Here is a 57,671-nt window from a genome sequence, read left to right on the forward strand (position 1 = left end):
CTTAACAAGGCGCTAAAAGGCGTGGATAAATGGATTAACGGTAACTGTAAAGGTACTCAGCCATCATTTCTGCGTTGGCCGGAGTGGCGGTTTCAAAGCCGTAATAGTCGCCATAAGTGGGACGAAGCGCATCGGTTGCACGCTTGGCAATTTCATCGTACCAAGTGGGTAGCATAACGGTGTGGGCATTGATCTTATCGGGATCCACACCGTATCCAAACGGTACTTCGCCCATTGCTTTACCAACTGCGGCCTTTAAGTCTGAGATGAATTTCAGGTGAAATGCAAAGTCGGCATGAGACCCAACGTTGCCGTGCCCCCCGTTAAAGTAATCCCAATCGAGGGCATTGGCGGTGTTCAAATTATCGACTAGAAACGTGAAACGCTCTGAGCCAGCAAAGTTCCAAAACGGGGGCTGGTCGGCGTTAAGCAAATCTGGGGCGTGCAAGACCCGTTCATTCACCAACAACCAAGCAGCGTGATCGTCGGTATGAGCGGCGTGTTCAAAGCCGTGAAGCTCAACGTCTAAGTTTTCAAATTTGAACTTGCCATCAGGCCATGGAATGACTTTGGTCGGGCGCGGAAGATGGCTGCCCAGTAGCTGCATTTTTTCGGCAGTCGCTTGCGATGCAATGATCTCAGGAGTTTGGCTTTGTGTGGTTTTTAGCATCTCTAGCAGTGGGCCTGTGGCCGCTAGGTGATCCGCGTGATCGTGTGAATAGACGATGGCAGTGATCGGCTTGTCGGTAACCGAGCGAATCGATTCTAAGATCGGTTCAGCGCGTTGTTCCAGTGGATCAAACAGTAATACACCTTGGTCACCAACATAAAAAATGGTGGCGTAAAACCCTGATTCATACCAGTAAGTCCGGTCAGTCAAACGTTGCAAAACGTAAGGCGTTTTCATATTAAGTTGAAAGAGGTTGGCCACTTTTTCGCCCGGTTGTAGCGCTTTAGTACTTGAGGCTTGGACATAACTTGCGCCAACGGTTGAAGGTGCTTCAGGTATCGCACTGCTGGTGGAAGAACAGGCGGCTAATAAACCAATAGCAAGAGTCGAATAAGCCAAACGATGAAGTTTTAACATAATAATTCCCTTAAAATTTTTTACTTTTTAGTGTGGGTCACTGTATACAGCCAAGGGCGTTTGATAAATTCCACTTCAGTAAATTGATTATTGCGTGAGATGAGATAATGGACCGACTAACTGCGGCAAAAGTGTTTATAGAGATCGCTGAGCAGGGGAGTTTGACCAAAGCTGCGGAGCATTTAAATATGTCGACGGCAATGGTCAGCCGTTATCTTGCGGCGATAGAACAGTGGTTTGGTGCCCGGCTGTTGCATCGCACCACACGTAAGGTGAGTTTGACTGATGCGGGTGTTGCAACGTTACCGGCATGTAAGAAAATGCTATTAGCGGTAGAGGATGCCAAGAACATCGCTATGGAGCGTAGCCAAGAGCCTGTTGGCGTGCTCAGAGTCGCCTCATCAGGATCGTTTGCCGACGCACAACTCACTCAGGCCTTGGTGGAGTTTCAACACCGTTATCCGAAGATAGAGATCATTTTATCGGTAGGGCACAACCATGCTAATTTGGTAAAAGATCGGCTTGATTTAGCGATTAAAATTACCAATACGTTGGATCCAACATTAATTGCTCGGCCACTAGCGATGTGTCATTCGGTATTGTGTGCCTCGCCAGACTATGTTGCGAAGCACGGCAAACCGAGTAGCTTGGATGATCTGCAGAATCACTACTGTATTACCCATGTGGCAGGGAACCATCGGCATTATCGGTTTATTCAGAATCAGAGTTTGGTTGAGGTTCCGGTGAAGGGGTATTTTCAAAGCAATGAAACCGACGCCGTGTGCCGAGCGGTGTTGTGCGGCGCTGGGATAGGCATGCTACCGACTTTTTATATCGGAGAGCAGATTAAACAAGGTAAATTGATTCCTTTGTTAACCCATGAGCAACCGGAGATTTTAGGTATTCACGCGGTGTATTTGTCTCGCGAACATCAGCCTCTGAATTTACGTTTGTTGGTTGATTTTTTGGTCGAGCGCTTTGGCGGTACGGTCTCGCCTTGGGATAGAAAGCTTAATGCTGACTTACGTATCGCCAGTTGAGATAAGCCATGATGCCAGCACCGTCTGCAGGGCTGGCATGCACAGTTAGCCTAAATGAGGCAGAACGTATTGCCCCATTTCTTCAATCACCTCTTGGGCCGGACGGCGAGACGGTTTTAGGTTTAATGCGATGTGGTTTACTCCGAGTTCTTGGTGCGACAGCAAGCGCTCAATAAGCGCATTACGACCAATACGAACCACGTTATAAAATCGTTGGTACGGCGCATCAGGATTCGCATCTAAATCAAAGAAGGTCGCGTAACCATAGTGAGGCGCAGGTTTATCCTCGGCGGCGATGTTCAGCGAGGCAATGATATCGCGTATCGCACTTTCATCATCCACTGACCATATCCAAGCATCAACATTATTGGCTAACCACTCAATCGGCTGGCGAGAGCGACCTACTGCCATAATCGGGATCCGCTTATTCACCGGTTTTGGGTGCAAATCTAAACTGCCTGCAAGCTGACCATAGTGCTTAGAATGAAAGCGTGGAAAGCTTTGTTGGTGCAGAGTATTGATCATCTCCACCGACTCTCGATACATTTCTCCGCGTTTATCAAAGTCTTTGCCAAAGGCTGGGTACTCGACCGGACGATCCCCCGTTGATACGCCAAGCACAAAACGTCCATTGGTCAGCAAATCTACTGACGCCGCTTGTTTGGCAACCGCAATTGGGTCACGCAGAGGTAAAATGGCGCCAGCTGTACCTAGGGTGATCGACTGAGTTACAGCGGAAAGGTATCCAGCATAGACAAATGGGTCGATGATCTGCGCGGCGTCCCCAAAGTTAGGATCATAAAATGGCACATCACGTAGCCAAATACTGGCAAATCCAGCGTCTTCCGCCAGTTTTGCGATATCTTGATGGTGTGCCAAGTTCGGAAAGGGCGTATTTGGGTACGCTTCTAGTGGGGTCAATAGCCCGACACTCAGTTTTTTATCGGCAAAGACGCGTGAAAAGCTTGCCGGCTGAGAAGAAGCATCGTTCATAACCGTGGCTCCTATATTGTAGTGTGGATAAACGTGACGCGATTAGGCTTGCTCTGGCCAAACGACATCTAATTCTGTATAGGCGATTCGCCACTCTCCGTTGACCCGAACGTACTGATCTTCGTAGCGGCCCAACAGCAAAAAGGGATGCTGGTTTGCTTCACGGTCAGTAACGAAGTCCAACAAATAGCAACTGCCCTGCGCTTGGTTTTCTCCGGTGATGGTGATCTCATGGTTGGTCACGGCATGCACAAAAGGAAAGTGCTGACGGCCTTGGCTATCAAAGCTCTGATAAGCATCGGCAAGCCCTTGTTTTATCGCTTCAAGCCCTTTCATTGAACCTACGGTGACTTTGACTTCTGCGTCTTCAGTGAAGACTTCGCCCATACGCTCGGCTTGCCCACCATCGAGTAGTTGGCTATAGCGTAGGCGCAAAGCGCGAATCTCTTCACGGTCTAAGAGTTGATGAATACGTTGATTGATATCAGTCATGTTGAGCCTCGTTGTTTGGCGATTTTTATTGATAGAGGCTATTGTATTGACTTGTTTAAAAATGATAATACAGTTTAAATTCCATTTATTTCATCCTTGGGTTCTATAATGAAAATAATCGAAACGCAATTTTCCGGAGTCGTTGAGTTTGTTGAAACCTTGCGAACCGGCTCATTTACAGCGGCGGGGGAGCGTTTAGGGTTGACGGGCTCTGCTGTTGGTAAAAGTGTCACGCGACTCGAAAAGAAGCTGGGCACCAAGTTATTGCACCGCACAACGCGCAGCTTAACCCCGACTCCAGAAGGTCAACATTTCTTTGATGGCTGGATTGGCATATTGGATGAGATTGAAAGCTTAGAACAAGGCGTGGTGGCCGGGAGCAGCCAGGTGTCTGGGCGAATGAACATTCACTTACCGGCTGCGTTTGGACGTCGACATGTGATGCCGATTTTATCGCGTCTGGCCAAGCAGCATCCTAATCTTGATCTCTCAGTGAGCTTTAGCGAGCGGCGGGTTAACTTAATTGATGAAGGCGTTGATCTCGTGGTCCGTATTGGCACGTTAGAAGATGACGCAGATTTGGTGGCCCGCTGTCTAGGCCGCCAGCGACTTGTCGTGTGTGCCAGCCCAGATTATCTAGCCGCGAAAGGCATTCCAAAGCAGCCTGCTGAGCTTACCGAACATGATTGTATTATTGGTAGCCGCCGCAGCTCTCAACCTGCTTGGTTATTTCGCAATGCTAATGGTGATGTTTTTTCTCAAGTGATTCGAGCTCGTTATGATTACAGTGATGGTGATGCCATGGTCAACGCTGCTTTAGATGGGATTGGGATTTCTCAGTTGCCAACTTGGCTGGTGCATCAACATCTTTCAAGTGGTGCGTTAGTTGCGGTGCTTGAAGAGTACGCCGGTGCCGAAATGCCGATTCATGCTGTATGGCCGCGTTCGCGGTATTTAAAACCGCGTCAACGTTTAGTGATTGATGCACTGCTTGAGGATGCTCGCAGGCCGACGTCCGTCTACTCCATGTAGCCTCATCATCCCTCATTTTTGCATAAGCTAACGCCGTTTGGCGTTAGCTCGTTCTTTTAGCCGGTTTTATTTTTTAATTTACTTATATTTCAATGGATTAATTTGGTAAATCGGTTTCTTTATTTTGAATTTTCTGTTGATTTGATAAATTTGAAAGCCAAGACAAAAATGGTATGAATTTTAGTTAACTAATTGAATTATTTGGTTATTTGTATTTTTCTGTTTGTTCATTTCACTCCTGTTCTTTCGTGTTAATCATTCGCCTTATCAATAAATTGTTTGTGATTATCTTCACGGATTCATTTTTAACCGCTTTAAGGGAAACCGATTTCCCTTTAGTTTAAATACCGAAAGGAGCTCCTACCTGAAATAACAATAAAACATGATTAGGATACCGACGTGGACTACCAACATTTTGCCAAAACCTTGCTGCCTCTCGTGGGCGGAAAACAAAATATTAACGCGTTAACGCATTGTGCTACACGGCTGCGCTTTACGTTAAACGATCATTCCAAAGCGAATAAACCTGCGCTTAAAGACCTAGAGGGCATCCTAAGCGTGGTTGAAAGCGGTGGCCAATTTCAGGTCATCATTGGTAATCAGGTTTCGTATGTGCATGAAGCGTTGCAAGCGTTGTTGAATGAGCAACAGACCGAACCGCTCGACTCCGGCGATGAGACTCCGACGGCGTCGAAGGACAAACCAAATGTTTCCGTGGTGGGGCAGGTGTTTGAATTTATTTCTGGCAGTTTGTCACCCTTGATTGGTGCACTAGCCGGTGCCGGAATGCTAAAAGCATTGTTGTCTATCTTAGCGATGCTGCATTGGCTAGAAAAAACGGATTCTACCTACTTAATTCTTTCGGCGGCAGCCAATGCGGTGTTTTATTTCCTACCTATTTTGCTTGGAATCACGGCCGCAACCAAATTGGGAGCGAATGGTTTTGTCGGGGGCACTATAGGCGCTGCATTGTTAGAACCTAACTTTACGGGGCTGATTGACAAACCTGCGGACTTTTTGGGTTTACCTGTTCTGGCTATCAATTATTCCTCCAGCGTGTTTCCGATCTTCTTTGCTGTTGCTGTATTGGCTTTGGTCGAAAAAGGCATGAAAAAAGTGTGTCCCAAAGACATTCAAATGTTCATGGTCCCGATGGTGAGTTTGTTGGTGGTCGTGCCCATTACGATGTTAATTTTTGGTCCATTCGGCGTGTATTTAGGTAACTGGATTGCTGACGGTTTGAACTGGTTGATTGCACATAGCAGTATTCTTACCGGTGCTGTGGTGGGTGGTTCGATGATGTTCTTGGTTTTATTTGGACTGCACTGGGGCATTGTTCCCATCATCATCGCCAATATTGGCTTAGGCGGCGACCCGATAGCCGCAATGTGGGCGCCTTGTACTTTTGCACAAATCGGCGTGGCAACAGCGCTATGGGTGCGCAGTAAAGATAAAAATATCAAAGCCATTGCTGGGCCGGCGGCAATGTCAGGTTTCCTCGCGGGGGTCACCGAACCCATTATTTACGGTTTGATTATGCGCTTTCGAAAAACGATTCCTGTGGTTGTCATTGCTGGTGCGATTGGTGGTGCGTTTGAAGCAACATTTAACGTCAAAATGGTTGGCTTTGCCTTTCATAGTTTACCGGGCATTCCACTGTTTGAGCCTATCCCGACTTACGTCGTTGGCATCGTTATCGGTTTTGGGTTGGCGTTTGTTGGGACATTTTTGATGTATCGGGATAGTTCGGTGGCATCCACACCACAAACCACAAATGTGACCTCATAATTCACTGATATCAAGCTGGTAAGAGTGCCGTGTTCTATGCTTCGCCACTCTTACCCCAATCATAAAGCATGGAGTTTCGCATTGAGTAAAGGGGTTACCTTTAGTCGCTAGTAAACATCATTAAATTTGAGGAGAAATTTGTCATGAGTTTTCGTTTTCCCGATTCTTTCCTATGGGGTGGTGCCGTCGCCGCGAACCAAGTTGAAGGTGCGCATGTGAGTGATGGCAAGGGGCTATCGACGTCCGATGTTCAGCCCAAGGGAGCGTTTGGTGAACCCGTGACGCGTCAGCCTGGGGATTTTAATATCAAAGACATCGGCATTGATTTTTATCACCGTTACCCTCAGGACATTGCTTTATTCGCTGAAATGGGGTTTACCACGTTACGTTTATCCATTGCTTGGACGAGAATTTTTCCAAACGGCAATGATGCTGAGCCAAATGAAGCAGGGCTTGCGTATTACGATAAACTGTTGGATGAGTTGGAAAAGCATAACATTACGCCACTGCTGACGCTATCTCACTATGAAATGCCCGTACACCTCGCCAATGAGTATCAAGGGTGGGCTAGTCGTGAAGTCATTCCAATGTTTGAAAAATATGCTCGCGTGGTCTTTGAGCGCTTCGGGCATCGCGTTAAACATTGGCTGACGTTTAATGAAATTAACGTGACATTACATCAGCCCTTTACTGGCGCTGGATTACCACGTGATATCGATGAGCAGACTCGTTATCAAGCGATTCACCACCAGTTGGTCGCGAGTGCCAAAGCGGTTAAGGCCTGTCACGAGCTTATCCCTGATGCCAAGATCGGCAACATGATTTTAGGTGCCGTGCTTTATCCATTGACCTGCCATCCTAACGATATGATGAAAACGCTACAGCAAAACCGTGAATGGTTAATGTTTGGCGATATTCAGGTGCGTGGGTACTACCCAAGTTATATGGCGCGTAAATTCAAAGACATGGGTATTGAACTCACTATCACTGAGGAAGACAAACAAGCTCTCAAAGAAACGGTCGATTTTGTGTCCTTTAGTTATTACATGAGTGGCTGCGCGAGCGCCGATCCTGAAATCGCCGACACAGCCGATGCCAATATGTTGCAAATGGTCCCTAATCCGCACCTTAAAGCATCGGAGTGGGGATGGCAGATTGATCCCGTCGGGCTGCGTTACTTGCTGAATTTTCTTTACGATCGTTACCAACTGCCGCTGTTCATTGTTGAAAATGGATTGGGCGCGAAGGACATGAAGAATGCGAATGGTGACATTGAAGATGATTATCGCATCGATTTCATCAACGATCACCTCTATCAAGTGGGTGAAGCGATTCAAGACGGGGTTGAGGTGATGGGCTATACCTCATGGGGCCCTATTGACCTTATCAGTGCGTCTACCGCGCAAATGTCGAAACGCTATGGCTTTATTTATGTAGACCGCGACGACCAAGGTAATGGCACGCTTGAGCGTACACCGAAGAAAAGCTTTGCCTGGTATCAATCGGTGATTCAATCACAAGGTGAAGCACTTAAATCCCCTCAGTAGGAGGTGAAAGAATCAGCCAGTTGTGACTGCCTACAACGGGCTAATCATAAGGGATTGTTGCTTGTGGTCCTCAATCCCTTACTCCATGCATCGGCATGGTCTCTGTACCCCCAAACCGTTGAACGTTCCCTTCATATCTCTCCTGAATATGAAGCGGATTCGTTCGACCTAAAAACAATAAAACAAATGGTAATACGATGAAAAATAATAAAATAGCGAACCCAACTCGACGCCTCCACTTTGGTTTGTCTGCGATAGCTTTTAGTGTGGCGTTGACCCACACTTGTTTGGCTGCCGACGGCCTTGGGTCGAAACCGTTACCTGAATTCACTCAGTATGACAACAGCGATACGGTGTATTCTGGCTATTTTCGCGGAGGATGGTCCACGGCGAATAATGGCGCACCGCAGCAATACGCGATTGGCTCTTTGGGGCGCTTAGGAAATGGATATACCTTTGCCGGTTGGTATGATTTGCAAGTCGCACATCGGGTTTATCATCAAGACGACCGAATGGTGAAAGCGGTGGCGATGATCGATGGGAATGTTGGTCAGGAGCACGGCTGGGAAGGGTTTGGCTTTGATAATCAAAGCTCGTTGCAGTTTTCTGATCTATACGTTGAAACCCAAGGGTTTGTTCCTGGCCTTCCTGATGCTGCGCTATGGGTCGGGCGCCATAAACAAGCTGACTATGAAATTCAGTTGCTTGACTGGAAAGGCTATAAAGGGACCGCTGGTGGCGGTGTCGGATTAGATAATATTAAAGTAGGAACATCAACACTTGGCATTTCATTGCTGAGGGAAGACTTTGATGCAAGCCGCACTGAGGTTGACCATTCGTATGTTGATACAGATGGCGTAACCCATGACGTTACCACCACTAGTGAGCAAACGCTCAACACTAATGCCGTGGATATTCGATTTAAGGGCTGGAAACTCAGTGATACGCTTTCGGTTGATTTTTATACTAAATATCAACTACCGAATAGTGAAAGCGAGGTTGAAGATTTAGTGGGTTATGAGGTTGGTGATGCGTTAAGCTCGGTCTTGATGCTAAATCAAAACTTCTCGCAAGGTGGCTTTGCCCAGTATGGTGTGCATTTCGCCACCAATTCTATCGCCAGTACGTTTGGCAGCATTGATGGTCCCAATCCTGATTATGCGCTCAACGACAGCAAAGGTGCTACAGCACTGCGCTTATTCTCGCAAGGGGAGAGCTATTGGTTTGATCACAATGTGATTATGGCGCATGCCTTGGTTTTGACGCACGGACAAGATTTGTATACGTATGTTAGTGATAGCAACAAAGCGGATGTAGATGTCAGCAGCTTACGCGCCGTAGTCCGTCCGGCCTATATTTGGGACCAATACAATCAGACGGGCATCGAACTTGGCTACTTTGATCAGCGCAACAAATACGCTGGGGATACGTATCAAGAGAGTGGCTATAAAGTGACAGCATTTCATACGTTTAAAGTCGCAACCAGTATGTTGCGTTCTCGTCCCGAAATTCGTTTTTACGCGAATTACATGCAGAGTCTAGACAACGAGGTGTCAAACTTTCGCTTTGCTAGAGGAGAAGATGACCAGTTAAGTGTCGGTGTACAAGCTGATATTTGGTGGTAATTGAAAAGCTTAACGTAGGGATAAGCCGCTTAATGTTGAGCGGCTTTTGTCTTTCAATATAATGATCAATTCAAAGCTTGAACCGAATCTCGAATCACTAATTCTCCAACCAGTGAGCGAGTATTGGATTCAGGTTCATTGGTTTTCATGTGCTCAAACAGCAAATGTGCGGCGTTGGAAATGACTTCATCGACAGGCATTGCAATTGACGACAAGGGCGGATCGATAAAATCATCGACATCATCGTTATCCAATCCAAACACAGAAACTTGTTTCGGAACGTCAATGCCATGCTCTCGCAGCGCTTTCATCGCGCCAATCGCCATAGCATCGTTAAAGCAACACAGAGCAGTAAATGGTTCTTGACGCTGAATGAGTTGTTTACAGGATTCGTAACCGCCTGAATAGTGGCAGTTGGCACTCTCGATAATTAAATAAGGATTAACCTCAGCTCCTGACTCAAGACACGCTTGCTGATAGCCCTGAAGACGGGCTCTTGACGTTTGCAGGTTGAGTTGACCCGTAATATAACCGATTCTCTGATGGCCTTGTGAAATCAAATAATCTACCGCTAAACGAGCGGTCGCAGTATGGTCAAACCAAACGCAGTGGTCGGGCTTATTAGGTAAGTGGGCGTTGAGCACCACAAGCGGAATAGGCAGGTCATCAATCACCGATTCAAGACGTGCGACAACGTCGGTATTCTCGATTTGAGAGCTTTTATAATACAAAATGCCATCGCAGCGACGATCGACCAATTTGTGGATTGACTGAATACCGCTTTCAATATCGTTGCCATCAACCTGCGTAATCATCAAAAACTTACCGGCTTGATTGGCGAGTTCCTGCGCCATATTGATCAAGCGCGTAATGTATTGAGACATGTTGTAACCACGTGGAATGATTAGGCCAATCGTGTCAGTGGTTTGCTTGGTTAGTGACTGGGCAAGGAGGTTAGGGCGATAATCGAGCGCCTTAACGGCGTCATGGACCGCTTTTTTGGTCGCATCAGATACACGTCCAGTGCCATTTAACACTTTAGATACCGTCGATTTGGATACACCAACTCGGCGAGCAACATCCTGTATTGTTGCCATGATTTCTCGGTCTCAAACAAAACTAATCAACGGGTTAATGTAATGTAATCATCAGGAAAATACAATTTGCATATCACGAATAATGATTTAATTTTTAACGATTTTTGCGCCACTTTAGCTTTACTTCGCGTCTGTTTATGGTAAATGCGAACAGTTAGGCACTACTGCTTGGTTTATGAGCGTTGAACAACCGCAGCCAAGCGATAAAACAATGGCTTTACCATCGTCAGTTTATTCGGTAAAAGAGTGTACTTGCTAATAAATACATTAAAAGATAATTAGTTATGCTAATTAATGGAGTCACGGATGGCGAAACGAAACCTCAATGATCTGCTCTACTTTGCGCATGTTGCTCGGGCTAAAAGTTTCACTCGCGCTGCGGCTCAATTGGGTCTCACGCAGTCAGCGCTCAGCCAAGCCATGAGCAATTTGGAAGAACATCTTGGCATACGCCTACTTACTCGAACCACACGTAGCGTCTCTACAACACCGGCGGGTGAGCGGCTGTTAGAGTCGATTGGCACGCGCTTGGATGAAATGGAAATGGCGCTGGATGCGCTGACTGAAATGCGTGATAAACCCGCTGGCACAGTGCGTATTACCTGTGGCGGTGGTGTGGTTAATGAAATCCTGTTGCCGAAGTTGGAGAAGTTATTAAAAGAGTATCCTGATATCAAAGTTGAATTTGATATTAACTATGGCTTTCGCGACATTGTTGCTGACCGATTTGACGCGGGTATTCGGCTTGGCGACACCATAGACAAAGATATGATCGCTGTGCCGATCGGCCCGAAAATGCGCATGGCAGCGGTGGCTTCACCGGAGTACTTTGCAAAAAACGGCAAACCGCAAACATTGGAGCATCTTGCCGAGCATAACTGCATTAACATGCGATTTCCGACGCATGACAGTCTCTATGTTTGGGAGTTTGACCGCGATGGCAAAGAATACAATGTTCGTGTTGATGGGCAATTGACGTTCAATACCACCACTGCGATGATCGACGCTGCCAAACGAGGGCTGGGTATTGCGTTCGTACCGCAAGGTGAGATTCACGCAGAACTGGACAGTGGGGAGTTAGTGGCTGTTCTCGAAGAATGGTGTGATCCATTTGATGGCTATTACCTTTATTATCCAAGCCGGCGTCAGCCATCCCCGGCATTTTCTTTGATTCGTGACGCATTAAAGATTCACTACGAGTAGCCAGCGTCATCGGTGGATGAAGAGCGTAAGCCCCACGACTGAACGTCGCGGGGCGTGAATGTTAAACCGCCATACCGGCGAGGTAGCCTTCTTCGACCGCCTCCATTGCTTTTCTGACTTGCAGCGCGTCCCCGATGGTAATGACCTCTGGCACCGACTTTTTCAGTTCGCTTTCAATCACTGAAACCGGGCGTGAGCCAATGGCCATCACAACAGAATCGATGCCCTCAAGCCGGCGCGGGTTGCCCTTGGCATCAACCACCGTTACAGAGTCTGGCGCGATTGATTGGACTTGGGTGTTGGTGTGAATCGCGACATCGTGGGCGCGCAGGTCCTTCAATAGATAGTGCTTTGTGGCGTGTGGCGTACCGACAAAAATATCGTCATTCATCTCGATAATCGAAACTCGGCGCCCATGATTCGCTAAGTGCGCTGCGGTTTCTGACCCAACCAGACCGCCGCCAATCACCACCACGTTATGGCCAGTCTCTGCGCTGCCCTGCAACACATCATTGGCATTCAATACATGTGCTAGGTCTTTCCCCTCAATATTGGGGACAAACGGCAGGGCACCAGTGGCGAGAATCACGGAGTCTGGTTGTATCGCTTCAATCAATTGTGGGGTAAGCGTGGTGTTGAGGTGAATCACCACCCCTAATGCGTTGAGTTGATGGACTTGCCATACAGTGAACGAACTGAGCTCTTCTTTGGTTGGAGGAATGGCCGCAAGCGCCCATTGCCCGCCGAGTTTGCTATGTTTTTCAAAAAGCTCAACGTGATGGCCTCGTTTGGCAGCAACGATCGCCGCTTCCATGCCGGCTATTCCACCACCGACGATAACCACTTTTTTTGATTGCTCGGCAGGTGTGAGTTGACGCTCCGACTCATGGCCCGTCACTGGGTTGACCAAACATTTGATGGGCAGTTGCTGCGCGTTGCGCTGTATACAGCCTTGCAAGCAGCCAATGCAGCGAATGATATCGTCAAATTGTCCGGCTTGTGCTTTATTGGGTAAGTGTGGGTCGGCCAGCGAACTGCGTCCCATAGACACCATATCGGCTTGTTTGGCGCGAATCACGGATTCAGCAATCAGCGGATCATTAATTCTTCCCACCGCGATGACGGGAATATCGACCACTTTTTTGAGTTCTTCACTGATGTTTGCACTCCACGCATGGCCGACTGCGGTCGGTGGAATGATCGCTTCGGTACTAGCGTAAACCCCGTTCGAGGCATGAATCAAATTGATCCCAGCGTCTTCCAAAAGCATCGCGACGACTTTGTTGTCCTCTGTGGTTAATCCGCCTTCAACGAACTCATTGACCGACATGCGGTAGATGAGAGGGTAGTCATTTCCCACTTTAGCGCGAATATTGGCAATGATTTCCAGTGCAAAGCGTGCGCGATTTAAAATTGTACCGCCATATTGGTCGGTTCGTTTGTTGGAGAACGGAGACATAAATTGGTTGACCAAGTAACCGTGTGCGCCGTGAATTTCTACCGCATCAAAGCCCGCTTTTTTGGCGCGTAATGCGGTGTCACCAAACTGTTCGACAAGCTCGTTAATCTCCTCGACGGTTAATTCGCGAGGCATCGCATTGACCACCGGATCCGGAATGGCGGACGGGGCAACCGGCTGTACACCGGTGATGTCAGCGCTGGTTTCACGTCCAGCATGGTAGATTTGCGCTGCGATTTTTGCACCGTGAGCATGAACGCGAGTGGTTAACGCTCGGTGGCTATCAATTTGCTCATCCAACCACAAGCCCGGCAATCTGATAAAGCCACCTGCTTGTGGGTTTATTTTGTAGTCTTCGACAATAATGAGGCCCCAACCACCGCGGGCTTTTTCTTCGTGGTACGCGATAAATTGTTCGGTACAGTGCCCATTTTCGGCTGCGTAGTTAGAAACCATCGGTGGGACTACAAAGCGGTTTTTTACCACCATATTGCCAATCGTAATTGGTTCAAAAACTTTTTTTAACATAGTGTGCTCACTTAGAAATTAATAGTAATAATCAAATTAGAAATGTGTTTATTAATATCAACTTAGAATATTGGTTAGGGCTGAGTTTCGATGGATTTTAGGGCGTAATCTTATTCAAATCCACGTTGTGAATGTGGAAAATAATCGTGTGGTTGGTTAGGGTTGTGTAACAAGTTTGAGCAAAGAAATAACGTGAAAATATCAATTAATTCAGAAAACAATAAGTTATTGCATCGTGATTATTTTGTATTTTTAACAAATGATTTTGATTATAGAAATAAATTCTCAAGTGTTTGGATTTAACCGTTATATTTAAATTTCTTTTTCCATAAAGAGACGCCGGTTTGAACCAAAAAAGAGCCAATTATCGGCTCTTTTTAGATATGTGATTGGAAAACGGGAGGCCAGATTCATTCGATGGCGACATTCAGAATGCTCAGATAGCGTTGTCGATTGTGTTGAACGCTTAGATGTGTGGCAGGCATATCTTGGTCATTCCATTCGTCAATAAATAAAATAGGCAGTGTGGTTAACTGATTTTCTGATAGTGCGTTGAGAGCCTGTGAAAACGGTTCTTGTGCTTTGAGGTTTACAGTGCTTTCTAGGCCCGTAGTTTGGCGCGTTTGATGATGAAGATAGAGTAGATGCGCGCGCAGAGATTCGATGCGATTGAGATTAAAGGAAGGAGTAAAACGTTGGTCAGGGTTGGGATGTATCGGCGTCTTTTGGATAAAACGAAAGCGTGCGTTGTTGTGTTGGTCAAATTCGACTTCGGTTTGATAATCAATCACGGCCCCGATTAAACGCTGGTTATGATCAAGGGCTTGATAGCGCACGCTCATGGTTATTTTTGCACTGTATTGGTCGAGTGATTCAAATTGGAATGTGTCGATAAAGTGTGCACTGATTTCATCGGGAACGGATTTTAGCCAAGCCTTTAAACTTGGCAAATTGTTGGCCAGTACGTGCGAGCCTGCGTGGACCAGACGAATATTATCACTAAACAGAGTTAAATGCGTATCGAGCGTTTCTGTTTTCCCTTCAAAATAAGCAAACCATCGATGAGCAATATCTTTTGCGGAATAAAATTGAGCTGAATTCATGACTTTTCCTAAATAATATGTTTTTTGAATGGTTATTTTACCTTTTTGATTTAACGTGATTATGGAAATTATGGCTCAAGTGATAGGAAGTGAAGCTGGTTTATTCTCCCGAACCATTCCATCAATAATGTTGGTAAGCCGTTAGGTGAATAAAACAAACCAACTTATTGAGAAAGTCATATGCCCAACAATACACACGTAAAATTATCTTTATTAGACTTGGTGACCATCGGTGAGGGAGCGACCGTCAGTGATGCGATTCATTCAAGTACCCAATTGGCGATAGCAGCCGAAAAAGCAGGGTTTCATCGATTCTGGGTCGCAGAACACCACAACCTACGCGATATTGGGAGTGCGGCAACGTCGGTGATTTTGAGTCATATCGGCGCAAAAACGCAGTCCATTCGTTTAGGCTCTGGTGGCGTGATGCTGCCTAACCACGCGCCGTTGTTGGTTGCGGAGCAATTTGGAACCCTTGAATCTCTTTATCCTGGGCGTATTGATTTAGGGTTAGGACGCGCGCCAGGCACGGATTCTAGTACCATGCGTGCTTTGCGCCGTGATACCACGGCAAGAGGGCTGGATTTTCCCGAGATGCTTGATGAATTACAGTCGTATTTTCGAGTGGCAAAACCGGGTCAACATGTTAAAGCGATACCGGGCGAAGGGCTAAATGTGCCTTTGTGGCTACTTGGCTCAAGTACGTTCAGCGCCCAGTTAGCGGCGCAAAAGGGATTACCTTTTGCTTTTGCGTCTCACTTTGCGCCCGATGCCATGTTGCACGCGATTGATATTTACCGAACGCATTTTAAACCGTCACCACAGCTTGAGAAACCGTATGTGATTATTTGTGTCAATGCGGTCGCAGCGCAAAGCCAAAAACAAGCCGAGTTCTTAGCCACCACTGAACTGCAGAAGTTCCATAACCTTGGACGTGGCGTAGAAACCTTGTTGCCAAAACCGGTCGAGAATATGGATGAGGTGTGGAGCCCTGGGGCCAAGCAACAAATTCTAAGCCAGTTAAGAGAATCGTTATGGGGAACGCCAGACGCCGTTTGCCGAGGTATTGATTCTCTGGTTGAACGAACAGGCGCTGACGAAATCATGATTAACTCATGGATTCACGACCCACAGCTTCGTATTCAATCTCATGAATTGATTGCGCAAGCTTGGTTTAGTGAGGAGGCGTAAATGCATAACTTGCTGTCTCCACTGTCACTTAAAGGGTTACCTTTGGCAAATCGCGTTGTGATGGCGCCAATGACCAGAGCGCGCTCACCACAAAGGATACCTGATGAACTCACCGCGACGTACTATCGCCAGCGAGCCAGCGCAGGGTTATTGATTACCGAAGGCGTTCCGGTTTCAGAGCAGGGAACTGGGTATTTATACACGCCGGGAATTTATCGTGGTGAACAAGTGAGTGCTTGGAAAGCCGTTACCGATAATGTCCATGCGGAGCAGGGCAAAATTGTTGCGCAGTTATGGCATGTGGGGCGTGTCTCTCATCGGAGTATTCAGCCTAATGCGCAGCCACCAGTAAGTAGTGTTGCACTGGCAGGCGGTCAGGCCTTTGCCTACGATGCGCAGGGTAATCCGGGTAATATCCCTGCCAGTGAACCGCAAGCGCTGGATGAGAGTGGAATTGCGGATATTGTTGACCAGTTTCGCGTCGCGGCGCGCCATGCGATGCAAGCTGGGTTTGATGGCGTTGAAATCCATGCGGCCAATGGCTATTTGCTTGAGCAGTTTATCAACCCGAAGCTCAATACACGTGATGATCGCTATGGAGGGCAAAGCTTGGAAAGTCGCAGCCGTTTTACGCTTGAGGTTGTCGATGCGGTTTGCGCAGAAATCGGTGCGGAAAAAGTGGGCATTCGTTTGTCTCCTTATAATCAGATAGGAGATATGCCGCTGTTTGATGATACGCCGCAAACCTATTTATACCTTGCGGAGCAGTTGAATCAGCGTGATATCGCGTATATTCATCTCGCCTTAACCGAAAAGGTCCATCAAACATCACTGTTATCAGATTTTCGTGAGCGTTGGCATGGAGCGTTGATTCTGGCTGGGGGGATATCCGCTGAACAAGCCGAAGAGATGATTAAACACAACCAAGCGGATCTGATTGCTTTTGGTAGCGCGTTTATTTCTAACCCTGACTTGGTGGAGCGTATTGCTAATGGTTGGCCGTGGGCACCAGTGAAACGCAGTTCTTTTTATGGTGGAGGCAGTGAAGGGTACGTGGATTACCCGCGATATGAGCCATAAGGGCTGAGACGGTTGTCTGACGTTCAAATGAAGAGCCACATTAAGTGGCTCTTTTTGTGGTTGACTATTTTTCTTAGCAGGTCTTTAAGCCGTTGTGCGACCAATATCAAACGCAGGAATATTTTGCTCACTAAACCAACCTGTTCGGTAGTCGGTCCAGCATACGCGCCACTGCCCATCTGTGCCTTTACGTACTCGCAACTGATAATGGGCACCGTAAATAGGATCGCCGTTTTCAGACACTGGTCTTTCTGGGATGATTCGTGCCACAATCATTTTGGCATGTTGTCCATCGCCTTCATCTTCAATACGCACGATACGAGCAAAGTGTTGCCATACGGCCGCCAAATGACGGAAATTTTTCAAAAGACTGATGACTTGATCATAGCCGCTAAAATTGCCAGCGGGCGCAAAGCCGCCTTCAATGTCTTGAGTGTACGTGGTGGCTAAAAGGCCGATGTCATTTTGATCAACCGCGAATGAATATCGCGCATAGAGTTCAGCCAGTGCTTGCGGTAAATCGTATGCAACCGGTGCATTGGGCATTAAAGCCCAGGGAGAGTGCACCTCGCTGATCAAGACGGGTGGCTCTTTGGCTAAATCCCAGCCTTGCTCATTTGGCGTATTTTTCCAATGTGACATTAGCTCTGGTGCGCCGTGTGACCAGTTTACTTGTAAGCGAATTTTCTCAATAACCCAACCTGTTGTTTCACGGCGAAAATGCATGACTAATGCACTTCCAAATAGGAAATACTGAGGGCGGTTTTGCGCCATCGCAAATAAGTACATGCTGCAGACGGCTTGGTCTTGCTCGACAGCGATATAATGATTGGATGTTTGACCATACAGCGTACCACTTGCTGTGTCGTGTTTAATCGCATTTAGCGCTTGTTGAGGGCCGTGCCAGCGCCCGTGTTGGTGGCTAATTAATTCAAGATCGCTGGCAAGCGCGGGTTGGATGGCTGTTGACTCACCGGTGAGCCAAAAATCGGCAAACCGATCCATGAGGTCACGAAGTGCTGAGCGGTCTGAAGTTAAACTCATGATTATTTTCTCCTAAACAGGTTTCTTTGGCCGTCTTCGTCAGAGACGTACGCCAAAGCCCATTTTATTCACTTCGTTTTGATTGATAATCGGGGTGCAGAGACGGTCATCTCAGCCTGAGGTTCCAGAATGAAACCGGGTAAACCTAGAGAGTGAGAAAATATTGAGCATAAAAAAGGGTGGAAACTCCACCCTTTAAGCATAGTGATAAAACGGCGTTTAGCGACGAAGGTGATCTTTAAGATATTGATTTGCTTTGGTGATGATCGCTTCGGCATCTGCGGGTTGGTCGTGCTCAACCACAAACCAACGGGCATGAGCGCGCTCAGCGGCAGGAAGGACTTCATCCCAAGCCATAATGCCGTCACCCACAACAGTAAAGTTACGCTCATCATCGTGAGTACCAATACCCGAGTTATCTTTCACGTGGATACTGAATAAACGGTGGCGCAGCTTTTTGATAAATTGCGCTGGGTCTTGCCCACCACGAGATACCCATGCGGCATCCAATTCAATTTTCAGGTTACGTGCGTGCGAGGCACTGATAATCCATTCAAGGGCTGTTTTGCCATGGAACTTCTTCATCTCAAAATCGTGGTTGTGGTACGCCAAGGTCATGCCATTGCGGCGCAGTGTTTGACCGATCTGGTCTAACTCTTGACCAAGTTCACGCCAGCCGCGAGCTGAATCTGGACGTTCTTCTGCTGGTAGCCAAGGCATAATGATGACGTCATTATCGACCGCTTTGTTGAAAGTGATCACGGTTTGGAGATCATTACGTAACGCTTCAAGTTGAACGTGTGCCGCCATCGCATCGAGGTCGTACTCGTTGAGTAGGCGGTTGAGTTCATAACTGTCAACATCGTGCGTACCGACCAATTCCACAGCATGAAAGCCTGCGCGCTGAGCCATCGCAAATTGCTCTTCTAGGCTGCCTTGATCGCGCAAGGTGTACATCTGAACGGCGATGTTTTCTTGCTGGTGATGGTCGTGTTTTGGGTGAGCACTAACCACAGCCGTTGCCATAACGCCTAGAGTGAGTGCACCGGCTTTAACCCAATTTTTTAGTTTGAACATGTTTAGTCTCCGTTTACAGGCCAAGCAAGCGGCGGTTTAGGTCGCCTTGCTGAGTACCTGAGGCAAAATCATCAAATGCTTTTTGTGTTTTATTTATGAGGTGACGCTGAATAAATTCCGCGCCTTCAGTGGCACCTTGATCGGAATCTTTCAGGCAGCATTCCCATTCGAGCACTGCCCAGCCTTGAAAGCCATACTGCGTTAATTTACTGAAAATCTGGACAAAATCAATTTGTCCATCGCCCAGAGAGCGGAATCGCCCAGCACGGTCTACCCAACTGGAATAGCCGCTGTATACGCCTTGCGACGCGGTAGGTCGAAACTCTGCATCCTTAACATGAAAGGCCTTGATTCGATGGTGGTAACGGTCAATAAACCCAAGATAATCCATGCCTTGCAAAAGCATATGGCTTGGATCATAAAGAATATTGGCTCGAGGATGGTGATTGACGCTTTCTAAAAAGCGTTCAAAACTGCGCCCATCGAACAAATCTTCGCCCGGGTGGAGTTCATAACAGACATCAACGCCGCAGCGTTCAAATTCATCAAGAATCGGTTTCCAACGAGCCGCAAGCTCTGCAAAACCATCTTCAACTAAGCGGGGTGGACGCTGTGGCCATGGATAAACATAAGGCCACAACAGCGAACCAGAGAAGGTCGCATGGGCAGTGAGACCTAAGTTTGCTGACGCTTTCGCCGCGAGCTTAAGTTGCTCGGTTGCCCACACGGTACGCGCTTGAGAATCGCCTTGCACCTCAGAGGGTGCAAATTGATCCATCAACTCATCGTAAGCTGGGTGAACCGCCACCAATTGGCCTTGAATATGTGTCGACAGTTCACTGAGCTCTAGGCCAAAGTTGGCAAGTGTTGCTTGAAACTGCTGACAATAATCCACGTCATTGGCGGCGCGTTCTAAGTCAAAGATTTCTGGGTTAAGAGTGGGCATTTGTACTGCTTTATAGCCCTTTTTCGACGCCCAATCAGCAAGGCCTTCCAATGTGTTAAAAGGCGCCTCGTCGGAAATAAACTGAGCGAGGAAAATAGCGGGTCCTTGAATTTGATTCATAATGACTTACCTACCGAAAATTGTGAAAAAAGTTAAGCGCTAGCTTGTTGTGTAGCTGGGCTACGTTTCTCTCTGAAAAATAGAATGAACAGCAGAGCGACTCCGCCTGCGAACATTGCGGGTAACCACCAGAAACTCGCCCAGTTCTCCGCCGTTAAATGAGTGCTGCCTTGAAGGAACTGGTTATAAACCATGCCGGCGACCTGAGCACCAACCAACATACCAATACCGTAAGTGACTAACACTAAGAGACCTTGAGCTTGACCACGGTTGCTGTCATCACACTGTTTGTCGATGTAGATTTGCCCAGTGACAAAGAAGAAGTCGTAGCAAACACCATGCAAAGCGATGCCAATCATGATCATCCACATGACGGAATCGGGTGCACTCATCGCAAATAGGGCGTAACGCAGTACCCATGCAAGCATGCCGACAACCAACATCCACTTCACACCCAAACGGCGGAAGAATAACGGCATCAATAGCATAAATAGCAGTTCAGAAAACTGACCAAGTGTTTGAATTCCAGCGATATTGTCCATTTCCATAGAACTTAGGAACAACTGAGTGAAGTTATAGTAAGCCGCTAATGGAATACAGATAAGGAATGAGGCCAAAATGAATACAAAGAACGCAGGGCTTGCTAGCTCTTTCAATACATTCAAACCTGAAATTTCACTAAAGGTGGTTTTCTTGCTCGATGAAGCGGGCTTGGTGTCCGGCAACATAAAGCTGTAGATACCTAAAATCGCACTCGCCGTGGCGGCGGTATAAAGTGGCATGGCGGTTTGTTCTGCCGCGACATCGAACATGCCACCTAGGCCGAAACTGATAAACAGACCCGCAACAATCCAACCGATGGTGCCAAACACACGAATGGTCGGGAATTGTTTCTCTTGGTCGTCAATGTTGCGAAACGCCAGTGAGTTAGACAAGCCAAGTGTTGGCATGTAGGCCAAGTTATAGGCCAGTAGCATGACAATAAACAGCGTTGGATTTTCTATGGTGTGCGGCGCAATAAATAGGAATACAGCGCCAATCAGGTGCAGCACCCCGAGTACTTTTTGGGTTGAAAAGTACTTATCGGCAATTAAACCAATAAAGAATGGCGCAATGACTGCGGCCAGTGGGTTTACTGTGTACGGCCAGTGCGTCAAGTCACTCATACCGACTTGAGACATATAAACCGCAATAGACGTGTACCAAGCGCCCCAGATGAAGAATTGTAAAAACATCATGGCGCGAAGGCGTGGCAGAATGAATTTGTTATTGTTCATAATATTATCCATATCGTTTTTTTAATGTAGGGATGTTTCACGAAACGGTGTGTATCAGTTAATCAATCGATATCCAGCGCTTCTCCCTGGTTGAAGTCAGTGCAGCGTCGATCAATTTCGCAGCACGAGCTCCATCATCAAAGGTGGGTAATCCTTGCGGATTACCGCCTAAAATCGTGTCGTAAAAATCGCGCATAAATGCGTCAAAACAGTGGCTGTACCCTTGGGCGTGGCCTGCAGGGGTGAGCGATAGCCGTTTTTGCTCAGCGCTACCTTGGGTCGGGTCGCGAACCAGCAAAGTGCGAGCTTCTCGTGTGCTGACCCAAAGTTTCTCAGGATTTTCTTGATCAAATTCCACGCTGTTATTACTGCCATCGATTTCAAACCACAGGCGGTTTTTGCGTCCTGCCGAGACTTGGCTGACGGTCAGTGTCGCTGGTGTATTCTTATCTGTAATCAGCAGCAAGTTGGCTATGTCTTCGGTGGTGACAGCCGCGCGTTCGTTGCTTTCTTCCGTAGCGCCCGCTTTATCGCTAAAGGTTTCGGTTGCGTTAGTCGAACGCTCTTTTTGCGCTGTGTGGAAATGGCCGGTTAAGTCGGTAAAGCGCTCACCAGTCACCCACTCTATGAGATCGCACCAGTGACTACCAATGTCAGCAAAGGCACGTGAAGCGCCACCTTGTTTTGGATCGACGCGCCAGTTGTTATCACTTTGGTCCAACAGCCAATCTTGCAGGTAGCTGCCATGAATCAGATGAAGTAGGCCGATTTCGCCACTTTGAATACGAGCACGTGCTTCACGCACCATCGGGTGATAGCGGTAGACGAAAGGTACGCCCGTCACGCAGTTTTTCTCTGCGGCGAGTGCTTGCAGCTCCAACGCATCTTCGAGGTTGGTGGCCAGAGGTTTCTCACAAATCACATGTTTGTTAGCGTTAAGCGCTTTTTTGGCCATTTCAAAATGGAAGATATTTGGTGTGCAGACGTGTACGACGTCCACTTGCTCACTGGCCAGTGCTTGGTCTAAGTCGTCGAAAACTTGAACGCCCCATTGCTCTGCGATCTCGGCAGCGCGAGTAGGATTGGCATCGACCAGTCCAAGTACATTGACGCCAGCCGCTTGTAGAGATCGGAAGTGCACGTTGGCAATCATGCCGGTTCCGATGATGACTGCATTAAGACTTGATCGCTTCATAGTCTGCTCCGTTTTGTATATTGATGTAACATTACATTGTGTTACATACGGTAGGGCAAAATCTGACAGGAAGGAACTATAAGACAAGATCTTTAGGTGTGTTTTATGCCCTCAATCACAATCCAAATACACAGTGAGAGTTGGATCACAGTCGATAAATCAAGGCCAAAAGTAGAGTGTCTATGAAATCCGTGTTACATTCGTTTCATTGTTAGTTGAAGAGGTGAAAGCGAATTCATGCGTCCATCTGTCGCCGATGTGGCCAAATATGCCGGTGTCTCCACGGCCACTGTGTCTCGAGTACTGAATGACAGTCAGTCGATTCGCCCCCAAACCAGAGAAAAAGTTCAAAACGCAATCAAAGCCTTGGGATATCAGTTACCAGAAAGTAATCCCGTGATGCGTCTAAATGGCACCAAGTTGATTATGGTGTTAGTGCCTAACATCGAAAACCCATTTTACAGCGGCATTGTAAATGGCATTGAAGCGGCTGCCCGTGAGTATAATTACTCGGTGATCTTGACCAATACCCAAGGAACGAGCTGGGTTGAGCTGAAGTACCTAGATATGCTGGATGAGAAGCAGGTCGCGGGCGTCATTAGCCTGGATCCGATGATGGCGCAGCTTGAATTGCCTGAGCGCATTGTCCATTTGCCTTGGGTGGCATGTTCCGAATATGTGCCTGGTTCGCAAGTCGGCTACGTCAGTATTGACCATAAACAGGCGGCGAAAGATGCGGTTTTGTATCTGGTGTCTAAAGGTCACAAGCGCATCGGGTTGGTCAATTCAGACGAGCGTTATATTTACGCTCAGCAGCGTCGAGAAGGATACATCAGTGCCATGGAAAGCGCAGGGTTACCGATTGAAGAGGGGTATATCCAATCGATGGGGGGCATTGATTATCCGTTGGGTGAATTAGCCGCCCGCCGTTTGATGACGTTAACCTCGCCGCCAACCGCGATTTTCTCAGTATCGGATACACTGGCGATTGGTGTTATGAAAGCGGTTTTTCGTATGGGAAAAAGTGTGCCCAACGATGTTGCGGTCATTGGTTTTGATGACATTCCTCTATCGGATATGTTTGAACCTTCGTTGACCACCATCCAACAACCGACGTTTGAAATGGGCCAAGCGGCGATGAAAATGCTGGTTCAGCGCATGGACGGCAAAGCGGTGTCTTCTAAAATTATTCACCATTCGCTTATTGTTCGTCACTCCGCGTAACATTAATCAATAAGCTGCGTCAATTCTCAACTTATTCACTGAGCTTATCGCTATGCTATAGGGAGGGTTCGGTGAATATGATTTCTTTGTGTTTTGTGATGGTCCTAATGTAACGTTACATCATTCGTTACATTAGGTTGCCGAGCAAATTGGAATTCATTATATTTCTGTTTAATCGCTTATTTTATTTTAAGATCGACGCAGTCGAGCGCGTCTTACAGGAGGAGAAATGCCAAATCAATTTGCTTTGGTTGGGGATATAGGAGGGACGAACGCTCGTCTCGCATTGTGTGATTTACAAACCGGCGCACTGAGTGAGGCTAAGACTTACTCTGGTGCCGAGTACGATTCACTCGAAGCCGTGATTCGCGACTACTGTTCAAATAGCAGTGAACCTATTAATACTGCGTGTATCGCGATTGCTTGCCCGGTTACCGAAGACTGGGTTTCGATGACTAACCACACATGGGAATTTTCGATCAGTGAACTCAAAGCGAATCTTGGGTTTGAAGCGCTAGAGGTTATTAATGATTTCACGGCGGTCTCGCTCGCGATTCCAGTGTTGCCAATTGATGAGTGTTTACAAATTGGCGGTGGTGAACCACAAGCCAATAAACCTGTCGCTGTGTATGGTGCCGGAACAGGACTTGGTGTGGCACAACTGATTCATGGTGGCGGTCTATGGCATAGCATTCCCGGTGAGGGAGGACATGTGGATTTACCGACATGCACACCTGAAGAAGACGCGCTATTGGTTCATTTACGTGAAAAATTTGGTCGTGTATCAGCAGAGCGTTGCTTGTCTGGGCAAGGGCTTGTCAATATTTATCAGTTTATTGCGACCTATGCGGGTAACCAACCGCAAGATCTCGAACCAAAACAGATTACCGAGCAGGCGTTAAATCACACATGCAAAGATTGTGAGCGTACATTGCAATTGTTTTGCGTGTTAATGGGTCGATTTGGTGGCAATTTGGCGCTGACGACAGGGGCATTTGGTGGAGTATATATCGCCGGTGGCATTGTTCCTCGCTTTAAAGAGTTTTTCCTTAAATCTGGTTTTCGCGCTGCTTTTGAAGATAAAGGTCGATTTAAAGATTACTTGCAGCAGATCCCTGTGTATTTAATTTCCGGAAACGAACCGGGCTTATTGGGCGCGGGAACCTATTTACGTCAAACCTTAGGCTATACAGTTTCATAATTTTTAGTTCATATAATTAAGTATTTGTTAAATATAACGTAAGCCGCTTTTAAAGCGGCTTAATTTTTTAAACACAACATAAATAATAAAACTATCACTATATTATCGCGCTAAAATATGATTTTTATGTATTTAATATACATCGGAAAAATTAATTTCCATCCGATACATAACGACGTACTTTTAATTTTTAAACTCACCTTTTTTATTGATATAGAAATGACGTAATCATAACTCCATATTGTTATTGAGATTTTTGGGTTTGCCTGAGGTCAAAATTACATTCTTCCTATTTACTAGACGGTAATTGTTTCTAAGATTCATATAATTATTCAATGGCTTTATAGCCAGTAATTAACTCACAAAATGAGAGAAGAAGATGGATCAAATAATTATTGGGGCTCAAGACCCTAGGGATATTCCTGTTTTTACTTCTGGCAGTGCATATTTTGACAACGGTAATCTTTATGAAATGGTCGATGATTTTAGTTTAGTCATTCGTAATGAAGGTGAATGGAATCAGTCAGGTTATAAAAATATCACAGTCAATTCTGACAGTACGTATGTTTACGTGGATAATTTTGTTGATGTTACGGTATCGGGTGACTACGACCGTTTATACCTTAATTATGCCAAACGTGGTGATATTGAAGCCCATGAACTGACGTTTATTACGCCGTACAGCAATGGTGGCGCATGGAGTAATATGTTCGATGTGCAAGGGGATGACTCTGCAAATGTGTTGACCTTTACACGAGGGTTTACGGGGTTGGAAGACGGTTGGCACAGTGATTACGACAGTACAACTTCACAGTGGACTGAGTTCGTGGTGGATTTAGCGGCAGGGGATGATGTGTTTGTCTATGACATTGACCCAAGTGCAAACTCGCAGCAAGTACGCTCTGTCGATGGTGGAAGTGGTTGGGATGTCCTTAAGTTGCAGGGTGACTCTGACGATCTGAGCTTTAGTAACATCGAATATGTTGAAACGTTTGACAATACATTGTTTATCGATAACAACGTGCTGGCGAATAACGTTGCGCAGAGCTGGGGTGGGTTAGTGGTTAACGGCAATGTTGCGGTGACCTCTGAGGTCGATACCATGCAAGTTAGCTCACTCAGTGATGACGCCATTGAAGCGATCGACCAATATTTCTATGCAACCGCCAATCATGAATATACGCCTAATGCCAGTACGCAAGGTGTTCATCCATCATTGGTGACCCTGACCATAGGGGAAAAGAGTTATACCCTGCTTTTGGATACAGATAAACTCGACATAGCCAGTGATAATGTGGTTTACCGTGAATCTGGCACGATAGACCAAGATCGCGAGTTTAACCTTGAGCTTGGCAGTGATGACGATACCTTCGTCTATGATCTTGAAGTCAGCTGGTATGAAGATCCAAGCGATGCAGCGCAGTATGTGCACCATTACCTTGATGGTGGTGAGCAGCAAGGGGATTTTGACCAGTTGCTGATAGAACAAGATCCACAAGTTCTTGAATTTAGTAACTTTGAATACGTCGAGTACGCTGGCGAACTTGAGTTTACGACACAAACCTTAGCCAGTAACGGCTCAGATCTTGGTTTGATCGTCAATGGGCAAGTGAACTTTAGTGATGCTATAGACGATTTACAAGTGAATGAATTGAGCAGCGCTGAGCAACAGTGGCTTGAAGACGTTGGGCATTATGATGACAACATGTCTGAATTGGTACTGACGATTGATGATTCAAGTTATACACTGCTGATGAATAATGAAGATTTAAGTTACGGCGTCACGGTTTAGTTTGGCCTGATAATCTCGACGACGGATAACAAATAATATTCTGAAAGACAGCCGTCTTCGAGGCGGCTTCATATCGATGCTCTTGATCGGCAAAGAAGCGTAGTCGTTCGCCTGCCTTTAAATGATGCCACTGCTGATCAAAGTAGAGTTTAAGTTCACCCTCTAGCACCACAATATGTTCAATCACTCCGGTGATATGGGCAGACGAGTGCTGCTGGTGGTGTTGAGTTAAGGTAATTTCAAACATTTCTATCCCGCTGTCCGCCTGATAAGGGAACAAGGTTTTCACCTGCATGTTAGGATCGTCAGGGAAGGTGGTCTCACTGGATAGCAACTCGGGCTGGGCGGCAAAAAACGCCGAGAATGAAGTGTCTAATCCGCTGGCAATCTTCCATAAAATGGAGATAGTAGGGCTGGATTCTTGACGCTCTATTTGACCAAGCATTGCTTTGGAAACCCCGGTTAATCTCGCCGTTGCATCAAGGCTTAATCCTTTCTTCTGACGCTGCGCTTTTAAATGATTAGCGATTTGTATTTTGAATACCGACTCATCCGCCACGGAAAACTCCCGAATTTTGTTTGCTCAATAGCCTAAATGTTTCTTGTGCGTTATAACGCACGGTGCTAGTCTGCTGGTTGTGCGTTATGACGCACAATGATGGTAACACAGTTAAGGAAAAACCATGCTTAAATCGCTCTTTAATCTTGGTCACATCTCGGCAGGCTTTACCGCAGTATTGGTGGGATACACCAGTTCCGTGGTGATTATTATCCAAGCGGCCAGTGCCGCAGGTGCTTCGCCAAGCCAGATTGAGAGCTGGTTACTGGCTCTGGGGCTGGCCATGGGGGTGAGCTCAATCGGCTTTTCATGGTGGTTTAAAAAGCCAGTGTTAACTGCGTGGTCGACACCTGGGGCAGCGATGCTGGTCACTGCGGTTGGTGATTACAGCTTAAATGAAGCGATAGGCGCCTTTATGGTGTGTGGGCTGATGATTGTAATTACGGGCTTAATATCGCCTCTAAGCCGAGCGATAGAACGAATTCCCGCGCAGCTTGGCACCGCGATGTTAGGTGCTATTCTGCTGCCTTTTTGTCTTCGTGCTTTTGAACCCTTAGCGACGAGTCCGGTCATTTTCACTGCCATGTTGGTGAGTTATTTGATTGCTAAGCATTTGATTCCGCGCTATGCGATGTTGACCTTACTGATTGTTGGTGTGGTGTGCGCTGCGTCAGTCGGCAGTTTTTCTCAGCCTGTGTTTTCCGTATCGATAGCAACTCCGCAATGGTTTCCTGCGCATATAGATTTATCGGCAGTGATTAACTTGGCGCTGCCTCTATATGTGATTACTATGCTATCGCAAAACTTACCTGGGGTGGCGATGATGAAGAGTTATCGTTACGATGTTGCCGTCAAGCCACTGCTGACCGGAACAGGACTGTGTAATATTTTGTTTGCTCCGTTTGGCGGCTTCAGTGTCAACCTTGCGGCGATTTCTGCAGCAATTTGTATGAATGAAGCGGTGGATAGCGATAAACAACAGCGTTATCGCGCTGCGATTTGGGCGGGTGTCTTTTACCTAATTGCGGGCGTGTTTGCATCAACGGTTGTCGCACTGTTTTTGGCTTTGCCGCAACAAGTATCTCATATTCTTGCAGGGCTGGCGCTGCTTGGTACCTTAATGATGTGTCTGCAGACGGCGTTTCATGATGTTGATTACCGAGAGCCAGCACTACTGACATTTCTCGTCACTCTTTCTGGTGTCAATTTCGCTGGCGTCAGCGCTACGTTGTGGGGGTTGCTGATAGGCCTCGTGTATTTACAAGTGACGCGCAGCCTGACACGCTCTAGGTCGACACTTTAAGAAATAGGAGCCCATCTGGGCTCCAAGGAGTGGTTAACGCTGAGGGGTGATTGTCGCAGTAACCCCGGTATCCGTATATGACACGCTCACATCATAGGAATTACCCTGTACGTCAGTGGCGCTGACCGAGGTAAACTCACCCGTTAAGAAACGCGCTGAAAGGATCGAATAGCTTGTCTGTGCACTAAGGATTGGGACACGCAATTGCAGCGACCCTCCATTCAGATAAATACGATTTTCTGCTTGCAGTGAGGCATTATTATCTACATTCAATGCTAAGATGCCTGACTGCTGAACATAATCAGCAACGGTGACGCCAGAACCAGACGATGTGTTATCAATGGTCAATTGTCCATCTTGCAGATAAACCGTGCCGTCTCCGAGCGCATGTGTTGATCCAGCGATTAATTCGCCACCTTCAATAATTGTCCCACCTTGGTAACTATTGTCTCCCGATAGCGTCAACTGCCCGCTGCCTCGCTTAGTCAGTATGCCTTGACCACGAATGTCGTTACGCCACTCATCGCTGGCTGAAAATCCGCCTTGGCTTGCATCCATATCGACAAAGACATCGCCATTAAACGCGCCATAGCCATCAGAAGCCATCACTAAGTCAAGGCGTCCCCAGCCACGGGATTGGTTAATCACCGGATAATTGGAATTAATCTCGGTCGTTGCCAAAACCGCTCGGCGCTGAGCATCATCGAGATAGGGAAAGCGTGAAGCGATTAAAATCTCTGCGCCCTTAGGTACTTGCGGCGCCACACTGGGCTCGGCTAAAGGTTTAAATCCGTAGGTTAGCGCGTTGCGATAGCGTGCTTTCATCGCATCATGGTCAACGTAGCGCTGAGCTTCGAGTTCAGAGACATCACTGTGTGCATAGCTGTTTACGTCACTAAACCCTTGCTGTTGAGCTTTGTCAAAGAAGTAATCATAAGCTTGCTCGACAGCCGAGTTCGCAACATCGGGGTTGGCATTTAGCGCAGCAGCAGTGACCGCGGTGCCCATAATGCGCCCGCCAATCACATCTAAAGGCGAGTGCATGCCTGCAACAATACGGTTGGTGCCAAGGTCAACCGCGCGCGCCGCCATCTCTGCAAAGCGTTGTGGAATTGCATACGCTAGTCCTAAGCCGCGGTCGACCGCTTCAGTGGTGTGACCGCTGGGAAAACCACCATCTTTAGCACGGCCCGACACCCAGTTGTCGCCGTCGCTGGCTGAATAATTCGAGCTAAAGGAGCCATCGCTATTGTCGGTGTAGAGCGTGCGTCCTGCACAGCGTAAACCAATAATCGGCGAAACCAGAGGTTGCTGAGGAAAATCATAAAATTTCGCCGAAGAAGAACCATCAAGATTGTGGCAGTCGAGTTGAGTTACATCATTGATATCGCTAAAACTTGCTACTGAGTAGTCTTGTTCAATGCGCCATGGTCTTGGCGATTCAAAATGATATTTCGGCGCTTCAGTTGAAGCCCCAAAGTCACGAATAATATCCAGTAGAGCCACCACATTATCAAGCTCATAGCCATGCTGGCCATAGTTGCTACCCCCTGAGCCTAAATCATCATTCATTAAGTGATTGGCGTCGAAGATATCAATGGGCTGACCATCGACCAAAACCTCGGTCCCATCTTGGTTGGTGGAATAGGGCGAGTGAGCATTGGCCCCAGTTCGGTAGTCATTGGCCAACGCACCGAGCCCAGACGTAATACTAAAGCCTTTTTGGCGCTGATCATCAAGATAGGCGAAGACTTGTTCAGTCTGACGACTGCGGTCGACATCCGGTGAGGACTGTCCTGGGCGAGTAAGCGTATTAACGTAGTCAAAATTGTAGTGCCAAATCTCACTGTTTAAGGTGGTTTCACCACCAAAATGAAGCTGTAGTGCTAGGTTGGTACTGTTGGTCGCCCCTCCACTGATGCCAGTATAGGTTTCGTATCCGTCAGCGATCGCTGCGGTATTGGAACCTGTACTGGACCAAGTGGCATCTCCCACCGACCAAATCGCATTGAACCCACTAAGAATTTGCAAGATAGGGTTTACTTGCTCATTGTAGGCAACGATATTTCCCTTGAAGTTGGTCACCGGAATGTCGCCGTCAACCACAGTAGCTCCAGAGATTTCAGGTGTTGGTACCTGCTGCTGATAACCAAGCCCTTGGGGTAAGGTCGGCTGCTCAATGGTGTCTTCGCTATTGCAAGCGGTCAAAAGGGCGAGGGTTAACGTGGTGAGCGTAAACGTACGCAAGTGGGGTGAGTGTGTCATAACGTGTGAGTTTCCTTACCTCAGTGTTAACAATCCTGTGGCGTTGAGCACAGGTGAGTGAGGGCAGGAAATTAGCAACCGAGCGTGACGCTTACGTGACAGCTAAATGAAGCTTTTCTGATGTCACAAAAATATTACTCATTGTTTTTAAACAACTTTATGATTTAGGTTTCATACTGTGGATTGAAATCACAATGAGGCTGATTGAGCCCCTTTTTAAAGTAAGAGTGTCGAGCGCAAAAAAGCCTTTGCTCACAACGAACAAAGGCTTTTGATTTAAGGATAAAAGAGAGACTTAGGCAATATCAAAGCGATCCGCGTTCATCACTTTTGTCCAAGCAGCGACGAAATCATGTACAAATTTCTCTTGGTTGTCGTCTTGTGCATACACTTCCGCGTAAGCACGTAAAATCGAGTTCGAACCAAACACAAGGTCAACACGAGTCGCGGTCCACTTGGCTTCGCCAGTTTTGCGGTCACAGATGTCATAACTGTTGCGGCCTGTTGGCTTCCAGGTGTACATCATGTCGGTTAAATTAACGAAGAAGTCATTGCTCAAAGTTCCCACGCGATCCGTAAATACGCCATGCGTACTGCCGCCGTGGTTGGTGCCTAGTACACGCATGCCACCAATTAGTACTGTCATTTCTGGAGCGGTTAGTCCCATTAATTGTGCGCGGTCGAGCAGCATTTCTTCTGGCTTAACGGTGTAATGCGCTTTTTGCCAGTTACGGAAGCCGTCAGCAAGAGGTTCAAGGACATCAAATGAATCAACGTCAGTTTGCTCTTGAGTTGCATCACCACGTCCAGGAGCAAAAGGCACGTCTACAGTGACCCCTGCAGCTTTGGCAGCTTGCTCAACCCCAAAGTTACCAGCGAGAACAATGGTATCGGCGACGCTGATATTTTCTTCTGCGGCAATCTTTTCGAGAACACTCAGAACTCGGTTTAGACGCTCAGGTTCGTTTCCTTGCCAATCTCTTTGTGGAGCTAGTCGAATGCGAGCTCCGTTGGCACCGCCGCGAGCATCGGACTGACGGAATGTACGTGCACTGTCCCAAGCCGTAGAAATCATATCGGCAGGGCTTAAGCCACTGGCTGCAATTTTGGCTTTAACCGCCGATACATCGTAGTCGCTGCGACCTGCTGGGACAGGATCTTGCCAAATCAAATCTTCAGCTGGAACATCAGGGCCAACATAGCGAGATTTAGGGCCTAAATCGCGGTGGGTAAGTTTAAACCAAGCACGAGCGAACACATCTTCAAAATAGGCCTGATCTTTATAAAAACGCTCGGCAATTTTACGGTATTCAGGGTCGACTTTGAGCGCCATGTCTGCATCGGTCATCATTGGGTTATGACGAATCGAGTCATCTTCGACATCCACGGGTTTATCTTGCTCAGCAATATCTACAGGTTCCCACTGCCAAGCACCTGCTGGGCTTTTTTTCAATTCCCATTCATGTTCAAGCAGCATTTTAAAGAAACCACCATCCCATTGTGTTGGGTGGGTTGTCCACGCACCTTCTAATCCACTGGTAACAGTGTCTCGACCAATGCCTCGAGACTTATGATTATTCCAACCAAGGCCTTGTTCATCGAGATCAGCGGCTTCTGGATCAGGACCAACTTCCGATGCGTCACCGTTACCATGAGTTTTGCCCACAGTATGGCCGCCAGCCGTTAGAGCGACGGTTTCTTCATCGTTCATTGCCATACGTGCAAAGGTTTCACGCATGTCAGCCGCGGTTTTCAATGGGTCAGGATTGCCGTCAACACCTTCAGGGTTAACATAAATTAAGCCCATCATTACCGCTGCCAGAGGGTTTTCTAAATCACGCTTGCCTGAATAACGCGTGCCTTCGCTGCCGCTTGGCGCCAACCACTCTTTTTCTGAGCCCCAATAGGTGTCTTTTTCTGGGTGCCAGATATCTTCACGTCCAAACGCGAATCCAAAGGTTTTCAGTCCCATCGATTCATAAGCCATGTTACCCGCTAGGATCATCAAGTCAGCCCAGCTAATTTTGTTGCCATACTTACGTTTGATAGGCCAAAGCAGACGACGAGCTTTATCTAGGTTGGCGTTGTCAGGCCAAGAGTTAAGTGGAGCAAAACGTTGGTTGCCTGTTGAGCCGCCCCCGCGACCATCAGCAGTGCGATAGCTGCCCGCTGAGTGCCAAGCCATGCGGATCATTAAGCCACCATAATGTCCCCAGTCCGCAGGCCACCATTCTTGGCTGTCGGTCATCAGGGCTTTTAGGTCATTTTTTAGCGCTTCAACATCCAGCTTTTTCAGCTCTTGATGATAGTTGAAGTCAGCGCCAAAGGGATTCGTTTTAGAATCATGTTGGTGCAGGATGTCGAGATTCAGTGATTTTGGCCACCAATCCATAACCGACTGATCAGACGAGGTCATACTGCCATGCATGACAGGGCATTTGCCTCCAGAGTGATTGTCTTGATTTGCCATGTTCTAACTCCTTTCCTACATTTCGAGGTATTTTTTTCATTGTTAACGACTATTTAACACGTTGTCTTTACTATGCATTTTGACTAGAAATATAGACTAGATTACTGCCTATGATTTGAAATGAATTTTAGGCGAGAAGTTAACTTTACTCACACTGTTTTAAGCTATTGTATTGATTGCAAGTGCCTATCAAAAAATAATGAATATGGGTTTTCACTTATTAATTAATACTCTAATCAATTGATCGGGTTTTTTAACAATTTCAGACCAGTTGATTAATATCGTGTGTAAACCGAAATTGTAAATAGAGTGTTGTGAGTGTTTTGACGGTGGATTTTTTAGGTTGATACGTATTTAAAATACAATGCTTGAGTGAATGTAGGCAAAGACAAGAATGGCTGTGGGCAATGATTTCTTAGCAAGCCAGTTAGAAGCTCATAGAGTTTGGCAGCTTACCTAATAAGCTGCCAAGTTGAGCGATGTGATTAATGAGCAAATTGGGCAACCGCATCAGACACCGGGGTGTCACCGGAAGTCAGTTCCAAAATCAAATGATGTACCGAGGGTTTATCAATTATCTCAGCTAGGCATAACGCCACATCATCGCGGCTCACAACGCCATAAGGAATTGCCAAACCGAGATTCACTCGGCCTTTGCCAGCATCATCACTTAACGTACCAGGTCGCAGAATAATCCAATCCAGTGACGAGTGGGCGAGGTACACGTCTGCCGCTTTTTTCACTTTCATATAGTTTTCAAAGGTTTCAGAAATTTGGCGTCCGCGTCCTGATTCGGGAAATGCTGAAACCAACATAAAGCGTTTGACTCCTGCTTTCATCGCCGCGTCAACACTAAGCTCAAGGCCTCGACCATCGATTGCATTGGTCATTTCCTCACCGCCTTTGCCCCCAGCGCCAGCACTGAAAACAACCGTATCAATCCCCGCGAATTTTTCTGCCAGTTCTGTCTCTTCAAGTTCGGTTAGGTTACCAAAAACAGGTTGCGCCCCTAGGCTCTCTAATTCTTGGGTTTGTTCAGGATTTCGATATAGCGTTTTTACTTGGTGGTTACGTTTGACCAGTTCTGCTGTTAAGCGTTTCCCCACTTTACCTGCGCCACCAACAATGAATACATTACTCATTTCAATACCTCCTGATGTGTGTTGTTACTACTAACCTTGCATCTGTGAGTTCTACAATCAAGGGCTTGACAAAATTTTGATATAAGAAAAGTACAAATGGGCAGGCGAAAGAATCTATTTTTATTTTGGCGGTTATTTTTTCATGTGAATAAATAGCGGTTGCTTGCTGACCACAAAAGCTTCAGAATAGCGGGCTTTTTCCCGCGCGGCGATCGGTGGCGTGAGGAAACTTTTATTCATTTTACTGAGAATCAAATATGGGTTTTACCTCCTTAGGTCTTTCTGCTCCAATCCTTAAAGCTATTCAAGAAAAAGGGTACGACACACCGTCCCCCATTCAAGCGCAGGCCATACCTGCAGTGTTAGACGGCAAGGATGTCATGGCTGCAGCTCAGACTGGGACGGGGAAAACCGCAGGCTTTACTCTGCCAATTCTTGAGCGCCTCAGCGACGGCCCTCGCGTTCGTGGTAATCAGGTGAGGGCGTTAATTCTTACGCCGACACGTGAATTGGCGGCGCAAATTCAAGAAAACGTGGAGCTGTATAGCCGCCATTTACGTTTGTCTAACGCTGTGGTGTTCGGTGGCGTAAAAATTAATCCTCAGATGCTACGTTTACGCAAAGGCACAGATATCCTAGTGGCAACGCCAGGACGTTTGATGGATCTCTATCAGCAAAATGCGGTCAAGTTTGACCAACTAGAGGTGCTGGTATTGGATGAAGCGGATCGTATGCTGGATATGGGATTTATTCGCGATATCCGTAAAATATTACAGTTGCTACCCGCAAAGCGCCAAAACTTGCTATTTTCAGCCACGTTTTCTGATGACATTCGTGCGCTCGCAAAAGGTTTGGTTAATAACCCAGTTGAAATTTCAGTTAGCCCAGCAAACTCTGCTGCGCGTACCGTCGAGCAAAGTATTTATCCAGCCGATGTAAAAAAGAAAGCGCCGATGCTGGCAAAGCTGATCAAAGACGGCGATTGGCGACAAGTTTTGGTGTTTACGCGCACTAAACATGGCGCTAACCGCCTTGCGACCTATTTAAATGACGACGGCTTAAGCGCAGCGGCGATCCATGGTAACAAAAGCCAAGGGGCGCGAACCAAAGCGCTCGCTAATTTTAAATCTGGTGAGATTCGAGTATTGGTTGCAACAGATATTGCCGCGCGTGGTATTGATATTCCACAGTTGCCTCAAGTTGTTAACTATGAATTACCGAATGTAGCCGAAGATTATGTGCACCGTATTGGGCGTACTGGCCGTGCGGGAGAAGTCGGTAAAGCGATTTCGTTGGTTTGCGCGGCGGAAGCGGCAGATCTATTTGGCATTGAGCGTTTAATTCAGCAGGTGCTACCGCGAGAAGAGCTCGACGGTTACAAGCCAACGAACACGCTTCCTGAGTCAAAATTGGATACGCGGCCTATTAAGCCTAAAAAACCGAAAAAGCCGAAGAAACCAAAAGCAGATAATGCTGCGCATGAGAACTCTCAAGAGAAAGCATCGAAGTCAGGGGCGCGTAAATCTTCTGGCGCTCGTCAAGGGCGAAAGCCGCAGGGGAGTGGCAATTCGTCTCGAGCACACGCGAAAGAGGGCGGTCAAACTGGAGTGAAAAAACCAAATGGACAACGTCGTCGCCGCTCTGTACCAAAAGCTGAGTAGTCGATGTTTTAATGAAACACATAAAGCGAACGGAGTACGCTCGCTTTATGTGTTCAACAAAATAACGCTTATTTAAGCCGCTAGGTGATAGGCGAGATCGTCAACATCCATCAGTAACGTGTAGCTGTCATCGTTATAGAATACGGTCACTGCCTCGAAGTCATCGCTGTCTAAATTGGTATTGTCGAATAAAGCTTGCTGCGCATTGCTGAGTTCATCGACGAATATGCCGTGAATATCCTCTAAAAGATCAACGCTACCGTTAACGATTAAGCCATCGTCCGCTGACGCATTATTAGCGAGCAGTGTCTGGTCAAGCTTGAGGTCACCATCGAATTGCACATCAATATATTCGAAATCGCTGAAGTCTAGGTATTCGGGAGACAGTTCGAAAGCAACAGTATCAAAGCCTTCTCCGCCATCAAGAACAAAATGAAAGGAATTAATCCAGTTCATGTCATCATATACGTCAATCGATACATTATAATTTACGTAGTCATCTGCTTCAGAAAACTGATAATCGAAGGAGCGACAGTAGTAATAATTATCGTAAGATGCATCAAGACGATAGTTGATGGTGTTTGTATGAAATTCAAAATTACTTAGTTCAGTCAACACTGTATATTGAGTTCCTTGGTACGTTAGGGAAAGTTCAACTGGGTCGGTGAAAGTATCTAAGTCTTCGTTGGGATCATCATAATAGTAGCCACCGACATATTCTCCATAATCGATGGCATATAATCCCTCTAAGGGAGAGTACTGATCCAATAAGTGAATAGTTGCATGATCAAATTGTGGGGTTGCTTCTGCTTTGCCAATAATACTCAACCATCCTGAAGAACTGTTATTCGCTAAGGTGTCTTCTGTTAAGGTGAGTGTCTCGCTGGTCATGTTGTAAACTTTTTCAAAGTTTTGGAATTCAAGCCCATTTATGTCATCTTCCAACCTTAGCACGTCGATACCCGCTCCAGCATCGATAATACGTTCAATATCATTATTGGCTCTATGAGCTAACCCATAGTAAGCACGATCATCTGAGCTGCCCATGTCGATCGAGACCTCTAGCCACTGAGTGCTTTCAAAATCGTAAGAATCCCAAAGACCAAAGCCTTTTAGATAGAAATAATCAGCCCATATTCCACTAGCGTAATCGATGGTGTAAGGGAAATGGAAGTTTGCATAATCAATATCCGACTCTTTCATAAAAAGAGTGTATTCTCCCTCATGTTCATCGTAATAAGGAAAAGCATTATCACCAGTATAGAGGTTGACAGCCACAATTTCGCTGGAGTCATAGCCACTCTGTTCAATGTGTGCCCGTTGTACGTCGGTGAGCTCTCTAATCGACATGCTCGTTAGGTCAAAATCTTCAGAAAGCGCGACTTGCCCATTCACGATTAGCCCATTGTCTAAAGCGCCATTATTTTCCAAATCGGTTTGCGTTAACGTTAAGGTTTCACCTTCCTCGAGCTCAATATATTCAAAGTTAACAAAATCAATATCTGAGTTGTCACTGCTAAGGATTAAGCTATCGAATCCATCTCCACCATCGACAAACCGTTGCTGATTACTGCTGGCGGCTTCATTTAAATCGTATTCAAAGATGTCATTACCGAGCGCTAAGTCGACATTAAATTCGGTCCATTTGGAGGAGCTAGGATCGGAACTGGCAGCCATGCTAAATGCGACATGATCATCGCCAGCCCCCATCGTGACGTTATAAAGGTTACTCCAGTGATCGTTGTTTGAGTATGGGGTAGCGAATAGGCTGATGCCTTCTTGGGCGTCACTAAGATCAATGGTCGCGCGTTTTGCTTGATTAAGCAGTATATAGTCGTAACTACCACCGAGAATAGCGACATCGACGAAATCCGTTACCGACAAACTGACGTAATCGCCGTCTCTAATCGCGACTTCTTTGATGTCTTCAGAGTCCCAACCCGCGAGATTATCTATTTCAAGGTTGGTGTAGTTATAAAGGTGCGTGGCGACAACGTCTTCCTCATAGTAACTGCCTTGGTCGACAGGAAGTTCGGTCCCGTTTCTGACGGTCAGCTTAGCCGCCGAACCGTATCCTTTGCTATTGCTGTTACCGACAATAATTTGTGTCATGGAAAGTTCCTCTTTCGTTCGAGTAGTGTTAGTTGACTGTCAGGGTTGTGTGAGGAGCATATCCATAGAAAACCCATGCTGGCTTTAGGGATAAGAGGATTTGGTACTTTTATAATACTGCGTATTTTCTCGATCAGATGATTGAAGTTGGGATCAATAGCATGACGGTTTAACCATTTTTAAAATGCAAAAAATTGGGTAGATCTTTTGTGTTTATGTAATCAAATAACTGATTTATAAGTAATAAATTTCTCATTTTACTATCAACGCCGTGATCAAAGGGCCTAGTCGTTGTTTGCCACTAACTGATAAGAGACAACATGCTTATTGGCTGGGAAAAGCCAATTAATTTATAAAATATAAATTGTACGATTAAGGCTCGTCGGATGAGAATGTCAGCAGTAGCCCAGTAATGGGGACATTGACATATGGTTTTTTATATATATGATTTTCCATATATGTATATTGAACTACGCTAAAACCATGAACCCATTATCCGTCTATAAGGCAATGGCTGATGAAACCCGGCTCAAATCTCTGTTGCTGATCTATCTAAAGCGAGAGCTTTGCGTGTGTGACCTCATGCATGGTTTAACGCTGAGCCAACCCAAAGTTTCCCGTCATTTAGCCGAGTTACGAAAGTCAGGCTTAGTCAGCACCGACCGACGCGGCAAATGGGTTTATTATCAGTTGAATGACGCTTTGCCTAATTGGGTGCTCACTGTCATTGAAGCGACAGTGTCCGGTCATCCTGAACTGATAGAACAAGAACTGGTGTTGGTGGCTAATTCAAACTGCTAGCCAGTATTGGTACCACTGAACGTAATAGAGAGCGTTATGAATCCATCTCAATCCAGCGAAGTGAAAACCGCTGCCGAAAAAATGAGTTTTCTCGATCGAAATCTAACCTTGTGGATCTTTCTGGCAATGGCGCTTGGCGTCGGTATTGGGGTGCTTTTTCCTCAGGTCGCGGAGTGGAATGAACAGCTTTCGGTCGGCTCGACAAATATACCTTTGGCGATTGGTCTGATTTTGATGATGTACCCACCGCTGGCGAAAGTGAATTACAGCTTGCTTGGTGAAGTGACGCGCGACAAACGGGCAATCACTTTATCACTGGTGATGAATTGGCTCGTTGGGCCGGTTTTAATGTTTGTTCTCGCGATCGTATTTTTGCGCGACCAACCTGGCTATATGGTTGGCTTGATACTAATTGGATTGGCGCGCTGTATTGCCATGGTCTTGGTATGGAATGATATTAGCGGAGGCAGTAAAGAATATGGGGCGACTTTAGTTGCGCTCAACAGTGCGTTTCAGATTATCACCTACAGCTTTATGGCATGGCTATTTATTACTGTTTTGCCGCCTTATTTTGGTCTTCAGGGGTTTGAAGTCGATATCACGATTATCGATATAGCGAAAAGTGTTTTGATTTACCTAGGGATTCCATTTTTGGCGGGCTTTTTGAGCCGTAAATGGTTGGTTGCGATGAAAGGCGAGCAGTGGTATAGCAATGTGTTCATCCCTTTTATTTCTCCGATCACATTGATTGCGCTTTTAGCGACCATTGTGCTGATGTTCAGCCTGAAAGGGGAGATGATTATACAACTGCCGTTTGATGTATTGCGTATTGCTGTGCCGCTGATCATTTACTTTATGTTGATGTTCTTTGCGAGTTTCTTTATTGGTAAAAAAATGGGCCTTCCTTACGCACAAAATGCATCGATTGCCTTTACTTCTTCAGGCAATAACTTTGAATTGGCGATTGCGGTCTCGATAGCGGTGTTTGGGCTTAACTCTGATCAAGCATTTGCTGGTGTTATTGGCCCGTTAGTTGAAGTTCCGGTGTTGATTGCTTTGGTGAATGTAGCGTTAAGAATGAAGCGAAAATATTACTCATAATTAGGTTACGAGACGAGACAAAAAGCGGCGGTTGCCGCTTTTTTTATGCCCTCAGAAAATTCTGATACAGATGAAAGTTTTGTGACAATTTGAGTTTTAGGATTGACCTTATCCACGTTATTTTTAATATATACGCATATCCATATATAAGGATGATTATGTTACCTCACCAATTCTTTAAATTACTGGCTGATGAAACACGCGTGCGCTGTTTATTAGTGATCGCCCGTGAACATCAAGTGTGTGTTCGAGAGCTGACGCAAGCACTGGATACCAGCCAGCCTAAGGTTTCGCGTCATCTCGCTCAGCTTCGAGCTAGTGGGGTGGTGGTGGATGTTCGACAAGGCCAATGGGTTTTTTATCGCTTATCCGAGCACCTACCTGGTTGGATGCGTAAACAGATTCAGGGGTTGGTGGAGTCGAACTGCTTAAAACAAGAATACCAACAAGATATTCAGCGCTTGGCGGCTATGACGTCACGGCCGCAGTGTTGTGTTTAAAGGAAAAATTATGCCTATTAAAGTCGGAATAAATGGTTTTGGTCGTATTGGTCGTTTGGCGCTTCGCGCGGCATTTGATTGGCCAGAAATAGAATTTGTACAAATTAATGATGTGGCTGGTGACGCTCAGACATTAGCTCATTTGCTAGAGTTTGACTCGGTTCAGGGGCGTTGGCATCACGCGGTCAGTGCCAGTGAGAACCAAATCCTGGTTGATGGCAAATCTCTGCGTACGACCCAAGAAAAGGCGATTGCGGATGTTGATTGGTCCGGCTGTGATGTGGTGATTGAAGCCACGGGCGTTCATCGTAAGGCGGAATTTCTAAACCAATATATTGCACAGGGCGTTAAGCGAGTAGTGGTCTCAGCGCCAGTGAAAGAACCGGGCATTGCCAATATCGTCGTGGGAGTGAATGACCATATTTTTGACCCTGCAACGCATAAAATTGTGACGGCAGCCTCCTGTACTACAAATTGCATTGCACCTGTGGTTAAGGTTATCCACGAAAAACTGGGTATCGAACAGTCTTCGTTTACGACTATCCATGACTTAACAAATACTCAGACAATTTTGGATGCGCCACATAAAGATCTTCGACGCGCTCGAGCTTGTGGGATGAGTTTAATTCCGACAACAACGGGGTCTGCCAAAGCGATCGTCGAAATCTTCCCAGACTTGAAAGACCGAATTAATGGACACGCCGTTCGAGTCCCTCTTGCCAATGCCTCACTCACTGACATCATTTTTGATGTTAAACGTGATACGACCGCTGAGGAAGTTAATCAGCTTTTGAAAGAAGCGTCGGAGAATGAACTCAAAGGGATTTTGGGGTTTGAAAGCCGTCCGCTTGTTTCTATCGATTATCGCGGAGACCAACGTTCGACGATTGTTGATGCGTTATCAACCATGGTGGTCGGAAAGCGTATGGTGAAAATTTATGCTTGGTATGACAATGAGATGGGGTACGCAACACGTACTGCAGAGCTGGTTCGTCAAGTCGGTTTAGCTTAGGAGAACAAGATAATGCATCCAACATGGGAGCTGCCGTTAGAGCAGGAAAGTGCCCTGATTTTAACGCCTTGCCCAGGCACCAAAGATGTCGGCCTTGCGCAGAGTATCGCTCAGCTTAAACAGCAAGGTGTTCGCGTCGTAGTGACCGCGCTTAGCCAACAAGAAATGGATGAAAAAGGTGTTTCATCCTTAGCTGATGAAGTGGAAAGCGCGGGGTTACAATGGCTTCATGCGCCGATTGAAGATGACTGCGCGCCAGATGAGGCGTTTACCAAGCGCTGGCGGCATATTGCTCCCGTTATACACGGTGCATTGAGTCAGGGCGGAAAAGTCGCATTGCACTGTATGGGCGGCTCGGGACGAACTGGCTTATTGGCCGCACATGTGTTGCTGGAAAAAGGTTGGGCACTTGACGAGATAATCAATCAAGTTCAAGCGCTACGTCCGGGCGCGTTCACTAAAACGATACAATTAGAGTATATTCGCCAACAGGCGAGCAAGTCGTAATGCAGTTAAAGCCGCGGAATGCGGCTTTGTTCTAGGGCGTGAATTTATGTGGTCTCAACTTGATCAAAACCTGCGCCAGTACATGCTGGTGACGTTTAATTATTGGAACTTTACCGTCACTGACGGTGCGCTACGAATGTTGGTGGTGCTCTATTTTTATGATTTGGGCTACTCGACGTTAGCCATCGCGTCTTTATTTTTGTTCTACGAGTTCTTTGGTGTCGTGACAAATTTAATTGGCGGTTGGTTAGGTGCCAGGCTCGGCCTGAACCGCACCATGAATATTGGCCTTGGAATGCAAATCGTTGCGTTGCTGATGTTGGCGGTGCCGCCAAGCTGGTTGACAGTCGCATGGGTTATGGCCGCTCAGGCGCTGTCAGGGATCGCCAAAGATCTCAATAAAATGAGCGCCAAAAGCGCGATTAAAACCTTGGTACCAGCCAATGCTCAAGGCGCACTCTACAAGTGGATAGCCATTCTTACTGGCTCAAAAAACGCCCTAAAAGGCGCCGGGTTCTTTTTAGGCGGCGCATTGCTCACATTGGTGGGCTTTCAATACGCGGTCATGTTAATGGCTGGCGTTTTGCTACTGGTGTTTATCGGCAGCGTCATGAGTTTGAAATCGGAACTGGGCAAATCAAAGACCAAGCCAAAATTTTCGGAGATTTTTTCCAAGTCATCGAGTGTTAATATCTTGTCTGCGGCGAGAATGTTTCTTTTCGGTGCAAGAGATGTTTGGTTTGTGATTGCATTACCGATTTATCTTGGCTCTGTCTTTGGTTGGAATCACAGTGCAGTCGGCGGGTTTCTCGCGTTGTGGGTAATTGGTTATGGGGTGGTTCAAGGTCTTGCCCCGAAGATTACAAGGCGTGCGGCAGGGCAACTTCCTGATGGTAAGCATGCGCTCGGTTGGGCTGCGTTACTGGCGGCGATAACGGCGGTGATTGCCTATAGTGTGCAAAGTGGTTGGTATCCTGAGTTGATTATCATCGCTGGGCTGCTGTTCTTTGGCGCCGTATTTGCTGTTAATTCATCTTTGCACTCTTATTTGATTGTCAGCTACGCCAAAGATGATGGAGTCTCTCTGGATGTCGGTTTTTATTACATGGCCAATGCCATGGGGCGTTTGATTGGTACAGTGCTATCGGGATGGGTTTATCAGGTCTCAGGCTTGGCGGCGTGTTTGTGGGTTTCGTTTGCCTTTTTGGTGCTGACTACGATAATTTCACTCGGCTTACCGAGGCACCCAGGCGCTGTGGCATCGACTTAACACGGTATGTTCGAATAAAAAAGGCGCTATCAAATAGCGCCTTTTTATTTTCTTTTTGCTGTCGTGAGCTTTTTGCCATCCGAGCTTTGTGTTGTCCTGATGTGTTTTTACACACGAGAACGAAACATCATCACTGCATTACAGCTGAGTCATAAAAGTACCTTGTGGCGTCACAGGTAGGTACTTTTTGTAGAAGTTTTGATAGGCCTGATTTGGGTCAAGGTCTGCAAATAACTCTGGGTACATGGCTTTGGCGTAGAATTGAATCATGGCACCGTCAATAATAGTTCGACACGCGCCATGGTATGCCGCGTACATTCGATTATTTTTAACCGCTGAAATCGATGACCAGCCCACACGCTGCTTAAAGCCGGCTAATCGCTGCTTGGCGGTTTTTTCTTCCACGCCTTGTCCCATTAGCATGGAATCATCAGCGCTGCCCGTTTCGTACCCCGTCATCACGATGACTTGTGGATCGGCGGCGATAATCATTTCTGGGTTGAGTTTACCCCACCATTCAACGTAAGGCGCAGAGATATTGTCTCCCCCCGCCATCGTTGCGATAGCGCCCCACATGTTTTTGCCAAAGGTATAACCAATTTCGTTGACGCCTGCCGCACCGTATTCACTGTAAATGCGAGGTTTAGGTAGGTTGGCTTTCGTTAAACGGCGACTGATCATCTCGACATTTTGTTGGTATTCTTTGGCTATCTTTTCTGCGCGTTGTTGTTGGCCAGTAATCACGCCAATAAGCTTCGTGCTCTGCACGTGGCGCTCGACTGTTTGCGCATTGTAATCAACAACCACAACAGGAATGCCAGCTTGTTCTAGGCGTTTGACATCCGTATCTAGCGCTTTGTATTGCCAGTCAGCTAACATGATCAAATCAGGGTTTAAACTAATGACTTTTTCGACCGAAAATGTATTGGTATCGACTCGGCCAATGCCTGGAATTTTATCCAAAGATGGACGGTGTTCAACGTAAAGATCCCAGTTCGCTGAGCGCGCTTGCCAGATGTATTTCGACATGCCAACCACATGGTCATACGCAGCTTCTGTTCCAATTGCCATGTAATCTTCAGGGTAAAAACCCACCACGGCGCGTTGAGCGGGGGCATCAAACGTTACTTCTCGACCGAGTACGTCCGTTACTGTCGTCATTTGCGCATAAGTCAATGAGCTAAAAGTGAGCGCAGCCACGCTCAACAGTGTTTTGTACATGTAATAAACCCTTATATGTAGTACTTAGTAAACAAAAGAGTGCTCCCACTCTGTGCGCGCTGATTATAAGTTTGTTATTAAAAATAATGCAAACAATAATCATTCTTAAGTTATAGTTTTGATAACTAATATTCATTCTCAATTGTATGTGATAGGATTTTGCGACTTGCGACGCCGAGTGGTGAAATCATGAACACTAAGTGCGTTTAAGCGTAGAGTAATTGGTTAACAGTGGTTCAGGAAATGCAGTCCTCAATATTATTACAAGTAATTGAAAAGCAAAGAAAAAGTGAGAAAAAACGCCTGTGGGTTATCGGTCTTTTTGGCGCGATATTATGCCTTTCATTTATTCTCGATATTATGACTGGCCCTTCCATGCTCGATGCGGGAAAAGTGCTCAATGCACTGTTTGAGTTTATTGGTTTGCCGTTTGAAGTTGACCGCTCAACCATGGTTATTGTTACCAACTTACGTTTACCTATTGCACTCATGGCCATTGTGGTTGGTGGATCGCTGGGCGTTGGTGGTGCCGAAATGCAAACGCTCCTTAATAATCCTATGGCCAGTCCTTACACATTAGGAATGGCCGCCGCCGCCGGTTTTGGTGCTGCCATTATGTTGTATATTGGTTCACTCGGAATGAGTAGCCTGTATGCCGTTCCGATTGGCGCGTTTTTATGTTGTATGTTGTCAGCCTGCTTCCTATTTGCCCTCGCGTCGATGCGCCATATCAGCTCTGGACAATTAATTCTGGCGGGTATTGCACTGCTGTTTTTGTTTCAGTCGTTACTTTCTTTAGTCCAATTTATTTCTTCCCCAGAACTGAGTCAGCAAATTCTGTTTTGGTTGTTTGGCAGCTTGCTGAAGACAACCTGGACCAATTTGTTGATTACTGCGGTTGTCGTGATCGGTGGTTTTGTATTGTTACTGCAAGATTCGTGGAAGTTAACGGCGCTGCGGATGGGCGAAGAGCGGGCTAAAAGTGTTGGCGTCAACGTTACTCGTTTACGCTTAAAAACCTTATTCATTGTTGCGGTAATGACAGCGACGGTCACCAGTTTTGTCGGAATTATTGGTTTTATCGGCATTGTTGCGCCGAATATCGCGAAAATTTTGGTGGGTGAAGACCAGCGCTTTTTCTTGCCGTTGTCGTTTTTAATTGGCGCCTTTTTATTGTCTGCGGCGTCAGTTCTGTCGAAAACCATTGTTCCGGGCGCTTTGTTTCCGATAGGGATTGTGACTGCGATCATCGGTGTTCCATTTTTCTTTTGGCTGATCATAGCGAAGCGAGGTTAAGCATGCTTAGTGTTAACAATTTAAATGTTAGCATCGGTGAATTGACGTTAGCGCGTGATGTCAGTTTTGAACTGAAACCGGGGCAAGTGACGGCAATTCTTGGTCCGAATGGCACGGGGAAAAGTACGTTACTTAAAACACTGTTTGGAGAGATTAGCGTTGATAGTGGAACGATTACTCATGGCAGCGATACGTTAACGGGCAAATCGCTGGCGAAATGGCGTAGTCGTTTTGGTTATATGCCTCAGGATATTCATTTTGATATCAGCCTAACCGTGATTGAAGTTGTGTTGCTTGGGCAGATTGATGCGCTGAGTTTACGTGTTGATGAAGTCATGCTTCAGCAAGCGCTGGTGATTCTCGAAAGTATGGGGTTATCTGCGCTGGCAAATCGTGATATTCGCACCCTCAGTGGTGGGCAATGCCAAATGATTTTATTTGCTCAAGCGTTGATGCGACGCCCACAAATTATGATGTTGGACGAGCCGGTTAGTGCGCTCGATCTTCATCATCAACATCTGCTACTTGATCATCTACGAACTCAAACTCGCAATGAACACTACATTACCATCATGGTGTTGCATGACTTAAACCTTGCAGCGCAGTACGCTGATAACTTATTAGTGTTAAAGCAAGGCGAACTGGTGACGTCGGGCGAGCCAAAACAGATTATGACGGCAGAACTGGTGCAAGAGATTTATAATGTTGATGCCAAGGTTTTTACCGATGAAAGTGGCGTACCGTTTGTACGCACGGTTCGTTCACAGTCTGCCGCGTAGCTCACGGGGAACAAAAAAGGAAAGCCACGGCTTTCCTTTTTTATTGTTATCCTTAAACCCCATCCTTGGGCGGTGGTGATTGTTTATTGAGGGCTAAATCAGCGCTTCTTCGGCTCTTAGTGTTAGCACTTCATAACCGGTTGCGGTGACTAATACCGTGTGCTCAGTTTGCGCAGAAAGCTTTTTGTCACGCGTGACAACCGTCCAACCATCTCGTTTGGTTTTCGTCTTTGCTGTGCCTTGGTTGATCATTGGCTCGATGGTGAAGGTCATACCCTCGCGCAGCGTCATTCCTTGATGGGGCATTCCGTAGTGGAGCACCTGCGGCGCTTCGTGCATCTCGCGGCCGATACCGTGCCCACAATATTCGCGCACCACACTGTAGCCATGTTTTTCGGCAAAATGTTGAATGGCGTAACCAATATCGCCCAATGTGGCCCCGGGTTTAACCTGCTTGATGCCTTCCCACATCGCTTGATAGGTGGCGTCAACTAAGGCGCTGGCCAAGGGCGGCGCTTCCGGCATCACGTACATTTTACTGGAGTCAGCGATAAAGCCGTCTTTTTCAAGTGTGATATCGAGGTTGATGATGTCCTTGGCTTTAATGGTCTGGGTTTCACTCGGCACACCGTGACATACCACCTCGTTGAGAGAGCTATTTAACACGTATTGATAACCATATTGTCCTTTGCTTGCAGGACGCGCTTGAAGCTCGTTGACAATGAAGTCCTCGACTTGGTTATTAATCTCCATGGTGGTTAACCCAGGTTTAACGTAGTTATCCAACATGGCAAACACTTGCGCGAGTAGCTTACCTGACTGGCGCATTAATTCGATTTCTTCTAAGGATTTAATGGTCACAGGATTAGTCATTCATCGCCTCTTGAGCGGTCATTACTTTGTCAATATTGACGTCTGCCGACTTCATTAAATCCGCCATGATTTGATTAAAGCTGAGCTCAGGGTTGAGCTCAGCCAGCATGCCCATTTTGATCCAAAATTCAGCTTGTGAATTGATAGAACGCGACATGACCGAGCTCGCTTTCCGCAGCTCTTCATGTAACTGTTCAGAGATCTTAACGATGCCCATAATATATCTTTTATATACAAAACGTATACGAAGTGTATCTTTTTGTTATCCAGCGTCAAGTTAGATTATGAGACAAGTGGTAAGTAAGGAAAAAGAGCGCCTAAACATCGAGGCGCAAACAGAGAAAAGTGTTTAGCTGTGGAATGATAGGTCTATGTAACTATCGAGATTTTTTACGAAGGCAGATCTCGTCGCGATCACTGGCTGTCATATAAAACTCTGTTTGTGCCATGTTGAAGTCTAAAAAAGCCGGGCATAGAGCCCGGCAAGGATGTCATCTTTAAGAGGAAGTGAGGAGTTACCACTTAAAGATTTCAATCGATTTATTCAGTGTTCGCGCGATGCCAGTCAGTTGCTGCGCGCTTTGATGATTGTTGTCGGTAAGTTCCATGGTGGATTTGGCCAAATCATTGATCTCGACTACGTTTGAACCAATTTCCGAAGCAACATGGCTTTGTTCTTCGACGGCGGCTGCTATTTGAGTATTCATATCTTCAATCAGTGCCACCGAGGTCTGAATCTCTTGCAGAGCTTGGTTGGCAAGGTCAGATTTTTCTGAGGTTGTTTGCGCGTCTTTCATATTCACTTGCATCATCTCAACCGAACGACTGGCCTCGGCTTGCAAGCGATGAATGGTCTCTTGAATCACCGTGGTACTCTCTTTGGTTTGATTGGCCAAGCTACGAACTTCATCGGCCACCACAGCGAAGCCACGCCCGTGCTCGCCCGCCCGTGCGGCTTCAATGGCCGCATTCAAAGCGAGTAAGTTGGTTTGTTCTGAAATGCCATCAATGACCTCAAGAATTTGCCCTATGCTTTGAGTTTCTTTCTCTAGTTCAAGGTTAACATTAACCACCGCTTCAATGCCCGTTACCAGTTCTCGAATGCTTTGGTTCATGTCACTCACTAAATTCATCCCTTGTTCTGAGTAACCATTGGCGCCTTTCGCCGAGTCAGACGCTTTAAGTGCATGGCGAGCCACTTCATCCACAGACGCTGACATTTCATTCATCGCCGTCGCTGCTTGTTCAAGTTGAACCATTTGTGATTCAGAACTGGTTTTCACTTGTTCCGAGCTTTGGGACATCTGTGTCGATGAGCTATTGATATCCTCTGAGGCCGATTGGATGTGCTTAATGGTCTCTTTGAGTTGTGTGACCATGGTGAGTGTTGCGGCTAAAATGCCAGTTTCGTTGCCACGCGCGGTACCCGCAAGCGACAGATCACCGCCGGCGACTTTACGCACGATATCTTCAATTTGTGTCGGTTCACCGCCTATCGGTCGATACATTAATCGGTCAACCAGTAGGTAGGTCACAATGAGAGACACCAAAATAGCAATAACCGCCAACCATGAGCTATTTGACAGGTTATCCGCAGACGCGGCATCAATATTATCAATGCTTTCCCAGCTCCAGATATTCCAGTCCAAGTCTTGGGAAATCGCATTGACAACAAAGTAACTTTTGCCTTGATAAACGTACTCATGGCCTGCGCCATTCTGCTGGCGATAAGTCGCAAACGATGGGCGCAGCTCGTAAAGGTTCTGACCAATATCATCGGCATGTTTCGATGACAGAATGTAACCGTCGGCGCGGCTAACGAAAATTTGGTTTGATTCGGTTAATGACTCTAGATAAGAGGTAATACCGTCGAGCGCGATATTGGCGCCCATGATGCCGACAATCTTACCATCACGAAGCACAGGCTCGACCAACGACATGATGATTTTACCCGATGAGGCTTTGTAAGGCGTTGTAATTACGTCTGTTTCTCCTGACATAATACGTGTAAACCATTCGCGACCTGCGGCTTTGGCGTTGAAATCGGCAATTTCACCGAAGTTGCGATAGGTGGTGCCATCCGCAGTAGCAAAGAATGACGCCACGATATCGTACTCCGACTCTAAGAACGCAATTTTTTGTTTTAACTGGTCAACGTTCAAATTCCCGTCTTTATCGATATCAACTGCGTTTGCCGCCATTTTTAACAAATCAAAATTACGCAGCATTCTTTGTTCTGCACTGGCGGCGATCAAAGAGGCTTGGAGCGATAATTTGTCGGTATAGTTGTTGGTAGAAGATGCATTGAAAGAGTTATAGCCAATAGCCACGATGATAACGATGACGAGGGAACATAGGGCTCCTATCGACAAGATGATTTTGTTCTTCGCACTCATAAATCAACCTTAGAATCTAGTGAGAGTGTTTTGTTATTTGAGAGATTAAGGGAAGGTCAACGGTGTGCTCTGTGAAAGAGAACGTGAAGGCCGCAAACAGACATTAATCCTCATCATTTATGCTGACTTGTCTTCTCACTATAAAGTATGAGATTTGGTGCTGCTTTAGGCATTTGCACAAACGAAAGGGGGGATTGGCATGAGAAATTTGGACAAATGGATAAAAATATTTTTCTATCGATATAAGTTATAGTTATATCATTACGGTTGCATATCTTATCCTTATGATTTGTAAAGGTTTTATCTCTATTTTGAGACAAATTGACTGGGTTAAGCCTACGCAAAGTATTAGTCGGCGAAATAGACGATGATGCACATATGACGGTCAAAATGTGTGAGTTGTGTGATGTTGGTTCAAGGGTTTTAGGGTGAAACCGCGCTCAATAGGGTGTTGACTCTATCTTTAGCCTACGAAGCGCGGTCAAAGCGTGTCGATCAATGATGATGTAGTGAATCGATAATGCTTAAAAATAGACGACTGGCGGTATCGATTAGCGCATCAGGGAAGTCGTAATCTGGATTATGTAACTGCGGGTGATCCTCTCCGCTACCGATACAAAATAGAGCGCCCGGCCAGCGTTTGAGAAATTCTGCAAAGTCTTCGGACCAGCGCATGGGCTCTTTGAGTTCGCTGACAGTCAGGCCCAGTTCATTCGCCTGTTGCTTTACGATGTGGTAGTGCTCAGTGTCATTGACCGCGGCGATAAAAGGCTCATGCCAATTTAATTTAACTTGCAGGTGGCTCGACCTTTGAATTTGTTCAATCTTATCTTGGATGGCCAATTTCATATTGGTAAAGGTAGGATTATGGTCACTGCGCAGGGTTGCCAGTATTTTCGCGTCACCAGGTGCGACGCCAAACACATGTTCGCCGAGTTGAACATGTGCAACGGTCACTAAGCTAAATGCATCGGGATAACGCGCTGGTAAGGTGCGAAGAAATTGCACCAATTCGATCATCACGTCTGTGGGGTTAATCCCATTCTCTGGGTTGGCGGCATGTGACGTTTTACCGATCAGTTCTATTTGTACCCCCGTCGACGCACAAGCAAAGGTCTGCGGTTTGATAATAACGTGATGAAGTGGGTAGCCGGGCAAATTGTGATAGGCAAAGGTATGATCGATGGTTACATTTTTTAATGCGGGGTGTTCGAGCATCGCGATGGCACCCGTACCGACTTCTTCCGCTGGTTGAAACAGCAAAATGACGCGCCCATTGCGTGGCGGTGTAGTCGTCAACGCTTCTGCAACTTTGAGTAGTGAGGTGCTGTGGCCATCGTGCCCGCACGCGTGCATGACACCAGGGTGGCGAGAAATATGATGGTGTATGGCTTTTTCTTCAATTGGCAGCGCATCGAAGTCAGCACGGAATAATGTCGTTGGCCCCGATTTTTGCCCTTCGATAATACATATTACGCCATGGCCGCCAACGCCGGTTATTGGAGATAAACCAAATGCGTTGAGCTGAGTCGCTATTAGTGTGGCAGTGTTGAATTCATTCTCGGAAAGTTCGGGATATTGGTGAAGGTGGCGTCGAAAGGCAATCGCATCAAAAGTCGTTGGTTTACTGGTCGTTGCGGTCATAAGTCATCCTTAACTTAACATCGGCACGTAGGTTGTTAAGTCCAACTTACTACGTTACTTCGCATGTTGCCAAGAGGTGAACGCCATTTGAAACCGAAGAAGGCGCCACTTTGGGCGCCTTTCGATTAAGGTTTTAGTGTTATTTCGCGGTAATGACCGACATAACCAGCTTTCCACCTTCGCGAACTGGACCATCTTCTTTGGCGCCAAGCGTGTATTCAAATACGCCGGTCTTCATTCCTCCGGCTTCGCCGTGAAGCATTAACATCAACATCTCACCGGATTTAACCGGCTCGGTAAGAATGGCGGTGACATCACTGTTATTGCCTTTTTTAACAGGAGAGTAGCCAACCACAGGCCCGGGTTTCATATTACTGTCAGTACGGTGAACTACCATCCAACCGTTGTCCGCGGCCATAATCATTTTCGCGCTTACGGTACCGCCAGAAACGTCTTGATCCATGCCTTTAACACTGAGATGGTGCCCGGCCCAAGCGAGCGATGACGTGGCACTAAGTAGGGCGGTAAGACTCGCGATTTTGAGGGTACGTGTAAGAGTATTTTTCATAATCATTTCCTGCTGCAGAGTAATCCTAATTGTTGTTTTCGTTAGCGTTACAACTGACCAACTTATTAATAATACGCAGTGTGAGAAAATTGGTTCATTCGATTTAATGAAGAAACAAGCTAAAAAATAAACTTTTTTATCTTAGGGCAATTTTTGTTATGCAATTCATAGACTAAGAAAAATCTACTAATTATTCGCTAAATAAAAATATTTTTAATTTAATTAGAGCTTGTCAAAGCAATAAAATTCGACTGTCGCACCATTAGTGTTCAATGCGAAAGAGGGTCACCTATTTCGCGTTAAAGTGGGTTATAACCGATAACAAAATTGAAGTTGCATCTATGTCAGTGACGGTTACTATGTATTTTTAGATGTCTATACGTCTAATTTTAAGTGGTTATGGAGGATGTATGAAGCAAGCAAAAGCAGCGTTAAAGGTAGTGATCGCATTGGCGGTTGCAATGGGTTTGACCGCATGTGGTGAAAAACAAGATGACGCAACGATTAAAGTTGGCGCAACGGTAGGGCCACACGCACAAGTGGTCGAAGCTGCCGCTAAAGAGGCGCAAAAACAAGGATTGAATGTTGAAGTGGTTGAGTTTTCTGATTTCATTACGCCAAATGCAGCGCTCGCTGATGGCAGTATTGATATGAACAGCTATCAACATTTGCCATTCTTGCAAAACTACAATAGCAATAACGGGTCGAACTTGGTCTCGATGGGGCAATCGATTCTGATGCGAATGGGGATTTATTCCAACAAACACCAAGCGTTAGATGCACTTCCTGATGAAGCACGTATTGCTATTCCTAATGATCCAACCAATGGTGGTCGCGGCCTATTGCTACTGCAAGAGGCAAATCTTATTAAACTGCGTGATGATGTGGGCTTTAAGGCGACACTGAATGATGTGGTGGAAAATCCGAAAAACCTAGAAATCATTGAGATCGATGCTGCGCAACTACCCCGCACACTGGATGATGTGGATGCTGCGGCAATTACGATGAACTACGTCATGTCTGCTGGGCTTGATCCGAAAAAGCAAGGCATTTATTTAGAGCCAAAAGACGCACCACTCGCGGTCATGGTGATCGCTGCTCGTGAGGAAGATAAAGACAAAGACGCCTACAAAAAGTTTGTTGAAATCTATCAATCGCAAGCGGTACGTCAATATATTGATGACACCTTTAAAGGGACGATTGAAGCGGCATTCTAAGACGAATTCACGTACAAAAAAAGCGCTTTGGACTGTGTGCCAAGGCGCTTTTTCGTTTATGGCAAGCTTTAGTAATCCACTTTTCCTCGCAGAGATTTGGTGGTTCCAGTACGCTTTTTACGCTCGACTCGCTTGATTTGCGAATTACGGCTTGGCTTAGTGGGCTTGCGTCTTTTAACTTCAACCATGGCACTTAAAATAAGCTCTTTGAGGCGGTTGAGGGCATCTTCTCGGTTTTGTTCTTGAGTTCGGAACGATTGCGCTTTAATCACAACCACTCCGTCTTTGGTAATACGGTTGTCTTGCAGCGCCAGTAAACGCTGTTTATAAACATCAGGCAGCGTGGAACGTCGAATGTCAAAGCGCAGGTGAATCGCCGTCGCGACCTTATTCACATTTTGCCCACCACTTCCCATCGAGCGAATGGCTGAAAGTTCGATCTCCCAGTCTGCGAGCTGAACATTATTGGATATTACTAGCATCTCTTTCTCTTCACTGCATTATTTAATGGTGGTTGGTTTTCTACTCGGTTGAAAGTCGCTATGTTTTCAGTGTGTTGGACGTTTGTCAATTTAACCCGGTTTTTAAGTGGCATGGGACGTTCAGGCGTGACTTGTTCACCATTCTGTTTTAGTCCTTTTTATCCGCTGACATATTGTTACAATAGCGCTCCTTTATCGATTGCTGGTCACATTTTGACCTATGGAACTGTTTTGAACACAAATAACGCGGAATTTTCTTCTTTGTCGTTAAAACCTGAATTATTGACGACCTTAACGGATTTGGGGTTTACCTCTATGACGCCGATCCAAGAGGCAAGTTTACCGGCTATTTTGCAAGGTAAAGATGTTTTAGCACAGGCGAAAACCGGGTCAGGTAAAACTGCGGCGTTTGGTTTGGGATTGTTGCATCACCTTAATGTGAAACGCTTTCGTGTCCAATCAATGGTTCTGTGTCCAACACGGGAACTGGCGGATCAGGTAGCAAAAGAACTGCGCCGATTTGCGCGTGGGATTCATAATATAAAAATTCTTACTTTGTGTGGTGGGACACCCGTTGGGCCTCAAATTGGTTCTTTGGAGCACGGCGCGCATATTATCGTTGGGACACCGGGGCGCGTGCTCGATCACTTACAAAAAGGCCGTTTAAACCTCGATAATTTAAACCAACTTGTGCTTGATGAAGCGGATCGTATGTTGGAAATGGGCTTCAGTCGTGACCTTGAGCAAATCAGTCAATTTATGCCTGTTGAGCGTCAAAGCCTACTGTTTAGCGCGACTTTCCCGGAACCCATTGCCGAGCTTGCGCGCGCAATGATGAAAGAGCCAGTTAACGTCCAGCTTAAAGATAAGCACGATAATCTCAGTATTACCCAGCGCTTCTATGCGGTTACCGACGCAGACAGTCGTCGCCAAGCAACGCGATTGCTATTGCTAAAGCATCGCCCGCAAAGTGCGGTCATCTTTTGTAACACCAAGCGTGAAGCACAAGATGTTGCTGATGAGTTAGAACACCAGGGCTTTAGCGTCAAAGCGCTGCACGGTGATTTGGACCAGCGTCAGCGTGACCAAGCCTTGGTACAGTTTGCATTAAAAAGTATTTCTATCCTAGTGGCGACGGACGTGGCTGCGCGAGGTTTGGATATTGATGCGTTGGATCTTGTGATTAACTACGATATGGCGCATGAACCTGAAGTGCATGTTCATCGTGTTGGGCGTACGGGACGCGCTGGTTCACAAGGCATTGCCGCCAGTCTGGTTGGGCACAATGATGGCATGCGTTTGGCTCTACTTGAAGATCGTTTCGGTCCACAATCGATGAGTACATTGCCGAATGAAGGCAGTGTCGATACAGCGCCGTTGGTTGCTGAGATGGCGTGTATTCGTATCGAAGGGGGTAAGAAACACAAGCTGCGGCCTGGTGATATTTTGGGAGCATTGACTGCAGGTAAAGTAATTGCGGGCAGTGACGTCGGCAAAATTCAAATTCAAGATATCTGGTCTTATGTTGCGGTGCAGCGACGCGTTGTGAAACAGGCGGCGCGTATTCTTAGCGAAGGTAAGCTTAAAGGGAAATCGTTTCGAGCATGGGCGATGAAAAACTAAGTGGTATGATGGTCATCACACTTATTGTTAAAGGGTTAGCGTAAAAGCTAACCCTTTTTTACAGTTTCAATCACAAAGCTAAGCACCAAAAAGGTTAGGCTGCACGTTTTTAGTGAAATGAAATAATGATAATTAGTATAAAGTGCGGCCTTTGTTGGATTTTTGTAGTGACTCATCTCGGTCTTTATTGATTTTGTAAAACGACATAAATAGTCGGTTTGGTTATTGCATGTCGATGCTTTTCGTACTAGTCCCTTAGGGAAGCCCCTAGGAATTAGAGGATGAACGGATAAGGAGTTACCGTTGATTATTGGCGTTCTATTTAGTCTTCTCGCCTCTGTGTTATTTGCGAGCTTATGTTACTACAGTGTATTTTTGCCTCCCTTAGATGGATTTGCGGTGGCTGGATGGCGTACGCTCGGAACGCTTGTGATCTTAACCTTGTCGCTTTTGTGCTTAAAACAAGGACGAGTGTTTATTCGACAACTCAAACAGATTCTTGACCATCGCACCCAGTTAATCATCCTCGTAGCATGCAGTTTATTAATGATGGTGCAGGTTTGGTTATTTGGTTGGGCGCCAATGAATCATCAGGGTCAAGCGCTGGCGATGGGCTATTTTCTTATGCCGCTATCGATGGTCATCACGGGGCGGTTCGTCTTTGGGGAAAACTTGTCTCGTCTGCAAATTATTGCCTTGGCGTTGGCTTGTATTGGCGTAGCCGCAGAATTGACGCTAAATGGCGGATTATCTTGGGTCTCGCTGTTGGTTATGTTGGGGTATCCTCCTTATTTCGTTCTTAAGCGCAAACTCGGGCTGAATGCTCTGCACGGTATGTTAGCGGAACATCTGTTTATGATGCCGATCGCGCTCGGTGTACTCAGTCAGAAGAACTGGAATTGGAGCTATTATGACACCTTAGGTTGGCATGCTTGGATCACGATTGCTGGCTTAGGACTATTAGGCAGTTTTGCATTACTGAGTTTTTTGGCCGCCAGCCACCGCTTGCCAATGTCATTATTTGGTATGCTCGGCTACGTAGAGCCTGTGTTGCTGTTTTGGGTAGCATTGATGCTGGGCGAGTCGTTTAGCGATGGGGATTGGCTAACGTTTATTCCTATTTGGTTGGCTGTACTGTGTTTGGCGCTCAACGGTTGGTTGGCGTTTCGCCAGCGGCGCTCAACGTTACCAACTCAAAAGCCTATTAGCGTTTGAATATGGTTATGGCTTACGTCGGGTCAGCCATCGCTCATCGGTGGCAACGCGCTGTCGAAAGTTTAACAATAGGCATCATAAGCGACCACTTGGTTTCGGCCTGAACACTTCGCGTTGTGCATGGCTTTCTCTGCATTTGACAGTGCTGTCTCCGCACTGATGGCATTGCTCAGTGTGGCGCAGCCAATCGAGACAGTAACGGCGCCGTAGGCCTCGGTGACGCCTTCGATTTGAAGCGCTTCAATAGCAGCTCGAAGCTTTTCTGCTAACACTAATGCACCATTTGGTGTCTTTACTTCAATAAGTAGTGCGAATTCTTCGCTGCCGTAACGACATAAAATGTCGGTTTCTCGGCAGTTTGTCTTAAGAGTTTTCGCGATGCGTTTTCGCAGTTCATTTCCGGTTTGACGCCCCAGTTTTTGATTAAAAATGGCGAAGTGATCTATGTCGATCACCAGAAAGCACAAAGCGTGTTGATAGCGACGCTGCCGTGTTACTGCAGTTTGTAGTTTG

General features: G+C 46.5%; 48 protein-coding genes (1 of these 48 running past the window's edge). 24 read left to right on the top strand and 24 right to left on the bottom strand.

The features are described 5' to 3' along the window. Positions 1–34: 34 nt before the first annotated feature. Positions 35–1,087 carry an MBL fold metallo-hydrolase gene (locus M1D72_RS12375; protein WP_456297057.1) on the bottom strand — a complete coding sequence of 351 codons (1,053 nt, stop codon included), beginning with the start codon at positions 1,085–1,087 and terminating at the stop codon, positions 35–37. 107 nt (positions 1,088–1,194) lie between these two features. Between M1D72_RS12375 and M1D72_RS12380 the strand changes: the two genes are divergently transcribed. Further along, positions 1,195–2,127, top strand: a complete 933-nt coding sequence (locus tag M1D72_RS12380; protein ID WP_456297058.1) for a LysR family transcriptional regulator — start codon at positions 1,195–1,197, stop codon at positions 2,125–2,127. Positions 2,128–2,172: 45 nt separating this feature from the next. On the opposite strand, the gene M1D72_RS12385 is transcribed toward M1D72_RS12380, so the two are convergent. Then, the gene (locus tag M1D72_RS12385) at positions 2,173–3,120 is read right to left on the bottom strand and encodes an LLM class oxidoreductase (protein ID WP_456297059.1); all 948 of its coding nucleotides are present in this window, start codon (positions 3,118–3,120) and stop codon (positions 2,173–2,175) included. A gap of 42 nt (positions 3,121–3,162) precedes the next feature. Beyond that, positions 3,163–3,612 carry a nuclear transport factor 2 family protein gene (locus tag M1D72_RS12390; protein ID WP_456297060.1) on the bottom strand — a complete coding sequence of 150 codons (450 nt, stop codon included), beginning with the start codon at positions 3,610–3,612 and terminating at the stop codon, positions 3,163–3,165. A gap of 108 nt (positions 3,613–3,720) precedes the next feature. On the opposite strand from M1D72_RS12390, the gene M1D72_RS12395 reads away from it, so the two are divergent. The 4 genes from M1D72_RS12395 (at position 3,721) to M1D72_RS12410 (ending at position 9,604) form a co-directional block, all read left to right on the top strand. Continuing rightward, the gene (locus M1D72_RS12395; protein WP_456297061.1) at positions 3,721–4,644 is read left to right on the top strand and encodes a LysR family transcriptional regulator; all 924 of its coding nucleotides are present in this window, start codon (positions 3,721–3,723) and stop codon (positions 4,642–4,644) included. 399 nt (positions 4,645–5,043) lie between these two features. Then, a complete protein-coding gene (locus M1D72_RS12400; protein ID WP_456297062.1) occupies positions 5,044–6,432 on the top strand; it encodes a PTS transporter subunit EIIC in 1,389 nt (462 codons plus the stop codon). A 143-nt stretch (positions 6,433–6,575) separates the two neighbouring features. After that, complete coding sequence (locus M1D72_RS12405) at positions 6,576–7,979, top strand: glycoside hydrolase family 1 protein (protein ID WP_456297063.1); 1,404 nt, start codon at positions 6,576–6,578, stop codon at positions 7,977–7,979. Positions 7,980–8,176: 197 nt separating this feature from the next. Continuing rightward, a complete protein-coding gene (locus M1D72_RS12410) occupies positions 8,177–9,604 on the top strand; it encodes a carbohydrate porin (RefSeq protein WP_456297064.1) in 1,428 nt (475 codons plus the stop codon). Positions 9,605–9,669: 65 nt separating this feature from the next. On the opposite strand, the gene M1D72_RS12415 is transcribed toward M1D72_RS12410, so the two are convergent. Next, positions 9,670–10,701 (bottom strand): LacI family DNA-binding transcriptional regulator, encoded by a 1,032-nt coding sequence (locus tag M1D72_RS12415; protein WP_456297065.1) that lies wholly within the window; start codon positions 10,699–10,701, stop codon positions 9,670–9,672. Between the two features lie 306 nt (positions 10,702–11,007). Between M1D72_RS12415 and M1D72_RS12420 the strand changes: the two genes are divergently transcribed. Next, positions 11,008–11,904 (top strand): LysR family transcriptional regulator, encoded by an 897-nt coding sequence (locus M1D72_RS12420; RefSeq protein ID WP_456297066.1) that lies wholly within the window; start codon positions 11,008–11,010, stop codon positions 11,902–11,904. Between the two features lie 61 nt (positions 11,905–11,965). On the opposite strand, the gene M1D72_RS12425 is transcribed toward M1D72_RS12420, so the two are convergent. Next, positions 11,966–13,891, bottom strand: coding sequence for an oxidoreductase (locus M1D72_RS12425; RefSeq protein ID WP_456297067.1), 1,926 nt, complete (start codon positions 13,889–13,891; stop codon positions 11,966–11,968). 410 nt (positions 13,892–14,301) lie between these two features. Beyond that, positions 14,302–14,994 (bottom strand): hypothetical protein, encoded by a 693-nt coding sequence (locus tag M1D72_RS12430; RefSeq protein ID WP_456297068.1) that lies wholly within the window; start codon positions 14,992–14,994, stop codon positions 14,302–14,304. 180 nt (positions 14,995–15,174) lie between these two features. On the opposite strand from M1D72_RS12430, the gene M1D72_RS12435 reads away from it, so the two are divergent. Both M1D72_RS12435 and M1D72_RS12440 read left to right on the top strand, forming a co-directional pair. After that, complete coding sequence (locus M1D72_RS12435; RefSeq protein WP_456297069.1) at positions 15,175–16,185, top strand: LLM class flavin-dependent oxidoreductase; 1,011 nt, start codon at positions 15,175–15,177, stop codon at positions 16,183–16,185. Then, positions 16,186–17,265, top strand: coding sequence for an alkene reductase (locus M1D72_RS12440; RefSeq protein ID WP_456297070.1), 1,080 nt, complete (start codon positions 16,186–16,188; stop codon positions 17,263–17,265). 84 nt (positions 17,266–17,349) lie between these two features. On the opposite strand, the gene M1D72_RS12445 is transcribed toward M1D72_RS12440, so the two are convergent. The 5 genes from M1D72_RS12445 to M1D72_RS12465 form a co-directional block, all read right to left on the bottom strand. After that, positions 17,350–18,309, bottom strand: a complete 960-nt coding sequence (locus M1D72_RS12445) for a nuclear transport factor 2 family protein (protein WP_456297071.1) — start codon at positions 18,307–18,309, stop codon at positions 17,350–17,352. A gap of 219 nt (positions 18,310–18,528) precedes the next feature. Further along, positions 18,529–19,386: a sugar phosphate isomerase/epimerase family protein gene (locus M1D72_RS12450; RefSeq protein ID WP_456297072.1), complete on the bottom strand. Its 858-nt coding sequence runs from the start codon at positions 19,384–19,386 to the stop codon at positions 18,529–18,531. Between the two features lie 13 nt (positions 19,387–19,399). After that, the gene (locus tag M1D72_RS12455) at positions 19,400–20,452 is read right to left on the bottom strand and encodes a sugar phosphate isomerase/epimerase family protein (RefSeq protein ID WP_456297073.1); all 1,053 of its coding nucleotides are present in this window, start codon (positions 20,450–20,452) and stop codon (positions 19,400–19,402) included. Between the two features lie 32 nt (positions 20,453–20,484). Continuing rightward, a complete protein-coding gene (locus tag M1D72_RS12460) occupies positions 20,485–21,729 on the bottom strand; it encodes an MFS transporter (RefSeq protein WP_390190603.1) in 1,245 nt (414 codons plus the stop codon). A gap of 58 nt (positions 21,730–21,787) precedes the next feature. Further along, the gene (locus M1D72_RS12465; RefSeq protein WP_456297074.1) at positions 21,788–22,924 is read right to left on the bottom strand and encodes a Gfo/Idh/MocA family protein; all 1,137 of its coding nucleotides are present in this window, start codon (positions 22,922–22,924) and stop codon (positions 21,788–21,790) included. A gap of 237 nt (positions 22,925–23,161) precedes the next feature. Here M1D72_RS12465 and M1D72_RS12470 point away from each other — a divergent pair, with 237 nt between their 5' ends. The 3 genes from M1D72_RS12470 (at position 23,162) to M1D72_RS12480 (ending at position 27,141) form a co-directional block, all read left to right on the top strand. Then, positions 23,162–24,148: a LacI family DNA-binding transcriptional regulator gene (locus tag M1D72_RS12470; RefSeq protein ID WP_390190600.1), complete on the top strand. Its 987-nt coding sequence runs from the start codon at positions 23,162–23,164 to the stop codon at positions 24,146–24,148. A gap of 229 nt (positions 24,149–24,377) precedes the next feature. After that, complete coding sequence (glk, locus tag M1D72_RS12475; RefSeq protein ID WP_390190599.1) at positions 24,378–25,349, top strand: glucokinase; 972 nt, start codon at positions 24,378–24,380, stop codon at positions 25,347–25,349. 379 nt (positions 25,350–25,728) lie between these two features. Next, a complete protein-coding gene (locus M1D72_RS12480) occupies positions 25,729–27,141 on the top strand; it encodes a hypothetical protein (protein WP_456297075.1) in 1,413 nt (470 codons plus the stop codon). On the opposite strand, the gene M1D72_RS12485 is transcribed toward M1D72_RS12480, so the two are convergent. After that, positions 27,131–27,700 carry a helix-turn-helix domain-containing protein gene (locus tag M1D72_RS12485; RefSeq protein ID WP_390190596.1) on the bottom strand — a complete coding sequence of 190 codons (570 nt, stop codon included), beginning with the start codon at positions 27,698–27,700 and terminating at the stop codon, positions 27,131–27,133. The genes M1D72_RS12480 and M1D72_RS12485 overlap by 11 nt on opposite strands. 124 nt (positions 27,701–27,824) lie before the next feature. Between M1D72_RS12485 and M1D72_RS12490 the strand changes: the two genes are divergently transcribed. Next, a complete protein-coding gene (locus tag M1D72_RS12490) occupies positions 27,825–29,003 on the top strand; it encodes a benzoate/H(+) symporter BenE family transporter (RefSeq protein WP_456297076.1) in 1,179 nt (392 codons plus the stop codon). Between the two features lie 33 nt (positions 29,004–29,036). Here M1D72_RS12490 and M1D72_RS12495 read toward each other — a convergent pair whose 3' ends face one another. The 3 genes from M1D72_RS12495 to M1D72_RS12505 form a co-directional block, all read right to left on the bottom strand. Further along, positions 29,037–31,268: a phosphatase PAP2 family protein gene (locus M1D72_RS12495; RefSeq protein WP_456297077.1), complete on the bottom strand. Its 2,232-nt coding sequence runs from the start codon at positions 31,266–31,268 to the stop codon at positions 29,037–29,039. 295 nt (positions 31,269–31,563) lie between these two features. After that, on the bottom strand, positions 31,564–33,738 hold the full coding sequence (katG, locus tag M1D72_RS12500) for a catalase/peroxidase HPI (protein WP_456297078.1): 2,175 nt from the start codon (positions 33,736–33,738) through the stop codon (positions 31,564–31,566). Positions 33,739–34,223: 485 nt separating this feature from the next. Then, positions 34,224–34,880, bottom strand: coding sequence for an NAD(P)H-binding protein (locus M1D72_RS12505; protein WP_456297079.1), 657 nt, complete (start codon positions 34,878–34,880; stop codon positions 34,224–34,226). A 257-nt stretch (positions 34,881–35,137) separates the two neighbouring features. Between M1D72_RS12505 and M1D72_RS12510 the strand changes: the two genes are divergently transcribed. Continuing rightward, complete coding sequence (locus M1D72_RS12510) at positions 35,138–36,541, top strand: DEAD/DEAH box helicase (protein ID WP_456297080.1); 1,404 nt, start codon at positions 35,138–35,140, stop codon at positions 36,539–36,541. A gap of 72 nt (positions 36,542–36,613) precedes the next feature. On the opposite strand, the gene M1D72_RS12515 is transcribed toward M1D72_RS12510, so the two are convergent. Beyond that, positions 36,614–38,653 (bottom strand): hypothetical protein, encoded by a 2,040-nt coding sequence (locus M1D72_RS12515; protein WP_456297081.1) that lies wholly within the window; start codon positions 38,651–38,653, stop codon positions 36,614–36,616. 483 nt (positions 38,654–39,136) lie between these two features. Between M1D72_RS12515 and M1D72_RS12520 the strand changes: the two genes are divergently transcribed. The 6 genes from M1D72_RS12520 to arsJ all read left to right on the top strand — a co-directional run bounded on the left by M1D72_RS12520 (position 39,137) and on the right by arsJ (position 43,844). Next, entirely contained in the window at positions 39,137–39,454 is a 318-nt protein-coding gene (locus M1D72_RS12520) for a metalloregulator ArsR/SmtB family transcription factor (protein ID WP_456297082.1), read from the top strand. A 36-nt stretch (positions 39,455–39,490) separates the two neighbouring features. Beyond that, positions 39,491–40,555, top strand: coding sequence for an ACR3 family arsenite efflux transporter (gene arsB / locus M1D72_RS12525; RefSeq protein WP_390190583.1), 1,065 nt, complete (start codon positions 39,491–39,493; stop codon positions 40,553–40,555). Positions 40,556–40,713: 158 nt separating this feature from the next. Further along, a complete protein-coding gene (locus M1D72_RS12530; protein WP_390190582.1) occupies positions 40,714–41,055 on the top strand; it encodes a metalloregulator ArsR/SmtB family transcription factor in 342 nt (113 codons plus the stop codon). A 10-nt stretch (positions 41,056–41,065) separates the two neighbouring features. Next, positions 41,066–42,067 carry an ArsJ-associated glyceraldehyde-3-phosphate dehydrogenase gene (locus M1D72_RS12535; protein WP_456297083.1) on the top strand — a complete coding sequence of 334 codons (1,002 nt, stop codon included), beginning with the start codon at positions 41,066–41,068 and terminating at the stop codon, positions 42,065–42,067. A 12-nt stretch (positions 42,068–42,079) separates the two neighbouring features. Beyond that, positions 42,080–42,574, top strand: coding sequence for a cyclin-dependent kinase inhibitor 3 family protein (locus M1D72_RS12540; RefSeq protein WP_456297084.1), 495 nt, complete (start codon positions 42,080–42,082; stop codon positions 42,572–42,574). Positions 42,575–42,620: 46 nt separating this feature from the next. After that, positions 42,621–43,844, top strand: a complete 1,224-nt coding sequence (arsJ, locus tag M1D72_RS12545; RefSeq protein WP_456297085.1) for an organoarsenical effux MFS transporter ArsJ — start codon at positions 42,621–42,623, stop codon at positions 43,842–43,844. A gap of 138 nt (positions 43,845–43,982) precedes the next feature. On the opposite strand, the gene M1D72_RS12550 is transcribed toward arsJ, so the two are convergent. Next, positions 43,983–45,065 (bottom strand): ABC transporter substrate-binding protein, encoded by a 1,083-nt coding sequence (locus M1D72_RS12550; RefSeq protein ID WP_456297086.1) that lies wholly within the window; start codon positions 45,063–45,065, stop codon positions 43,983–43,985. Between the two features lie 243 nt (positions 45,066–45,308). On the opposite strand from M1D72_RS12550, the gene M1D72_RS12555 reads away from it, so the two are divergent. Next, a complete protein-coding gene (locus M1D72_RS12555) occupies positions 45,309–46,361 on the top strand; it encodes a FecCD family ABC transporter permease (protein ID WP_456297087.1) in 1,053 nt (350 codons plus the stop codon). A gap of 2 nt (positions 46,362–46,363) precedes the next feature. Further along, entirely contained in the window at positions 46,364–47,140 is a 777-nt protein-coding gene (locus M1D72_RS12560; protein WP_456297088.1) for an ABC transporter ATP-binding protein, read from the top strand. Positions 47,141–47,233: 93 nt separating this feature from the next. Here the strand turns inward: M1D72_RS12560 and map are convergent, their stop codons facing one another. The 5 genes from map to M1D72_RS12585 form a co-directional block, all read right to left on the bottom strand. Continuing rightward, complete coding sequence (map, locus tag M1D72_RS12565; protein ID WP_456297089.1) at positions 47,234–48,013, bottom strand: type I methionyl aminopeptidase; 780 nt, start codon at positions 48,011–48,013, stop codon at positions 47,234–47,236. Then, positions 48,006–48,230: a ParD-like family protein gene (locus tag M1D72_RS12570; protein ID WP_390190569.1), complete on the bottom strand. Its 225-nt coding sequence runs from the start codon at positions 48,228–48,230 to the stop codon at positions 48,006–48,008. Before M1D72_RS12570 ends, map begins: the two co-directional genes overlap by 8 nt. A gap of 298 nt (positions 48,231–48,528) precedes the next feature. Further along, entirely contained in the window at positions 48,529–50,409 is a 1,881-nt protein-coding gene (locus M1D72_RS12575) for a methyl-accepting chemotaxis protein (RefSeq protein ID WP_456297090.1), read from the bottom strand. Between the two features lie 495 nt (positions 50,410–50,904). Further along, complete coding sequence (locus tag M1D72_RS12580) at positions 50,905–52,053, bottom strand: amidohydrolase (protein ID WP_456297091.1); 1,149 nt, start codon at positions 52,051–52,053, stop codon at positions 50,905–50,907. Positions 52,054–52,192: 139 nt separating this feature from the next. After that, complete coding sequence (locus M1D72_RS12585) at positions 52,193–52,621, bottom strand: DUF7282 domain-containing protein (RefSeq protein WP_456297092.1); 429 nt, start codon at positions 52,619–52,621, stop codon at positions 52,193–52,195. A 410-nt stretch (positions 52,622–53,031) separates the two neighbouring features. Here M1D72_RS12585 and M1D72_RS12590 point away from each other — a divergent pair, with 410 nt between their 5' ends. Continuing rightward, the gene (locus M1D72_RS12590; RefSeq protein WP_390190564.1) at positions 53,032–53,838 is read left to right on the top strand and encodes a MetQ/NlpA family ABC transporter substrate-binding protein; all 807 of its coding nucleotides are present in this window, start codon (positions 53,032–53,034) and stop codon (positions 53,836–53,838) included. Between the two features lie 68 nt (positions 53,839–53,906). On the opposite strand, the gene arfB is transcribed toward M1D72_RS12590, so the two are convergent. Next, positions 53,907–54,320 (bottom strand): alternative ribosome rescue aminoacyl-tRNA hydrolase ArfB, encoded by a 414-nt coding sequence (gene arfB / locus M1D72_RS12595; protein WP_456297093.1) that lies wholly within the window; start codon positions 54,318–54,320, stop codon positions 53,907–53,909. 231 nt (positions 54,321–54,551) lie between these two features. Here arfB and dbpA point away from each other — a divergent pair, with 231 nt between their 5' ends. Continuing rightward, positions 54,552–55,943 carry an ATP-dependent RNA helicase DbpA gene (gene dbpA, locus M1D72_RS12600; protein ID WP_456297094.1) on the top strand — a complete coding sequence of 464 codons (1,392 nt, stop codon included), beginning with the start codon at positions 54,552–54,554 and terminating at the stop codon, positions 55,941–55,943. Positions 55,944–56,246: 303 nt separating this feature from the next. Further along, positions 56,247–57,158: an EamA family transporter RarD gene (rarD, locus tag M1D72_RS12605; RefSeq protein ID WP_390190561.1), complete on the top strand. Its 912-nt coding sequence runs from the start codon at positions 56,247–56,249 to the stop codon at positions 57,156–57,158. Between the two features lie 62 nt (positions 57,159–57,220). Here rarD and M1D72_RS12610 read toward each other — a convergent pair whose 3' ends face one another. Further along, positions 57,221–57,671, bottom strand: partial view of a GGDEF domain-containing protein gene (locus M1D72_RS12610; RefSeq protein WP_456297095.1) — the final stretch only. Its footprint extends 926 nt past the window's final position; the window shows 451 of its 1,377 coding nt (coding positions 927–1,377); its start codon lies beyond the right edge, outside the window; it ends in the stop codon at positions 57,221–57,223.

It is taken from the genome of Vibrio sp. AK197 (assembly GCF_053903115.1).

Bases quoted from the DNA above. Each gene is read 5' to 3' on its own strand.
- M1D72_RS12375 (WP_456297057.1), bottom strand. From the start codon at position 1,087: ATGTTAAAACTTCATCGTTTGGCTTATTCGACTCTTGCTATTGGTTTA.
- M1D72_RS12380 (WP_456297058.1), top strand. From the start codon at position 1,195: ATGGACCGACTAACTGCGGCAAAAGTGTTTATAGAGATCGCTGAGCAG.
- M1D72_RS12385 (WP_456297059.1), bottom strand. From the start codon at position 3,120: ATGAACGATGCTTCTTCTCAGCCGGCAAGCTTTTCACGCGTCTTTGCC.
- M1D72_RS12390 (WP_456297060.1), bottom strand. From the start codon at position 3,612: ATGACTGATATCAATCAACGTATTCATCAACTCTTAGACCGTGAAGAG.
- M1D72_RS12395 (WP_456297061.1), top strand. From the start codon at position 3,721: ATGAAAATAATCGAAACGCAATTTTCCGGAGTCGTTGAGTTTGTTGAA.
- M1D72_RS12405 (WP_456297063.1), top strand. From the start codon at position 6,576: ATGAGTTTTCGTTTTCCCGATTCTTTCCTATGGGGTGGTGCCGTCGCC.
- M1D72_RS12410 (WP_456297064.1), top strand. From the start codon at position 8,177: ATGAAAAATAATAAAATAGCGAACCCAACTCGACGCCTCCACTTTGGT.
- M1D72_RS12415 (WP_456297065.1), bottom strand. From the start codon at position 10,701: ATGGCAACAATACAGGATGTTGCTCGCCGAGTTGGTGTATCCAAATCG.
- M1D72_RS12420 (WP_456297066.1), top strand. From the start codon at position 11,008: ATGGCGAAACGAAACCTCAATGATCTGCTCTACTTTGCGCATGTTGCT.
- M1D72_RS12425 (WP_456297067.1), bottom strand. From the start codon at position 13,891: ATGTTAAAAAAAGTTTTTGAACCAATTACGATTGGCAATATGGTGGTA.
- M1D72_RS12430 (WP_456297068.1), bottom strand. From the start codon at position 14,994: ATGAATTCAGCTCAATTTTATTCCGCAAAAGATATTGCTCATCGATGG.
- M1D72_RS12435 (WP_456297069.1), top strand. From the start codon at position 15,175: ATGCCCAACAATACACACGTAAAATTATCTTTATTAGACTTGGTGACC.
- M1D72_RS12440 (WP_456297070.1), top strand. From the start codon at position 16,186: ATGCATAACTTGCTGTCTCCACTGTCACTTAAAGGGTTACCTTTGGCA.
- M1D72_RS12445 (WP_456297071.1), bottom strand. From the start codon at position 18,309: ATGAGTTTAACTTCAGACCGCTCAGCACTTCGTGACCTCATGGATCGG.
- M1D72_RS12450 (WP_456297072.1), bottom strand. From the start codon at position 19,386: ATGTTCAAACTAAAAAATTGGGTTAAAGCCGGTGCACTCACTCTAGGC.
- M1D72_RS12455 (WP_456297073.1), bottom strand. From the start codon at position 20,452: ATGAATCAAATTCAAGGACCCGCTATTTTCCTCGCTCAGTTTATTTCC.
- M1D72_RS12460 (WP_390190603.1), bottom strand. From the start codon at position 21,729: ATGAACAATAACAAATTCATTCTGCCACGCCTTCGCGCCATGATGTTT.
- M1D72_RS12465 (WP_456297074.1), bottom strand. From the start codon at position 22,924: ATGAAGCGATCAAGTCTTAATGCAGTCATCATCGGAACCGGCATGATT.
- M1D72_RS12470 (WP_390190600.1), top strand. From the start codon at position 23,162: ATGCGTCCATCTGTCGCCGATGTGGCCAAATATGCCGGTGTCTCCACG.
- glk (WP_390190599.1), top strand. From the start codon at position 24,378: ATGCCAAATCAATTTGCTTTGGTTGGGGATATAGGAGGGACGAACGCT.
- M1D72_RS12480 (WP_456297075.1), top strand. From the start codon at position 25,729: ATGGATCAAATAATTATTGGGGCTCAAGACCCTAGGGATATTCCTGTT.
- M1D72_RS12490 (WP_456297076.1), top strand. From the start codon at position 27,825: ATGCTTAAATCGCTCTTTAATCTTGGTCACATCTCGGCAGGCTTTACC.
- M1D72_RS12495 (WP_456297077.1), bottom strand. From the start codon at position 31,268: ATGACACACTCACCCCACTTGCGTACGTTTACGCTCACCACGTTAACC.
- katG (WP_456297078.1), bottom strand. From the start codon at position 33,738: ATGGCAAATCAAGACAATCACTCTGGAGGCAAATGCCCTGTCATGCAT.
- M1D72_RS12505 (WP_456297079.1), bottom strand. From the start codon at position 34,880: ATGAGTAATGTATTCATTGTTGGTGGCGCAGGTAAAGTGGGGAAACGC.
- M1D72_RS12510 (WP_456297080.1), top strand. From the start codon at position 35,138: ATGGGTTTTACCTCCTTAGGTCTTTCTGCTCCAATCCTTAAAGCTATT.
- M1D72_RS12515 (WP_456297081.1), bottom strand. From the start codon at position 38,653: ATGACACAAATTATTGTCGGTAACAGCAATAGCAAAGGATACGGTTCG.
- M1D72_RS12520 (WP_456297082.1), top strand. From the start codon at position 39,137: ATGAACCCATTATCCGTCTATAAGGCAATGGCTGATGAAACCCGGCTC.
- arsB (WP_390190583.1), top strand. From the start codon at position 39,491: ATGAATCCATCTCAATCCAGCGAAGTGAAAACCGCTGCCGAAAAAATG.
- M1D72_RS12530 (WP_390190582.1), top strand. From the start codon at position 40,714: ATGTTACCTCACCAATTCTTTAAATTACTGGCTGATGAAACACGCGTG.
- M1D72_RS12535 (WP_456297083.1), top strand. From the start codon at position 41,066: ATGCCTATTAAAGTCGGAATAAATGGTTTTGGTCGTATTGGTCGTTTG.
- M1D72_RS12540 (WP_456297084.1), top strand. From the start codon at position 42,080: ATGCATCCAACATGGGAGCTGCCGTTAGAGCAGGAAAGTGCCCTGATT.
- arsJ (WP_456297085.1), top strand. From the start codon at position 42,621: ATGTGGTCTCAACTTGATCAAAACCTGCGCCAGTACATGCTGGTGACG.
- M1D72_RS12550 (WP_456297086.1), bottom strand. From the start codon at position 45,065: ATGTACAAAACACTGTTGAGCGTGGCTGCGCTCACTTTTAGCTCATTG.
- M1D72_RS12555 (WP_456297087.1), top strand. From the start codon at position 45,309: ATGCAGTCCTCAATATTATTACAAGTAATTGAAAAGCAAAGAAAAAGT.
- M1D72_RS12560 (WP_456297088.1), top strand. From the start codon at position 46,364: ATGCTTAGTGTTAACAATTTAAATGTTAGCATCGGTGAATTGACGTTA.
- map (WP_456297089.1), bottom strand. From the start codon at position 48,013: ATGACTAATCCTGTGACCATTAAATCCTTAGAAGAAATCGAATTAATG.
- M1D72_RS12570 (WP_390190569.1), bottom strand. From the start codon at position 48,230: ATGGGCATCGTTAAGATCTCTGAACAGTTACATGAAGAGCTGCGGAAA.
- M1D72_RS12575 (WP_456297090.1), bottom strand. From the start codon at position 50,409: ATGAGTGCGAAGAACAAAATCATCTTGTCGATAGGAGCCCTATGTTCC.
- M1D72_RS12580 (WP_456297091.1), bottom strand. From the start codon at position 52,053: ATGACCGCAACGACCAGTAAACCAACGACTTTTGATGCGATTGCCTTT.
- M1D72_RS12585 (WP_456297092.1), bottom strand. From the start codon at position 52,621: ATGAAAAATACTCTTACACGTACCCTCAAAATCGCGAGTCTTACCGCC.
- M1D72_RS12590 (WP_390190564.1), top strand. From the start codon at position 53,032: ATGAAGCAAGCAAAAGCAGCGTTAAAGGTAGTGATCGCATTGGCGGTT.
- arfB (WP_456297093.1), bottom strand. From the start codon at position 54,320: ATGCTAGTAATATCCAATAATGTTCAGCTCGCAGACTGGGAGATCGAA.